Consider the following 57,671-nt stretch of genomic DNA (forward strand, 5'->3'; position numbering starts at 1 on the left):
TGCCGAGTGGTGGGGCAAGAGCCTTTTGGTTACTTTTGGGCTCTTTTCAAAAGTGGCCCGCCGTAAGGGCGGAACCCATAGCAGCCATCACCGCAGCAACGGATATACACACTAAACCCCCAGGCCCAAAAAAAAGGCGCGACCCCCATCAGAGATCGCGCCTTCTTTATATCAGCCGCAGCCTAGTAGCCTATCAACTACCCAACGCCTTGGACGCCAACCAGAACAACCCGGCCGACAAGCCCACCGTCGCCGGCAAGGTCAACACCCAAGCCATCAGAATGGTCTTCACCGTACCACCCTGCAGGCCGCTTTTATTGGCAACCATGGTCCCGGCAACACCGGACGACAACACGTGGGTAGTCGAAACCGGCAGGCTAAAGATGTTGGCCAGGCCAATCATGCTCGCCGTGGTGATCTGCGCCGACATGCCCTGGGCATACGTCATGCCCTGCTTGCCGATCTTCTCACCGATGGTCAGCACCACACGCTTCCAACCCACCATAGTGCCCAGGCCCAAGGCCAGTGCCACCGCCAGGATCACCCAGAACGGCGCGTACTCGGTCGTGGCCGTCAGGTCTTTACGCAGCTTGTCCAGGTCGGACTTCTCACGCGCATCCAGGCCCGGCAGCTTGCCGACTTTCTTCGCGGTGTCGTCCAGGCACAGCAGGTAGCGGCGCACTTCGATACGGTGCTCGGAGGTCAGCGAGTGGTAGTCCGAGACACCCTTCAAGGTGTCCATCAGCGCGCTGATGGTGGGCTCGGTCTGCTGCGGGTTGCACTGGAACTTGCCCGGCAGGTCATCCTTCTCGCTTTTGCCCAGCGCCAGGAACTCGCCGAGGGTGGCGTTGTTACGCTGGTAGAACTGGCTCAAGTGCACGGTGGCGTCACGGGTGCGCTCGATCTGGTAAGTGGTGCTGCCCAGGTCGAGTACGAACTGCGCCGGCACGATACCGATCAGCACCAGCATGATCAGGCCGATACCTTTCTGACCATCGTTGGAGCCGTGCACAAAGCTTACGGCCATCGCGGAAATCACCAGCACCAGGCGGTTCCAGAACGGCGGGTGTTTCTTGTCGTCAAGCTTGCGGCGCTGGTCCGGGGTCTTGTGCATCTTCGACAGCGGGCGCCACCATTTCAGGCCGAGCAGCACCAGGGCTGCGACCAGGAAACCGGCCATCGGCGAGAACACCAGAGACGCGCCGATATCGATCGCTTTCTGCCAGTTCACACCATCAGCCAACGGGATATCGTTGATCAGGGCATTGGCCAGGCCGACACCCAGGATCGAGCCGATCAGGGTGTGGGAACTGGAGGCCGGGATACCGAAGTACCAGGTGCCCAGGTTCCAGGTGATCGCCGCTGCCAGCAAGGAGAAGACCATAGCCAGACCATGGCCGGTGTTCACATTGATCAGCAACTCCACCGGCAGCAAGTGCACGATGGCGTACGCGACACCGACACCACCGAGCAACACGCCGAGGAAGTTGAACACCCCGGAGAAGAACACGGCCAGGTGCGGCGGCATGGCTTTGGTATAGATGACTGTGGCCACCGCGTTAGCAGTGTCATGAAAGCCATTGATGAACTCGAAGGCGAGGACAAAGGCCAGGGCGAGCAACAGGCTCACTAGAACCCACGCATCCAGTCCGCTGAATAAATCGATCATGAAGGTTTTCTGACCCGGTCGTAAGGGGGCGCGATTATGCCAGAAAACCTCAGTAATCGATGCACTAGCTGCTCATCGGTAACAATCTTCATTGAAAAAAAACCGGGCAGAGGTGCGCATCCCAGGGTTTTCGGGGCTTTGGCAAGTCTTTGATTTATAAAGCTGGGGGGCGAAAACGCGGGTTTTTTTGACCGAATTGTCACATTTGAAACATTTGTACGAAATTTCGTTCAAGGCTGTAGGAGCCTGATTAAATCAGGTTGCCCGCCGCTGGCAATGCGCCAGCGGCGGTGGCAAAACCTTGAAGCTCAAATCCAAATGCTTATGGCTCTTCGGTTTTGAGTTCCTGTTCAATCTTTTGGATTTCCTGGGCAAATGCCTGATCGAGCAAACTGGCTCGTTTGCGCCAGGGCTTGCGCTCGGGCTCAGGCTGGGCGGCGTAAGTGGTGATTTCCCCGCCGTAAACGTCCTTGTAACGTTGCTCCTGGCGCTCAAGTTCCGCGCGCAGTTCGTCTTTCGTCACAGTGTTACCTAAATGAGTTGAGTGTATTGAATGTGCAGCGCCGCGCTTGAAAGTCGTCCTCGGGCTGTTTCAAGTTGAACAGGCGAACTGTTCAAGTTTGAAAGAAGCACAAGGGGCAAACGTTTAAGCGGATACGTGTGACCGGCGATGCTCGAACGCTGCAAAGCCTGGCGAGCTCCAATCCCGATTATTGTTACCGGGCCGACCTCTGCACAGGCTGCATTATAGCGACGTATTTGAATAACACTATCGTCGTGAAGTTAAAAAGCGTCAACGTTGCGTGAGGGTTTTGTTACATACAGGTGTCAGTCTTTTCGAAAAAACCGTGTCGACGTTCTGCACTTTTATAAATGGCGGATGATTGCTCAAACTTAAGCGATCCCTTCGGCACATCCGTGAAGTGTGCTGGTTCGTTGAGCGCCATTGCACGGCCGAAAAATTGCGATAATCGCATGATCGTCCGATAATCGCCCAAAGTTACTGACCCCGCCTTGTGCATTCTGGCCAGCGCGGCTTGTAATAGCGGCCAACCCTCCCAGCGGTTGAAAATAAGAGAAAGGACCCTGAAATGAACGATCAATTGCGCAACTCCTTCGCGTCAGTGGCGCCGCCGATCGTGGCGTCCCCGGCCAAGCGCATCCAGGCGTTTACCGGTGATCCGGACTTCATGACTTCCCTGGCCCGTGGCCTGGCCGTGGTGCAAGCCTTCCAGGAGCGCAAGCGCCACCTGACCATCGCCCAGATCAGCCACCGCACCGAAATCCCCCGCGCCGCCGTGCGCCGTTGCCTGCACACGTTGATCAAGCTCGGCTACGCCACCACCGACGGGCGTACCTATTCACTGTTGCCCAAAGTCCTGACCCTGGGGCACGCCTATTTATCCTCTACGCCGCTGGCAGTGTCGGCCCAGCCTTATCTCGATCGCATGAGCGAGCAGCTGCATGAAGCCTGCAACATGGCAACGCTGGAGGGCGACGACATCCTTTATATCGCCCGTTCCGCCACCACCCAGCGCTTGATTTCCGTGGACTTGTCGGTGGGCGGGCGCTTGCCGGCGTACTGCACGTCCATGGGCCGCATCCTGCTCGCGGCACTCGACGATGCCTCGCTGCAGGACTACCTCGACCACGCCGACCTGCAAACCAAGACCAGCCGCACCCTGACCACGCCCGACGCCTTGTTCGAATGCCTGCAGCAAGTACGCCAGCAGGGCTGGTGCATTGTCGACCAGGAGTTGGAGCAGGGCCTGCGTTCCATCGCCGTGCCGGTGTACGACGCGTCCGGCCAGGTGCTGGCCGCGCTCAACGTGAGTACCCACGCCGGTCGGGTCAGCCGCAGCGAGCTGGAGCAGCGTTTCTTGCCCAGCATGCTCAGCGCCAGCCGTGAGCTGAGTGCGCAACTGTTTGCCTAAGTGTTCGATGACCGCACAGATCCCGGCTTGATCAATTGACGGTGTTTCCCCTGGCTTATTAATGTGCGGCAGCGCTGTCAGCGCCGCCCAATAATAATGACGACCTCAGGTCGTTCGCCCGCCCATCGGTGTGGAAATAACAATAATGAATCAGCCCTCTGTCGGTACTAACCTGGACGTGCAGTCCTTTATCAATGCCCAGCCGTTGTCACGCTATCAATGGCGCGTGGTGATCCTGTGCTTCTTGATTGTCTTCCTCGACGGGCTCGACACCGCCGCCATGGGCTTTATCGCGCCCGCACTCTCGCAGGACTGGGGCATCGACCGCGCCAGCCTCGGCCCGGTGATGAGCGCCGCGTTGATCGGCATGGTGTTCGGCGCGCTGGGCTCCGGCCCGTTGGCCGACCGCTTCGGGCGCAAAGTGGTGTTGGTGAGTGCGGTGCTGGTGTTTGGCGCGTTCAGCCTGGCCTCGGCCTACAGCACTAACGTTGACCAATTGCTGGTGTTGCGTTTCCTCACCGGGTTGGGCCTGGGCGCGGGGATGCCGAATGCCACCACGCTGCTCTCCGAATACACGCCCGAGCGTCACAAGTCGCTGCTGGTCACCAGCATGTTCTGTGGGTTCAACCTGGGCATGGCCGGTGGCGGATTTATCTCGGCCAAGCTGATTCCAGCGTTCGGCTGGCACAGCTTGCTGATGATTGGCGGCATTCTGCCGTTGATCCTGGCGGTGGTGCTGTTGGTGTGGCTGCCGGAATCGGCGCGCTACCTCGTGGTGCGCAATCGCGGCACCGACAAGGTGCGCAAGACCTTGTCACCCATCGAGCCCAACCTCGTCGCCCACGCCACCAGCTTCAGCGTGCCCGAACAAAAAACCGTCAAGGCGCGCAACGTGTTCGCGGTGATCTTCTCCGGCACTTACAGCGCCGGCACCTTGTTGCTGTGGCTCACCTACTTCATGGGCTTGGTGATCGTGTACCTGCTGACCAGTTGGCTGCCGACCCTGATGCGCGACAGCGGCGCCAGCATGGAGCAGGCGGCGTTTATCGGCGCGCTCTTCCAGTTTGGTGGCGTGTTGAGTGCGGTCGGCGTGGGCTGGGCGATGGACCGGTTCAATCCGCACAAGGTCATCGGCACTTTCTACCTGCTGGCCGGGGTGTTCGCCTACGCGGTGGGGCAGAGCCTGGGCAATATCACGTTGCTGGCCACCTTGGTGCTGGTTGCCGGGATGTGCGTCAACGGTGCGCAATCGGCGATGCCGTCACTGGCCGCACGCTTCTACCCGACCCAAGGCCGCGCTACCGGCGTGTCGTGGATGCTCGGCATCGGCCGCTTTGGCGCGATCCTCGGTGCGTGGATGGGCGCAACCTTGCTGGGGTTGGGCTGGAACTTCGAGCAGGTGCTGACGGCGCTGGTGATTCCGGCGGCATTGGCCACGGCGGCCGTGCTGATCAAGGGCATGGTCAGCCATGCGGACGCGACCTGAGGTCTGACACGATTTTGTAGCAGCCACGAGGCGATGTGGGAGCTGGCTTGCCTGCGATTGCATCAACCCAATTTGCCTGCTGGACCGAGTCGTCTGCATCGCAGGCAAGCCAGCTCCCACATTGACGGTTGGCAGCTGAACTGGCTGCTTTGCACGAAAGATTAGCTAGACAACAATCCGTTCGATAATCGAACGCTGAGTCGATTATCGGATTGTTCGACCCCTTTGCCCGGCTTAATCTTCAGGCACTTGGGCGCCACCTCAGCGCCTTTTTCGATCAACACCGGGAGCCCGAACCCCATGGCTGAAATCCTTGCGCTGCGCGACGCGGTGAAGCAATTCGTGAACGACGGCGATACCGTCGCACTGGAAGGCTTCACCCACCTGATCCCTACGGCGGCGGGTCATGAAATCATTCGTCAGGGCAAGAAAGACCTGACGTTGGTGCGTATGACGCCTGACTTGATCTACGACCAGTTGATCGGCGCCGGCTGCGTCCGCAAGTTGATTTTCTCCTGGGGCGGCAACCCCGGCGTAGGCTCCCTGCATCGCCTGCGCGACGCGGTCGAGAAGCAATGGCCGCAACCCCTGGAGATCGAAGAACACAGTCACGCCGACCTGGCCAATGCCTACGTCGCCGGTGCATCCGGCCTGCCGTTTGCGGTGCTGCGCGCCTACGCCGGTTCTGACTTGCCCAAGGTCAACCCGCTGATCAAAACCGTGACCTGCCCGTTCACCGGCGAAGTGCTGGCGGCGGTGCCGTCGGTTCGCCCGGACGTCACCGTGATCCATGCACAGAAGGCTGACCGCAAGGGCAACGTGTTGCTCTGGGGCATTCTCGGTGTGCAGAAAGAAGCGGCCCTGGCGGCCAAGCGCTGCATCGTCACCGTCGAAGAGATCGTTGACGACCTGAATGCACCGATGAACAGCTGCGTGCTGCCGACCTGGGCGCTGACAGCGGTGTGTCACGTACCGGGGGGCGCGCATCCGTCCTACGCCCACGGCTACAACGAGCGTGATAACCGCTTCTATCAGGCGTGGGACCCGATCGCTCGCGACCGTGGGACCTTTACCGCCTGGATCGACGAATACATCCACGGCACTGCCGACTTCCGTGAATTCCAGGCCAAGCTGGCCGCCGCGCAGGAGGCCAAGTGATGGCTTACTCGACCAACGAAATGATGACCGTCGCCGCCGCGCGTCGCCTCAAGAACGGCTCGGTGTGCTTCGTCGGCATCGGCTTGCCTTCCAAGGCTGCCAACCTGGCGCGCCTGACCTCGTCGCCCGACGTGGTGCTGATCTACGAATCGGGCCCGATTGGCGCCAAGCCCAGCGTCTTGCCGCTGTCCATCGGCGACGGCGAATTGGCAGAAACCGCTGACACCGTGGTGCCGACCGGCGAGATTTTCCGCTACTGGCTGCAAGGCGGGCGCATCGACGTCGGTTTTCTCGGCGCGGCCCAGGTTGATCGATTCGGCAATATCAACACCACCGTGGTCGGCGATTACCACCAGCCCAAAGTGCGCCTGCCGGGTGCTGGTGGCGCGCCGGAGATTGCCGGCTCGGCCAAGAGCGTGCTGATCATCCTCAAGCAGTCGGCGCGGTCGTTTGTCGACAAGTTGGACTTCATCACCTCCGTCGGCCACGGCGAAGGCGGCGACTCACGTAAACGCCTGGGTCTGCCAGGCGCCGGCCCTGTAGGGATTATTACCGACCTGTGCATCATGGAGCCGGAAGAGGGCAGCCATGAATTTGTGGTCACCGCGCTGCACCCCGGCGTCACCCGCGAACAAGTGGTCGCGGCCACTGGTTGGGCGATTCGGTTTGCCGATCAGGTGAGCACCACCGACGCACCGACGGACATCGAACTGAAGGCCCTGCGTGATCTCGAAGCCCGCACTGCCGCCGCCCATGGCCAAGCGACAGGAGAAGCCTGATGCGTGACGTGTTTATCTGTGATGCCATTCGCACGCCCATTGGCCGCTTTGGCGGTGGTTTGTCCACGGTGCGTGCCGATGACTTGGCGGCCTTGCCGATCAAGGCCCTGATCGAGCGCAACCCTCAGGTTGAGTGGGCGGCGGTGGATGAAGTGTTCCTCGGTTGTGCCAACCAGGCCGGTGAGGACAACCGCAACGTCGCGCGCATGGCCCTGCTGTTGGCGGGCCTGCCGGAGAGCATTCCCGGCGTGACCCTCAACCGTTTGTGCGCCTCGGGCATGGACGCGATTGGCACGGCATTCCGTGCCATCGCCAGCGGCGAAATGGAGCTGGCGATTGCCGGCGGCGTTGAGTCGATGTCCCGTGCACCCTTCGTGATGGGCAAGGCTGATGTGGCGTTTTCACGCAACATGAAGCTTGAAGACACCACCATCGGCTGGCGTTTTATCAACCCGTTGATGAAGGCCCAGTACGGTGTGGACGCGATGCCGCAGACCGCCGATAACGTCGCCGACGACTACAATGTGTCCCGCGCCGATCAGGACGCTTTTGCCCTGCGCAGCCAGCAACGTACCGCCGCTGCGCAAGCCGCCGGGTTTTTCGCTGAAGAAATCGTGCCGGTGCGCGTCGCGCATAAAAAGGGCGAGACCGTGGTCGAGCAGGATGAGCATCCACGGGACACAACCCTGGAAGCCCTGGCCAAACTCAAGCCAGTCAATGGCCCAGACAAGACCGTCACCGCCGGCAACGCCTCGGGCGTGAATGACGGCGCAGCGGCGCTGATTCTGGCCTCGGCCGAGGCCGTGAAAAAACATGGCCTCACCGCCCGCGCCCGTGTGTTGGGCATGGCCAGTGCCGGTGTTGCACCGCGTGTGATGGGCATCGGCCCGGTGCCGGCGGTGCGTAAACTGGTGGAGCGCCTTGGTCTGGCGGTTACCGACTTTGACGTCATCGAACTCAACGAAGCCTTCGCCAGCCAAGGCCTGGCGGTGCTGCGTGAGTTGGGCATTGCCGACGATGCCCCGCAGGTGAACCCGAACGGCGGCGCCATCGCCCTCGGCCACCCGCTGGGCATGAGCGGCGCGCGGTTGGTGTTGACGGCGTTGCACCAGTTGGAAAAAACCGGCGGCCGCAAAGGCCTGGCCACTATGTGTGTGGGCGTCGGCCAGGGTTTGGCGCTGGCGATTGAACGCGTTTAATAAGAGAGGATGGCTCCATGAGTGACAAGCCCGGATACCGGCGCCCGCAAGCGGGCACTCAACCCGATTACCTGCACCCGGCCTACCAGTCGACGAACTTGCGTTCGCCGTCTCAGCCGTTGGTGTTTCTGCCGCATTCCTTGTCAGAGATCACCGGCCCGAGCATCGGCGCCGAACGCGTCAATGAGAAGGACAACGACCTGACTGCCCAGCACGAGGGCGAACCTCAGGGCGAGCGCATCATCATTCATGGCCGCGTGCTGGATGAAAATGGCCTGCCGGTGCCGGGCATTCTGGTGGAGATCTGGCAAGCCAACGCCGCCGGTCGCTACAACCACAAGCGCGACCTGCATGACGCGCCACTGGACCCGAACTTCACCGGCACCGGCCGCACCGTCACCGACGCGGATGGCTGGTACCAGTTCCAGACCATCAAGCCCGGCGCCTACCCGTGGGGCAACCACCACAACGCGTGGCGCCCGGCGCATATCCACTTTTCGCTGTTTGGCCCCAGCGTGCTGACGCGGCTGGTCACGCAGATGTACTTCCCCGGCGACCCATTGCTGGAGTACGACCCGATCTACAACTGCGTGCCGGACACCTCGGCCAAGCAGCGCCTGATCGCCAGCTTCGACCTGGAAAAAACCATTCCTTCCTATGCCCTCGGCTACCGCTGGGACATCGTCCTGCGCGGCCGCGACGCCACGCCGATGGAGAAATGAGATGAGCCTTTACGCAACCACGTCCCACACCGTCGGGCCGTATTACCACATTGGCCTGACCTGGCTGAACCGCGAAGACCTGACCGTGCCGGCCACCCTTGGCGAACGCGTGGCGATCAGCGGGCAAGTGGTGGACGGCAACGGTGATGTCGTCAACGACGCCATGCTTGAAGTCTGGCAGGCCAATGCTGCGGGCAAATACGATCACCCGGAAGATGACCAGGCCAAAGCCGTCGATCCCAACTTCGAAGGCTTTGGCCGAGTGCCGGTGGATGCCGAAGGGCGCTTTCGCTTTACCACGATCAAGCCGGGCAGCGTGCCGGGGCTTGCGGGTACGACCCAGGCGCCGCACCTGGTGGTGCTGGTGTTTGCGCGTGGGCTGGTGAAGCACTTGCTGACAAGGATTTATTTTGACGGTGAAGCGTTGAATGGCGATGACCCGTTGCTGGCGTGTGTGCCGGCTGAGCGTCGCGGCACCTTGATTGCCAAGGCGGATGCGGGCGGTGTGCACCAGTGGAATGTGATTTTGCAGGGCACAGATAAGGAAACGGTGTTCTTCGATTACTGAGGTGGCTTAAAACCTGTCGCAGGCAAGCCTGCTCCCACATTTAAAGGTGTCTCCAATCAAAATGTGCGAGCGGGGTTGCCCGCGATGAGACCCTTCGAGGCGACACGTATCCAAAAGTCTGCTTGCGGAACATGGTTGTTGCAAAGTATGTCTAGGCTATAACCGTTCCCACTGAGTGAAAAACACATGACAACAAAAACGATTCACTACACCGGAGAAGAACGCAGCAAGCGGATTTTTGCAATTGTCGGGGCCTCGTCCGGCAACCTTGTCGAATGGTTCGACTTCTACGTTTATGCCTTCTGCGCCATCTATTTTGCCCCGGCGTTTTTTCCGTCGGAGAGCCCCACCGTACAACTGCTCAGCACCGCCGGCGTGTTCGCTGCCGGCTTCTTGATGCGCCCTATTGGCAGCTGGGTGTTCGGCAGTCTGGCCGACAAGCACGGCCGCAAGAATTCGATGATGATCGCGGTGCTGATGATGTGCGCCGGCTCGCTGGTTATTGCGTTTTTGCCGACCTACAAGGACATCGGCATCTGGGCGCCGATCCTGTTGTTGGTGGCGCGCCTGTTTCAAGGCTTATCGGTGGGCGGCGAGTACGGCACCACCGCCACCTACATGAGTGAGGTCGCCCTCAAGGGCCAGCGCGGGTTTTTTGCCTCGTTCCAGTACGTGACCTTGATCGGCGGGCAATTGCTCGCGGTACTGGTGGTGGTGATCCTGCAGCAATTTCTCAGCGAAGATGAACTGCGCGCCTGGGGCTGGCGGATTCCATTTGTGGTCGGTGCCGTCGCGGCGGTCATCTCCTTACTGCTGCGCCGTACCTTGAAAGAGACCACCACCAAGGAAATGCGCGAACACAAGGACGCCGGCAGCATCACCGCGCTGCTGCGCAATCACACCGCGGCCTTTATCACGGTGCTGGGTTACACCGCCGGCGGCTCGCTGATTTTCTACACGTTCACCACGTACATGCAGAAGTACCTGGTGAACACGGCCGGGATGCATGCCAAGACCGCCAGTTACATCATGACCGGCGCGCTGTTCCTCTACATGTGCATGCAGCCGCTGTTCGGGATGCTGGCGGACAAGATCGGCCGCCGCAATTCCATGCTGTGGTTCGGCGCCCTGGGCACGCTGTGCACCGTGCCGATCCTGCTGACCCTGAAAACCGTCAGCAGTCCGTTCCTGGCCTTTGTGCTGATCACCCTGGCCCTGGCGATTGTCAGCTTCTATACCTCCATCAGCGGCCTGGTCAAAGCTGAAATGTTCCCGCCCCAGGTACGTGCATTGGGCGTGGGCCTGGCGTACGCGGTGGCCAATGCGATTTTCGGCGGCTCGGCTGAAGTGGTTGCGCTGGGTCTGAAATCCATGGGCATGGAGAACGGCTTCTATTGGTACGTCACCGTGATGATGGCGATTGCTTTCCTGTTCAGCCTGCGCCTGCCCAAGCAGGCGGCGTATCTGCACCATGATCTGTAAGGAAGAGTTATGACACTGCGCACGAGCAATCAACTGTTCGACGCTTACTTCAGCGCTGACAGCATGGCCGATGTGTTCTGCGACCAGGGGCGTTTGCAGGGCATGCTGGACTTTGAAGCCGCGCTGGCCCGCGCCGAGGCCCAGGTCGGCTTGATTCCCCAGGCCGCCGTCGCGCCGATTGCCCAGGCGTGCCTGGCGTCTTTGTACGACGTGGATGTGCTCGGCGTGGCGATTGCCACGGCGGGCAATTCGGCGATTCCGTTGGTGAAAGCGCTGGGCAAATTGATCGCCAGTGAAGACGCCGGCGCCGAACGTTATGTGCATCTGGGCGCGACCAGCCAGGATGTGATGGACACCGGCCTGGTCCTGCAACTGCGGCGCGCGCTGGCGTTGATCGACGCTGACCTGGCGCAATTGGGTGAGACGCTTGCCGTGCAGGCCCAGCGTTATGCGCGCGTGCCATTGGCCGGGCGCACCTGGTTACAGCATGCGACACCGGTGACCCTGGGCATGAAAATCGCCGGTTGGCTGGGGGCGGTGACGCGCAGTCGTCAGCGTCTTGCCGAGCTCAAACCGCGCCTGCTGGTGCTGCAGTTTGGCGGCGCGTCCGGAACGCTGGCGGCGCTGGGTGAGCAGGCAATGCCGGTGGCCGAAGCCCTGGCTGCGCAGTTGCAATTGAATTTACCCGAGCAACCCTGGCACACCCACCGTGACCGGCTGGTGGAGTTCGCCAGTGTGCTCGGCCTGATCGCCGGCAGCCTGGGCAAAATGGGGCGTGATATCAGCTTGTTGATGCAGACCGAAGCGGCGGAAGTGTTCGAGCCCTCGGCGCCCGGCAAAGGTGGTTCATCGACCATGCCGCACAAGCGCAACCCGGTGGGCGCCGCCGTATTGATCAGCACGGCGACCCGCGTGCCGGGCCTGGTGGCGACGATGTTGAGCGCCATGCCTCAGGAACACGAGCGCAGCCTTGGCCTGTGGCATGCCGAATGGGAAACCCTGCCGGACATTTGCCGGTTGGTGTCCGGCGCATTGCAGCAGGCGCTGCTGGTGGCCGAGGGGTTGGAGGTCGACCCTGAACGCATGGCGCGCAACCTTGAGTTGACCCAGGGCCTGGTGCTGGCCGAAGCCGTCAGCAGCGTGCTTGCCCAGCGCCTGGGCCGGGAAACCGCGCACCATCTGTTGGAGCAATGCTGCAAACGCGCCGTTGCCGACGGGCGCCATCTGCGTGCAGTGCTGGCCGACGAACCGCAGGTTACCGCCGAGTTGTCAGCCGCTGAACTGGACCGCCTGCTCGACCCGGCCCACTACCTTGGGCAGGCGCACACGTGGGTCACCCGCGCGGTGACCGATCATTTTGCCTTGACCGCGTAAGGAGACCGCTGTGCCATTTGTACAACTCGCCGAGGGCGAACTGCATTACCAACTGGACGGCCCGCTCGACGCGCCGGTGCTGGTGCTGTCCAACTCCCTGGGCACTGACCTGCATATGTGGGACATCCAGATTCCGGCCTTCACCGAGCATTTTCGCGTGGTGCGTTTCGACACCCGTGGCCACGGCAAGTCTTTGGTCACCGAGGGGCCGTACAGCATTGAGCAACTGGGCCACGACGTGATCGCGCTGTTGGATGCGCTGCAGATCCAGCGTGCGCATTTTTGCGGGCTGTCCATGGGCGGCCTGATCGGTCAGTGGCTGGGCATTCATGCCGGTGACCGTCTGCAGCGGCTGGTGGTGTGTAACACCGCGGCCAGGATCGGCACGCCGGATATATGGAACCCGCGTATCGAGATGGTCTTGCGCGATGGCCCGGCCGCCATGGTGGCGCTGCGTGATGCGTCTATCGCCCGCTGGTTCACCGCCGATTTCGCCGCCGCCAACCCGCACCAGGCCAGGCAGATTACCGACATGCTCGCCGCTACGTCGCCCGAGGGTTACGCCGCCAATTGCGCCGCCGTGCGCGATGCGGATTTTCGCGAGCAGCTGGCATCGATCAAGGTGCCGACCCTGGTGATTGCCGGGACCGAGGACGCAGTGACACCGCCGGCCGGTAGCCACTTTATCCAGAACCACGTGAAGGGCGCCGAGTACGCCGAGTTCTATGCGGCCCACCTGTCCAACGTCCAGGCCGGGGCTGATTTCAGTCACCGGGTGCTGAGGTTCTTGCTGGCTGAATAAACCGTGTGACGAGCGCGCTTGCCACCACCACCGGTGATCGAGCCGAGATCCAATTGAACCAGGAGCTTTTTTGTGGACGAGAAACACCGTTACGCCGCCGGCCTGCAAGTGCGCCGCGAAGTACTGGGCGACGCACATGTCGACCGCAGCCTGAATGCCCTGACCGAATTCAACAGCGAGTTCCAGGAAATGATCACCCGCCACGCCTGGGGTGATATCTGGACCCGCCCCGGTCTGCCGCGGCACACCCGCAGCCTGATCACCATCGCCATGCTGATCGGCATGAACCGCAGTGAAGAACTGAAACTGCACCTGCGCGCCGCTGCCAGCAACGGCGTGACCCGCGCCGAGATCAAGGAAGTGCTGATGCAAAGCGCGATCTATTGTGGGATTCCGGCGGCGAATGCGACCTTCCACCTCGCCGAGTCGGTATGGGATGAGCTCGGCGTGGAGTCGCGCCAACAGGATTGATTTGAAAGGCACTCAAGTGTGGGAGCGGGCTTGCCCGCGAATGCGGTGGATCAGTTAAAGATAAATTGACTGACCCACCGCATTCGCGAGCAAGCCCGCTCCCACATTGGTTTCAGTGGGAATCCGCATCCCATACCCAGTTCCACACCCCCGGCAGGTGCACCACTTCATTAACATCCTTGACCGTGCGCGCCAGCGCCGCGCGTTCCAGCACGGCGCGGTCGGTGTAGAACGGCTCGGCCGCAGTCTTCATGCCGTTGATCCGAGCGCTGTCCATCAGGATCTGCAAGTACTCCTGCAGGTGCCGCGCGGTGTAGCGGTTGATGTCATGGAAGGTCACCACCACCGGTATCACGCCGTCCACTGTCGGTAACTCGCCCAGCGCGATGCGCTCGCGCACCACCGACAGCTGCCGATACAAATTCGCCCGGCGCCGCGGGCTGCCGTTGAAGCCCCAGATCTTGCCGTCATTGGCACTCAGGTCGGTCAGCAACACATGCATGCCGTGGCGCTGGTAGGCGGCGAAAGTGCGCTTGTCGTAGTTCCAGAAGGGCGGGCGTACCAGCGCGGGTGAGACGCCGGTGATGGCGGCGATATCGGCCGCGCCCTGGCTGAGGGTGCTTTCAAGCTCGGCGTCGCTCAACCAGCGGTGGTTGGTGTGAAACCCGGTGGCGGTGTGGAAGGCCAGCACGTGACCCGCCGCGTATTCACGCACCATGGTCTTGCGGCCCCGCGGGCTGCCGCCTGAGCGGGAGGCTTCGGTCTGCAGGAAGAACACCGCCTTGATACCCGGCAATACCGGGTTATTCGCCAGGTCAGCCACCACCGAGCGGCTCGGGTTGTTGTAGCCCGAGGCGCTGGGGCCGTCATCAAAGGTCAGCAGAAAACGGATCGGCGCCTGGGCTTGCAGGCGTTGTTCGGTCTGCGGCGTCAGCGCGATAGGCGCGCCGATGCAGCCGGTGAGCAGAATCGACAGAATGACAATCAGGTATTTCATGGCGGCCTGGGTTCAGAGCTGGTCATCCGTGTCGTTGAGTCCCTGTGCCGGGTGATGGGCGCGTGCACGATACAGCATGAGCGCGGCTGTCATCAGCGGTAAATCGTGCCGCCTGTCTTGAAGGGGCGGGCTGGCTTCACGCGTAAGGGGTTCGAGTCGTCGTCGCCATTGCCAATACGGCTATGGTCATTGCCGCGCGCGCGTGAATTTTGAGGTATTGGCGGGGAACGTTCCCGCTCCCATTGAGGCAACTTGCCAAAAAAACAGCCGCGACCAATCAAGTCGCGGCTGCCATTCGCACTGATGGACGCCTACAGCAGGCTGATCGGGTAACTGACGATCAAGCGGTTCTCGTCGAACTCATTGTTGCTGTAGTCGCGGCGCATGCTGGAGTTGCGCCAACGCACGTTCAAATCCTTGAGGGCGCCGCTTTGCACGGTGTAGCCCAGTTCGCTCTCACGGCCCCACTCCTTGCCGTCGGTGATGGCCCCGGTGTGCACGTTGCTGCCGCTGATATAGCGGTTCATCAGGGTCAGGCCCGGGAGGCCGAGGACGACAAAGTTGAAATCGTGGCGCACCTGCCAGGATTTTTCCTGGGCGTTGTCGTAGCTGGAGTTGTAGCTGTCGTTGGCCAGGGTGCCGCCGCTGGTACCGTTGACGCGCATCCACGCGCTGTTGCCGGTGAGTTTTTGCAGGCCGACGTAGAAGGTATTGCCACCGTAACGCGCAGAAAACAGGCCGGACCAGGTCTTGTTGTCCAGCTCACCCGCACGGGCGCTGCCGTCATCCTTGCCGTAGAAGAACCCGAGGTTGGCGCCCAGGGTCCAGTCACCCACGGGCTGGCTGTGGATCAGGTTGACGTACTGCTGGCGGTAGATGTCCTTGAGCTGGGCATTCCATATGCCGATCTGGGTGCGTTTGTCGTTGAACGCATATTCGCCGCCCTGGAAGTTGAAACGGTCGGAGGTGAAGGCGGTTTTACCGGACATCGACATGTCCGTCATGCTGCTGTCATCGCGCGGGCTGTTGGCGCGGAACTGACCGCCGTAGAGCGTGAGGCCGTCGATTTCCTTGGAGGTGATCTGCCCGCCGCGCAGGGTTTGCGGCAGGGAACGGCCGTCGTCGGCGCGCAGGATCGGCAGCACCGGCATCCACTCGCCGACCTTCAGTTCGGTCTTGGAAAGCCGCGCCTTGAACGCCACTCCCAGGCGGCCGAAGTTATCGGCCGGGCGGCCGTCGTGGTCCAGCGGCAACAGCTGGGTGCCACCGGTGCCGCGCCCGCCATCAAGCTTTTGTGAGTACAACCCCAGCACATCCATACCCAAACCCAGCGTGCCCTGGGTGAAGCCGGACCGGGCGTCGAGAATGAAACTTTGCGTCCATTCCTGCGCGCCGCCCTGGGCTTTGGTCGGGTTGGTGTAATTGCGGTTGAAGAAGAAATTGCGCAGGTTGAGGTTGGCGCTGGCGTCTTCGAGAAAGCCGTGTTCTTCGGCGACGACAGGGAGTGCAAGACTGGCGACAGCGGTCGCCAGCCACAGCTGGCGCGGTTGGAAAATGCTCATGGTGTTGGACCTGTTGTTATTGGGGTTATGCAGGTGCCGGCCATGGTGCTTGGCGGTGTGGACGTGATGAAAGTGGGGCAGGGCGGTTTGTGGGCGATGATCGAACGCAAGTTGGCGGGCATGCCTGCATCGGCTGCCCGCCCTTGGGAAAGTTACAGTCGAGATTCAACCAGGCGGGTCAACGGAAAGGCAGGCAGGTACAGCTGGAACGCGAGCGTCAGTACCACCATGACCACCAGAAACACCAGTTGCCAGGGGCTCCAGTAACTCCAATGCAGGCCGCTGATCCACGGCCATCTGGCATTGAAGGATTCGTCGACCGTGCCCATGCGCCGGTGGCTGAACAAGTGGATCAGGATCATGCCCAGGTACGTCACTATGCCCATCACGCCGAGCAAAAAGCCGAACATCACCAGCATCCCCACTTGCGGAATACCGTGGCGCAGAACCAACCAGTATTGGCGTGGGTTGAAGCGTTGGGGCAACAGCCTCTCGCTCAGCCATAGGTCGGCAACGAGGAATCGCGAGGTGATGGCGGCCCAGCCCTGAGTGAGGCGTATGGCGACGACGGTCGGCAGGAAGGTCATCAACATGAAGATGAAGAGTTCGAGCGGCACCGGGCCTTTTTTCAGGTGAATGGAGGCCACGCACGTGGCAATGGCCAGCCCGCCCCACACCCTGCCCCAGGTTTGTCCGGAGACCGGGCGCGGCAAAAATTTTCGCCAAAAAAATACATCGGGTTGCGGCAGGCGCTCCAGTAACGACGGATAGCGCCAGGCAAACTTTTGCGACAGTTGCTGGCACGCGTTCCACTGATCATCACCAAACTGGGACACCAAACGGAGCTGTTCGGCAGTCGGCATCCGCGTCAGCAGCAAGCGTGCGGGCAAGTTGTCGGGTGCGTTGCGCGGGCCGTTGTGGGCTTTTTCCAACAGGGTGTCGTAGAAACTCTCCTGTTCGCAGCGTTCAACCAGGCCCCGCCACATCCACTCGGGCTCGGGGTGCAAGCCTTTCTGGTCATCCCAGCCAAAGACCTGGCAGACGCGCTCAAACAACGGCACGCTCCACGTGGTGTCGTGGAGCAATTGCAGGACGATGCGCTGCCATTGTTGTTGCAGGTCGAACACGCGCAGCCAGGGTTGCTGGTTGTAGGCTTTAAGCAGGTTGACGAACTCGCGCTCGGCCTTTTGCTCCAGCTGTTCCTGCAGCGCCTGGCGATACGCCTGCAGCAGCTCGCCGCTTAGCGCCTCATGTTGCCAGGGGCTCATCGCCACACGTTGCCAAGGCGTCAGCCATTCCAAGTGCTGCACCGCCCAGGCGGCAATTGCCGCACGCTCACCGGGGGCATCGAAACAGTGGCGCAGCAGAGCTGCCTGGAACGCATCGGCGCAGAGTTGATGCTGGGCCTGTTCCCAGCGCTCGTCGAGGGTGTGAGCGCCCAGCCCGTTGATCAGCGCTTGCGCGCGCGTTTGCTCGGGCGGCAGGTCGAACAGGGCTGGGCTGACGAGGCGAGTATCGTCAAACTGCGCGTATTCATGCGGGTTGCCGTCGGCCAGTTCGGCCACTGGCGCGTCGATGACTTCGACCTCTTCGTCCTCATGCTCGGCCCGCCAGCGCGCGATATGCAGCGCTTGTTCGTAAGCCTCGCGCAGGCGCTGGAAACCCTCGGCGTCGTCGTCCGGGCGGCAGCTTTTCAGCAGCCGCGCGTAAGCACGCTTGATGGTGCGCTCGTCGGCATCGTCCGCCAGTTGCAACACTGTCCAACAGTCCATGTCGTTCTCTCTCAGCGCCAGAACCCGTTGTCGAGTTGCTCAAGTTGGCGGGTAAGTTCGCTGCGGGCCTCACGGATGCGGCGTTCGTCCTGGGTGTCGAGCACTTGCTGGAACTGCGCGGCCCAGTGCCCGAGTTGCTCGCGCAACTCGCCGAGGTTTTCCTGGTAGAGCCGTTCGAGGCGGGCGGTCAGCACGGTGTTGACCTGCTGGTCGCGCGGGTGGATTTTCAACAGCGCCAAGGCTTGCAGGCGTTGCTGGATCTCCTGCGGGCTAAGCACGCCGGGGTTGTTCTCGATCACCAGTGAATGCTGCTCGCCGGTCAGCGGAATGTTCACCTGGGCCTCGAGCAAGCCGTTGTTGTCGTAGGTGAAGCGCACGTCCAGCGAGACCTCGCCGGCCTTGCGCTTGGGCACGGGAATTTCCAGCTGACCCAGTTCGATGTTGTCTTTCACCAGACGGCTTTCGCCTTGGTAGATTTTCAACAGCACGCGGGTCTGGTCGTCGTGGAGGGTGACCACACTCTTGACCCGGCTGACCGGCACGCTGCTGTTGCGCTCGATCAGCGGCAGGTAATGCCCGCTTTCGATATGGCCGCCATATTGGTTCGAGGTTTCGATGCCCAGGGTGTACGGGCAGACGTCGGTCAGCACGATCTCTTCCAGCGCTGCCGAACGGGCCTTGAGTGCAGCCTGAATCGCCGCGCCGTGGGCGACCACCTGGTCTGGATCGAGGCTGATGGACGGGAAGCGCCCGAACAAGCCAGCGGCCAGTTTGCGCACCAGCGGCATGCGCGTGGTGCCGCCGACCAGCAGGATTTCATCCAGGTCGCCGACCCGAATCCGCGCATCGCGCAGGGCGCGCTCAATCGGCGCGCGCAGGCGCTCCAGCAAGGGCGTGTAAAGCTTGGCGAGTTCAGCCTGGGTGAGGGTTGTGGCCCATTGCTGGCCGTCAACGCGCAGGACGAACTCGGCGCTGTCGTCCTGGCCCAAGGCTTTGCGCACCCGCTCGGCTTCGCGGCGCAGGGCTTGCAGCACCGTGCTGGTGGGCGGGAAGCCCTGGGCATTGCGCTGGCTGTCGACGAAGTGTTCGAGCAATAAGGTGTCGAAATCTTCGCCGCCGAGGAAGTTGTCGCCGGCGCTGGCGCGTACTTCCATCACGCCATCGAACAGCTCGATGATCGACACGTCGAAGGTGCCGCCGCCGAGGTCAAACACCAGGAACGAGGTTTCCTTGTCACGCTGGTGCAGGCCGTAAGCCAGCGCGGCGGCGGTGGGTTCGTTGATGAGTTTTTCAACGTTGAGCCCGGCCAGTTCACCGGCGATGCGCGTGGCCTTGCGTTGGCCGTCGCTGAAGTAGGCGGGCACGCTGATCACAGCCTCAGTGACGGTTTGGCCGTAGGTGCGCTCGATGTCTTCTTTCAGGCTTTTGAGCACCAGCGCCGAGAGTTCTTCGGGGCGGAACGAGCGGTCGCCCAGGCGCACTTCGGTGGCACTGCCCATGTAGCGCTTGAACAGCGAGGTGGTCAGGTGCGGGTGGGTGTGCAGGCGTTCCTTGGCGGCTTGGCCCACCAGGATGCGGCCTTGGTCATCCAGGCCGACCACACTCGGGGTCAGCAACTGGCCAAGGGCATTGGGCACCATTTCGGCAGCGTCACCGCGCCAGACGGCGGCCAGGCTGTTGGTTGTGCCCAGGTCGATTCCTACGATCATTACGACAAGCTCCCTTTGTGGTCTGTAAGAATCTGTAACCAATTTTACCCTGAAAGGTTCCGCAGAAAGCAAGGCAAGCCCGTTTCTGGTTGTGAGCGGGCGGGTTGTGAACGGGGATGGTTGTGGCGAGCGGGCTTGCCCCGCGTTGGGTGGCGAAGCCGCCCCAATTCAGGCGCCGCGTAGTGCCAGATGGAAATTGGTCGCCTGGTACGGGGCCGCTTCGCGCCCCAACGCGGGGCAAGCCCGCTCGCCACGAGGAGAGGAGGGTTATCACCAGGCATAAAAAAACCGCTTCCGGTGAGGGAAGCGGTTTTATCTACAACAGGACGATTAGAACAACTTCAGTGCCGGTGCCTCTTCTTTCACAGGCTCGTTCTTCGCGGTCTGCTCGTTCCAGCCTCCACCGAGGGCCTTGTACAGGTTGACCTCGCTGTTGAGCTGCGCCAGACGGTCGGTGATCAGCGATTGCTGGGCACTGAACAGCTGGCGCTGGGCGTCGAGGAACGTCAGGTTGCTGTCGACACCAATGCGGTAGCGACGCTCGGCCAGGCGGTAGTAATCCTGGTTGGCCGCGACGAAGCCACGCTGGGCGTCCAGTTGCTGCTTGTAGGTCGCACGCGCGGCGAGACCGTCGGAGACTTCCTGGAAACCGGTCTGGATGGCCTTCTCGTAGTTGGCCACGTTGATCTCTTTCTGGATCTTCGAGTAGTCCAGGCTTGCGCGCAGGCTACCGGCGTTGAAGATCGGGATGTTGATCTGTGGCGCAAACGACCAGGTGCCCGAACCGCCCTTGAACAGGCCGCCCAGAGTTGGGCTGGCAGTACCGGCACTGGCGGTGAGGCTGATGCTTGGGAAGAACGCTGCACGCGCCGCGCCGATGTTGGCGTTGGCGGCCTTGAGGTTGTACTCGGCTTGCACAATGTCGGGACGACGTTGCAGCAGGTCCGATGGCAACCCGGCTGGCACTTCGCTGAGCAGGTCATCCGACAGCGGCTTGCTGGCGATATTGGCCGGCAAACCGGTGCCGAGCAGCAGGGTCAGGCTGTTTTCGTCCTGGGCCACCTGGCGTGTATAGCGCGCCAGTTGCACACGCGCGTTTTCCACCGAGGTGCGCGCCTGGCTGAGGTCGAGGGCCGAGGCCACGCCGACTTCGTTGCTGCGCGAGGTCAGCTTGTAGCTCTGCTCGAATGCACCGAGGGTGTCCTGGGTCAGCTTGAGCAGTTCCTTGTCGGCCTGCCAGGTCAGGTAGGCGTTGGCCACACTGGCCACCAGGCTGATCTGGGTGCTGCGCCGCGCTTCTTCAGTGGCGAAGTACTTTTGCAGTGCTTCTTCGCTGAGGCTGCGCACGCGGCCGAACAGGTCCAGCTCATAGGAACTGATCCCCAGGCCCGCCGAGTACTGGCTGGTGATGCCCGCTTCGCCGGTCTGCGACAGCTTGGCCGGCGTACGCGTGCGGCTGCCGCTGCCAGTGGCCGAGATGGCCGGGAACAGGTCGGCACGCTGGATCTGGTACTGCGCCGCATAGGCGTCGATATTCAGGGCCGCGACACGCAGGTCACGGTTGTTGACCAGCGCGGTCTGGATCAGCTGCTGCAGGGCAGGGTCATGGAAAAACTGCTTCCAGCCTTGCTCGGCAGCGGCCTGGCCCGGCGCCTGGGCCGACGAATACGCCGGCCCCTGCGGGTACTGCGCTGCCACCGGCGCTTCGGGGCGCTGGTAGTCAGGTATCAGCGAGCAGCCACTGAGCACGAATGCCGTGACGGCTAGGGAAAGTAGCGACTTGCTCATTGGCCAGCCTCTTTAGGAGTTTCAGTAGTGTCCGTCTTTTTGTTGCGCTCGCCAGCAGACGACACGGTTGCAAAGAACAGTGGCACCCAGAAGATCGCCAGAACGGTGGCGGTGATCATACCGCCAATTACGCCGGTACCGATCGCGTGCTGGCTGCCTGAGCCGGCACCGGTGGAAATCGCCAGGGGCAATACGCCGAGCATGAACGCCATGGACGTCATGATGATCGGCCGCAGACGCATGCGAGAGGCTTCGATGGCCGACTCGACAATACCTTTGCCCTGCTCGTGAAGTTCTTTGGCGAATTCCACGATCAGGATGGCGTTTTTCGCTGCCAGACCCACCGTCACCAGCAAGCCCACCTGGAAGAACACGTCGTTGGACAGCCCGCGCATGCTGGTGGCGATCAACGCACCGATCACACCCAGCGGCACCACCAGAATCACCGCAATCGGGATCGACCAGCTTTCGTACAGCGCTGCCAGACAGAGGAACACCACCAGCAGCGACAGGGCGTACAGCGCAGGTGCCTGGGAGCCGGACAGGCGTTCTTCATACGACAGGCCGGTCCAGGCATAACCGACACCCGCCGGCAGGTCCTTGGCAATGCGCTCGACTTCTGTCATCGCATCGCCGGTACTGTAGCCAGGTGCCGGAGTACCGAGGATTTCCATCGCGGCTACACCGTTGTAGCGCGAGAGCTTCGGTGAACCGTAGATCCACTTGCCCGACGAGATGGCCGACATTGGCACCATCTTCCCGGAGGTGCTGCGCACGAACCATCTATCCAGGTCTTCCGGGGACATCCGGCTGAAAGCATCGCCCTGCACATACACTTTCTTCACGCGACCACGGTCGATGAAGTCGTTGACGTAGCTGCCACCCAGGGCGATGGCCAAGGTCTGCTGAATGTCTGACAGGCTGATGCCCAGGGCGCTGGCCTTCTCGTCGTCGACGCTGAGCTCGTACTGCGGTTCATCGTTCACGCCGTTGGGACGCACACCTGCCAGGATCTTGCTTTGTGCCGCTGCACCCAGGAACTGGTTGCGCGCAGCCATCAGCTTGTCGTGACCGACGCCGCCCTGGTCTTGCAGGAATACGTCGAAACCGGTGGCGTTACCCAACTCCAGAACCGAAGGCGGCACGATGGCATACACCATGGCGTCCTTGAACGTCTGAGAGAAGTAAGTCTGGGCGCGCTTGGCAATTTCGAATACCGAGTTGGATGCGTCGCGCTCCTCCCATGACTTGAGCATCACGAAGGCCAGGCCAGAGCTTTGGCCACGGCCCGCAAAGTTGAAGCCGTTTACGGTAAACACCGATTTTACGCCTTTGCCTTCGCCTGGCTCGCCTTCCTTGTCGTTCAGCAGGTAGGCACGCATGTCGTCAATGACGGTTTGCGTGCGCTCCGCCGAAGAACCGACCGGCGTCTGTACCTGAGCGAAGATCACGCCCTGGTCTTCATCGGGCAGGAACGCGGCGGGGATGCGCATGAACAGCCAGATCATGCCGGCCAGGATCAGCGCATAGACCAGGAACGCCGGAATCTTGTGCTTGATCATGTTGCCGACGCCGCGTTCGTAGCTCAGTACGCCACGGTCGAAGGTGCGGTTGAACCAGCCGAAGAAACCGCGCTTGGGTTGGCCGTGCTTTTCCGGGTCGATCGGCTTGAGCATGGTTGCGCACAAGGCCGGGGTGAAGATCAGGGCAACCAGTACCGACAACGCCATCGCCGAAACAATGGTGATGGAGAACTGTTTGTAGATCACACCGGTGGAACCGCCGAAGAACGCCATCGGCAGCAGTACTGCGGACAACACCAGGGCAATACCCACCAGGGCGCCCTGGATCTGGCCCATGGACTTGACCGTCGCCTCTTTAGGCGACAAGTGCTCCTCGGCCATCACTCGTTCGACGTTTTCCACCACCACGATGGCATCGTCCACCAGCAAGCCGATGGCCAGGATCATGCCGAACATGGTCAGGGTGTTGATGGTGAAACCGAACGCAGCGAGGATCCCGAAGGTACCCAGCAATACCACCGGTACGGTCATGGTGGTGATGATGGTGGCGCGGAAGTTCTGCAGGAACAGGAACATCACCAGGAACACCAGCACGATCGCTTCGACCAGGGTGTCAACCACACCGGAGATCGATTCGGTCACCACCGGGGTAGTGTCATACGGCACCACCGCCTTCATGCCTGGCGGGAAGAACGGTTCCAGGGACGCCACGGTGGCGCGGATGGCCTTGCCGGTGTCCAGAGCGTTAGCACCGGCCGCCAGCTTGATCGCCATGCCGGATGCCGGTTTGCCGTTGAACTGTGCCGCGATGCTGTAGTTCTGACCGCCCAGCTCGATACGGGCGACATCCTTCAGGCGTACCTGTGAGCCGTCGGTATTGACCTTCATCAGGATATTGCCGAACTGCTCTGCAGACTGCAGGCGGGTCTTGCCGATGATGGTTGCGTTCAACTGGGTGCCGGGCACGGCAGGCAAGCCGCCGAGTTGGCCGGTAGCCACCTGCACGTTCTGTGCGGAGATCGCGGTGCTGACATCCACTGGCGTGAGCTGATAGTTGTTCAGCTTGGCCGGGTCGAGCCAGATGCGCATGGCGTACTGCGAGCCGAACACCTGGAAGTCACCTACACCGGCGGTCCGCGAAATCGGGTCCTGGATGTTGGACACGATGTAGTTGGACAGGTCGTCCTTGGTCATGCTGCCGTCTTCCGACACCAGACCGATTACCATCAGGAAGTTCTTCACCGACTTGGTCACGCGGATACCCTGCTGCTGCACTTCTTGCGGCAGCAGTGGGGTCGCCAGGTTCAACTTGTTCTGCACCTGAACCTGGGCGATATCCGGGTTGGTACCCTGGTTGAACGTCACGGTGATGGTCATGCTGCCGTCGGAGTTACTGTCCGAGGAAACATAACGCAGGTTGTCGATACCGTTGAGCTGTTGCTCGATCACCTGCACCACGGTGTCCTGCACGGTTTGTGCAGACGCGCCTGGGTAGGTCACCTGGATGTCGATGGCGGTCGGCGCAATGGCCGGGTATTGGTTGATGGGCAACTTCAGGATCGACAGTGCCCCGACCAGCATGATCACTAGGGCAATTACCCAGGCGAAAATGGGACGGTCGATAAAAAATTTCGACATGGATTACTCCCCTTTACCAGCATCGGCAGCAGGCGCTGCGGCAGTGCCGGCGGGTTTGGCGTTGTCTGCGTCCTTGACCTTGACTTCGATGCCCGGCTTGATGAATTGCAGGCCTTCGGTGATCACGCGGTCACCGGCGTCCAGGCCTTTTTCCACCAGCCAGTAGGCGCCGGCAGTACGGTTGGCGACCAGCTGACGTTGCTCGACCTTGTTGTCCTTGTTCACGATCAGCGCAGTCGGGATGCCCTTGAGGTCACGGGTCACGCCTTGCTGCGGGGCCAGAATGGCCTTGCTGTTCACACCGGCTTGCAGCTGGGCGTGGACGAACATGCCTGGCAGCAGGGTGTGATCAGGGTTCGGGAACACGGCGCGCAGGGTCACGGAACCGGTGGTCTGGTCGACCGAAACTTCGGAGAATTCCAGCTTGCCGTCGTGGCCATAGGCGCTGCCATCTTCCAGGGTCAGCTTGACCTTGGCGGCATTTTCGCCGGCTTTTTCCAGCTGGCCGCTTTCCAGGTCACGGCGCAGTTTCAGCATTTCAGCCGAAGACTGCGTGACGTCGACATAGATCGGGTCCAGTTGCTGGATGACGGCCATGGCATCGGCCTGGCCATTGCTGACCAGTGCGCCTTCGGTGACCGAAGAACGGCCAATACGCCCGGAGATCGGCGCGAACACTTTGGTGTAGCGCACGTTGATCTGGGCGGTTTGAACGTTTGCTTCGGCAGTCATGCGGTTAGCGACGGCAGTGTCGTATTCCTGGCGGCTGACGGCTTGCTCATCGACCAACTGCTTGTAGCGGTCGGTGATGGACTTGGTCTGGGTCAGGCTGGCTTGTGCGCTTTTCAGGGTCGCGTCATACACCGATGGGTCGATCTGGTAGAGCTGTTGCCCTTCCTTCACGTCGGCGCCTTCCTTGAACAGACGCTTGAGAATGATGCCGTTGACCTGAGGCCGAACTTCCGCAATGCGAAAGGCGGTGGTGCGCCCCGGCAATTCGGAGGTCAGGGTAAAGGCTTGCGGTTGAATGGTGACCACGCCGACCTGAGGGGTTTGAGCGGGCGGAGCCGCTTCTTCCTTTTTACATCCGCTGAGCAGCGATGCCAGGGCGACGGCAGTGACCAGAGCGGTAACAGCTGGCTTAAGTTGCATGAAGATCCTCGGGTCAGGCGCGCAGAATGCGCACAAGAAGTGTGGAAGGGTAAAAAACAAGCTGTGAGTAGATAAGTAGCTTGCTACGCAATATACTTACGTTCATGGTTGTTTGTAAACTCTTGACAGGCTTCGCGGAATGCTGACAAAGCAGGTCCAAAAGCCTCGATTTTAGTACGTTCGGCGCCCATGACGGTGTCGTCCCACAATTATTTAGATGATCGTTACCGCCTATTAAAGCTGCGTTACCGATAGTCCCAAGTGTTCTGATTGAGGTTTTACTGCCATGGTTCGTCGCACCAAAGAGGAAGCTCAGGAAACGCGCAGCCAGATTCTCGAAGCCGCCGAACAGGCCTTTTATGAGCGCGGCGTTGCGCGTACTACGCTGGCGGACATCGCGGCGCTGGCCGGTGTGACGCGCGGTGCCATCTACTGGCATTTCAGCAACAAGTCCGATCTGCTCCAGGCACTGCTGGACACGCTGCACGAGCCCCTGGACGAACTGGCCCGGGCGAGTGAAAGCGAGGATGAAGTCGATCCGCTTGGCTGTATGCGCAAGCTGTTGATTCATTTGTTTCATCAGGTGGCCCTGGACCCGAAAACCCGGCGCATTAATGAGATTTTGTTTCATAAGTGCGAGTTCACCGATGAAATGTGTGACATGCGCCGCCAGCGCCAGACCCATAGCTTGGAATGCAATCTGCGTATCGGCCTGACATTGCGTAACGCGGTCCATCGCGGGCAGCTTCCGGAAAATCTCGACACCACCCGTGGTGCGGTGTGCATTCATGCCTACATCAATGGGCTGATCGGCCAATGGCTTCTGGTGCCCGACAGCTTTCAGTTGCATCAAGAGGCTGAGCGCTGGGTTGATGCAGGGCTGGACATGCTGCGCCTGAGCCCTAGCCTGCGCAATTAAGACAAAATGCGTAATTGCGTCCAGTTGTGTCAACAGCAAAGACAAGCGACAGTCGATCGTCCTTGCGCCTGAAAGGTGGGGTGACTTTATATACGGGCTGGCGGCCGGTTGATAGGTAGCCGCCTAAGTATTTTGTAGCAATATTGTTGCAAGCTTGTGAAGGAATGTTTCTAAAGCTGGCGCAAATCAACATGTTGGGGTGGCTTGGGTGGGAGCCGGGCTTGCCCGTGATGCAGACACCTCGGTACGCCAGAGGCACCGCAGTGATGCTATCGCAGGCAAGCCTGCTGCCACATTCAATCTCCGGTATTGCAGCGCGCAGTAAAAAGCCCCGGTTCCTGCGAACCGGGGCTTTTGCGTTTCAGACGATCAAAGCGCCAGGGTTGGGTAGTCGATGTAGCCGACCGGGCCCTTGGCGTAGAAGGTTTCCGGGTGCGCTTCGTTCAGCGGCGCGTCGGCCTTCAGGCGGGCTGGCAAGTCGGGGTTGGCAATAAACGGTACGCCGAAGGCCACCGCGTCTGCCTTGCCCGAGGCCAGCCAGGCATTGGCGCTGTCCTTGGTGAAACGTTCGTTGGCGATGTAGGGGCCACCGAAGGCTTTTTTCAGCTGTGGACCGAGGCTGTCGCCGGCTTCTTTTTCACGCGAGCAGATGAACGCGATGCCACGCTTGCCCAGTTCGCTGGCGACGTAGGTGAAGGTTTCGGCCAGGTTGTCGTCGCCCATGTCATGGGAGTCGGCACGCGGTGCCAAGTGCACACCCACGCGGCCGGCGCCCCAGACGTCGATGGCGGCGTCGGTCACTTCCAGCAGCAGGCGCGCACGGTTTTCCAGGGAGCCGCCGTAGTTGTCGGTGCGCTTGTTGGTGCTGCTTTGCAGGAACTGGTCGAGCAGGTAACCGTTGGCGCCGTGGATTTCCACGCCGTCAAAGCCTGCGGCCTTGGCGTTTTCGGCGCCGACGCGGTAAGCGTCAACGATATCGGCGATTTCAGCGGTTTCCAGCGCACGAGGCGTCGGGTAGTCGGCCAGCGGACGCACCAGGCTCACGTGGCCCTTAGGCTGGATCGCGCTGGGTGCCACCGGGGTTTCGCCGTTCAGGTACGACTCGTGGGAAATACGTCCGACGTGCCACAGTTGCAGGAAGATCTTGCCGCCCGCGCCGTGCACGGCCTTGGTCACATTGGCCCAGCCGCGTACCTGGTCGTTGGACCAGATGCCCGGGGTGTCCGGGTAGCCCACGCCCAGCGGCGTCACGGAAGTGGCTTCGCTGAGGATCAGCCCGGCAGACGCGCGTTGCACGTAGTACTCGGCCATCAGCGCGTTGGGTACGCGGCCTTCATCGGCACGGCAGCGGGTCAGCGGCGCCATGATGATGCGGTTGGACAATTGCAGGTCGCCCAGTTTGATCGGATCGAAAATAGTCGTCATGGGATAACACCCTTCTGTTTAAGTGGATTGATCAGTTGGTCGCAGGGGCCAGGTCGGCATCGCCGCTCTGACGGAAAGTAATCAGGGTCACCAGCAGGGCCAGAATCGCCAGGGCCGCAGCCGCCAATGGCACGCTGGTCAGGCCGAAACCATGGGCAATCACACTGCCGCCGACCCAGGCGCCGAGGGCATTGCCGATGTTGAAGGCGCCGATATTCAGGGTGGACACCAAATTCGGTGCGGCCTTGCCGAAGGTCACCACGTTGATCTGCAGCGCCGGTACGGCGGCGAACGAGGCGGTGGCCCACAGGAACAGGGTGATTTCAGTCGGGATCACCGCGACGCTGGTCCAGGTCAGCACCGTGGACACCACCGCCATGCTGATGAACACACCGATCAAGGTGGCCGCCAGGCGTTTGTCCGCCAGCTTGCCGCCGATGATGTTGCCCACGGTGAGGCCCAGGCCGATCAGCAGCAGGGTCCAGGTCACGCCTTTGGGCGACACGCCGGTGACGTCGCCCAGCAGCGGCGCGACGTAGGTGAAGAGGGTGAACATGGAGGCGGCGAACAGCGCGGTCATGGTCAGCGACAACCAGATGCCGGCACCTTTGAGGGCGGCCAGTTCGGCACGCATGTCGAGTTTTTCTTCGTCACGCTTGGCCGGCAGAAAGCGGATCAGGCCGATCAGCGCCACAACGCCGATTACCGTCACGGCCCAGAAGGTCGAGCGCCAGCCGGCTTCCTGGCCCAGCGCGGTACCCAGCGGCACGCCAAGCACATTGGCCAGGGTCAAGCCGGTAAACATCAAGGCGACCGCGGATGCTCGTTTATTGGCCGGCACCAGGTTGGCGGCGACCACCGAGCCGATACCAAAGAACGCACCGTGGCACAGCGCGGTGACCACACGGGCAAACATCAGCACGTTGTAGTCACTGGCCAGGGCGCAGAGCAGGTTGCCGACAATAAAGATGCCCATCAACGCTACGAGGGCGGCCTTGCGTGGCAGCTTGGCGGTGGCCAGTGCCATGAAGGGGGCGCCGATGGCCACGCCCAAGGCGTAGCCGGTGACCAGCCAGCCGGCGCCGGGAATCGACACGCCCAGGTCCGCCGCCACATCGGGCAGCAAGCCCATGATGACGAACTCGGTGGTGCCGATGGCGAAGGCGCTGAGGGCCAGTATGAGTAGCGAGAGGGGCATTGGCGTTTCCTTGGTTACAGCGGTTCGATGATTTCAGCGCTAAGTTCAGTCGTAAGCGCCGTGAGAAAGGCTTGGATCACTTCCTCATTGCGCCTGAAAAAGTGCCACTGCCCGGCCTTCTGGCTGCTGATCAAACCCGCCCGTTGCAAGGTCGCCAAGTGGGCCGACACGGTCGACTGGGACAAGCCGCAGCGCTGGTCGATCTGCCCGGCGCAGATGCCGTATTCGTGGTTGTGCACTTGCTCGGGGAACTGCACTTTCGGGTCTTTCAGCCAGGTGAGGATGTCTCGTCGTACTGGGTGCGCCAGGGCTTTTATTATTTCGTCGAGGTCAATGGACATGGCAGATGCTCGTTTTCGTAAAACGTTATATCGCGATGAGGCGAACTTTAAATCGTTACATCCCGATACACCAATATGCTTTTGGTCTTAAGACCGGCTATTTCGGTATATCGGGTTATAACGATACATGGATGGCAGTGGTAGACTGCGCGCCATGAATTATCTCGCACATCTGCACCTGGGCGGCCAACTTCCTGCGCAATTGCTGGGCAGCCTCTATGGCGACTTCGTCAAAGGCCGCCTGCAGGGCCAGTTCAGCCCGCAAATCGAAGCGGCGATCCAGTTGCATCGCTCCATTGATCGCTTCACCGACAGCCACCCATTGGTGGGCGAGGCGTTGTCACGCTTCAGCCTGACCCGCAAGCGCTACGCCGGGATTGTCCTGGATGTGTTTTTCGATCACTGCCTGGCGCGGGACTGGGCGCTGTATGCCGACCAGCCGCTGGAGCGCTTCACGGCGCAGGTGTACCGCGTGCTGGCGGCCGAGCCGCAGTTGCCCGGACGGCTGGCGCAGATCGCACCCTATATGGCGGCGGATGATTGGTTGGGGTCGTACCGCGAGTTCGCGGTGATGGAACAGGTGTTGCGCGGGATCTCACGGCGTTTGACCCAGCCCGAGGAATTGAGGCATGCCATGCAGGAGTTGCGGGTGTTGTATGAGCCGTTGAGTGAAGACTTTCGGCTGTTCTACCCAGAGTTGCAGGCGTTTGCACAAGCTTCTCTGACTACTGATATCTAAATGTGGGAGCGGGCTTGCCCGCGAATGCGGTGTATCAGTCAGTACATTTGTTGCTGACAGACCGCATTCGCGAGCAAGCCCGCTCCCACATTTTTTTTGAGCGTGCCCGCTTTAGGCAGCAAACGCCGGCCGAGCCGCCACTTGCTCAGCCTCCGGCAACGGCCCAAACAACGCCTTCTGCACCGCCTGCTGCGCCTGGAACGCCAGCGCCGCGCGTTCCTGCCCGGTACACGCAATCGGCTGCAGCACATGAATCTCCACATCGCCCTGGTCGTTGGCAAACAGGCGCATCAGGTGCGAGAGCAAATCGTCGTCACCAATAAACGGTGCCAGCGGGTCCACTTGCCCATCACGCAAATAACGAATCGCCACCGGTTGCAGCGACACATCGGCATCAATCGCACTGGCCAGCAAACGCCCGTGGAAGGTGCGCAGGCTGCGCCCGTCCGTGGTGGTGCCTTCGGGGAACATCAGCAGCGGGTGCTGTTGCTCCAAGTGACGGGTCATCTGCTTGCGGATCAACTGGCTGTCGCCCGAACCCCGGCGGATAAACAAGCTGCCGGCTTTGGCCGCCAACCAGCCGGCCACCGGCCAGGTGCGCACTTCGGCCTTGGACAAAAATGACAGCGGCGTGACCATGCCCAGCAGCGGGATGTCGGTCCACGACACGTGATTGCTCACCCACAGCATCGGCGTTTTTGGCAGCTCACCGTGCACCGTCACGCGAAAGGGCAGGGCGTTGGTCAGCCGCGCCATAAAAAACCGCGACCAACGCTGGCGCCGCACCATCGAATTAGCCACGCCCAAACGCTCGAACACGCCAAACACGCTGGCCATACTCAGCCCCAGCGCCACCACCAGCAGCACCCGGGCGATGCGCCCGTACACGCGCAGGCGGGCCATCACATGGCCGCCTTGAAGTGGCGGGCATAACGTGGGCACAGCTCGTCACGCTTGAGCAGAATGAACACGTCGGCCACCTGGAAATCTTCATCCCAGCATGGTTCCCCGCAGATCTTCGCACCCAGGCGCATGTAAGCCTTGAGCAATGGCGGCATTTCGGCGATCACGTTGGACGGCAGGTCCAGTGCCGGCAGTGGCTTTTTCGGCTCGGCGCGCAGGTGTTCGTTGCACAGGTAGCGTTCGCGCAGGCGCTGCATGATCGCGTGGGCCTGGATGCCACCGTCGTGCATCGGGATGCTCGCGCAGCCCATCAAGTAGCTGTAGCCGCCCTGGTTCAAGACTTCCGCCAACTCGCCCCACAACACGGCAATGGTGCCGCCGTTGCGGTAGGCCGGGTCGACGCAGGTGCGACCGATTTCCAGGATCGGGCCTTGCAGGTGCAGCAAGCCGTGCAGGCTGAATTCTTCTTCGCTGTAGAACCGGCCCAGGGTGCTGGCGGCCTGGTGGTCGAGCAAACGGGTGGTGGCGACCAATCGACCGCTGTTCAAATCCCGCACGCCGATGTGGCTGCAGTGAACATCATAGTCATCCATGTCCAGACCCAGTTCCGCGCCTTTCAGCTTGGCGTTGAACTCGCCGCTGAACACGTTGAACCGCAGGGCCTGGGCTTCCTGCAAAGCCTTGGCGCCAATCAGGCGTTCGGCTTGCAGGCGGCGTTCATTGCCGGTGTCGCTGATGCGGGCGATCTGAGTCATGGCGAATCTCCGAGTGCCAGCCACATTTCGGCCGGTCGACTTGTTTGTCCAAACTCAGGCTATGTAGGCTCGGTGTCAGCGCCATGAAGTTACGGTGACGCTTAGATGACAGCCGTTGATGTCGCCAATCTGTCATGCGCCTCGGCTAGGCTCGCGGGCTTGAATGCCCCCTTGAGTTCGCGTCCATGGTCCGAGGCTTGTTGTGCGTTGCCCTGCTGTTTGTCACCGTTGCCGCCCGCGCCGACACCTGGCCTGACAAGGACTGGGCCCATGGCACAGCACTCACCGGCCCCGCTGTCGATGCTCTGACTGCCTATGCGTTCCCAACCCGTGACGACGCCACCCGCCAAGGCATTCGCACCGACGCGCTGCTGGTGATCCGCGACGGCGAGATCATCTATGAGCGCTACGCCGCACCCACTACCGCGAGCACGCCGCACCTGACCTGGTCGATCAGCAAAAGCCTGATGGCCACGGTGCTGGGCGTGGCCTATGGCGAAAATCGCTTCAAACTCACCGACCCCGCCGCACGCTTCTACCCGCCGATGAAGCAGCACCCCAAAGTGACGATGGCCGACCTGCTGCACTGGGCCTCGGGCCTGGACTGGCAGGAAGATTACGAATACGCCCCGCTGAAATCCTCGGTGGTGGCGATGCTCTACACCCGTGGCCGCGCCGACATGGCCGAGTTCGCCGCTGACACCGAGGCCGCAGCGGCACCGGGCCAAGCCTTCCGTTACTCCAGCGGCGACAGCAACATCCTCTCCGCCACCCTCAAAGGCATGCTCGGCCACAAGGCCTATATGAGTTACCCGTGGGACGCGCTGTTCAAGCCGCTGGGCATTCGCAACGCCACTTGGGAAACCGACGCCGACGAAACCTTCGTCGCCTCCTCTTACGCCTACCTCACCGCCCGCGACCTGGCGCGCGTCGGCCTGCTGATGGCACGCGATGGGCGTTGGGGCGAGCAGCAATTGCTGCCCAAAGAGTGGGTCGCCTTCAACCGCCAACCCTTCGACAACTACAAAGCCGGCCAGGACGAAGCCGTGCCTGGCGGCCAGTGGTGGCTGAACCGCGAAGTACAAGGCGCGCCCCGCCCGTGGCCCGACGCCCCGGCCGACACCTTCGCCGCCCTCGGCCATTGGGGTCAGGCGCTGTTTGTGATGCCCGATGAACACCTGGTGATCGTGCGTTACGGCGATGACCGCGACGGCAGCTACCGCCACAACGAACTGCTCAAACGTGTGCTCGCGGCGGTGCAACCATGATCCGTCGTCACCCGTTCATCAGCCTGTTTCTACTGCTGTTGCTCGCGTTGCTGGGCTGGGTCTGGCATGAGCGCGTCAACCTGCAAGCCTTCCCCGACATCATCGCGGCGTACACCGCCAAGGAGTATTGCTCGTGCCGGTATGTGCAGAACCATCCGGCCGAGTATTGCCTGGGCTATGTGAAGCAATACGTGCCGACCAGTGCATTCAGCGACAACCCGGAGCGCAGTGAAGTGACGGCGAGCGGGTTGGGACGCACGCATACGGCGCGCTGGCTAGGCGACCGTCAAGGCTGCCGCCTCAACCCCTGACACACCCAGGATTTTCTGTGGGAGCTGGCTTGCCTGCGATGCAGGCACCTCGGCACATCAGGCATAACCAGTTGATGCCTTCGCAGGCAAGCCAGCTCCCACATTTGACCGAGTACACGCGTCTACCTGATGTACTGAGCTCAAAATGTGGGAGCGGGCTTGCTCGCGAATACGGTGGGCCAGTTATATATAAGCCGACTGACACACCGCCATCGGGAGCTAGCCCCCTCCCACATTGGATTTGCGCTGATCATTGGAAATGAGAGAAGTCCAAGCCGGCGCCCGATGCACTGCACCGGGCGCGAACGACTTACTGCGGGGTTTGATTACCAGGCTGCATAGCCAGCAGCAAGTCATCAATGATGGCCTTACCCATTTCCCCCAGATAATGCGAGGCGAATGCAAACTTCTCCGCCTTGGGATCCATGGCCGCTTCAAGGGAGAGCATTTTTGCGTAATAGAGCACGTGGGATGCGTGTTCGAGGGCTTCTACGAGTGGAACCCCGGCGTTGACGCGGAACACTTTCAAATGGCTTTTGTTTTCTCCGCAATCTGCGAAGGTGGCGGCGCCGATGGTTTCGGCTGAGGGTATTTCGTACGGCATAAGCTTGCTCCTTTGGGGCAACCAAAAAGAGCTTCTTTTCTCGGGATTCCACGCCCGGTCGCTGATGAGCAGCTACAGGAAGGAGACTAACGCGATGGCTTATGGGCCGCAATCCTCGAAGCCGGTAGGATCTATCTGATTGAAACGAAGGCCATTGAATCCATGGCCTCATTACGCAGCCCTCCAGTGTTTAAAAGCAACTTTATGTTGCATGATTTCGCCCCTTTGTTCGGTTGAGCATGCAGGCTATAGAGCGCGCAGTACATGACTCTACGGTGTTTGGGTAGGGTTGCTTTCAGTACAAAAAACGCGCATGTCCAAGTGTTGCAGAGGGAGTAGATGCCTGCGTTATATAGTAATCTGACGACGGTCAGAGGGCTTTTAAGGTCAGCTACAGGTATGAAGGACGGATTTGACGCTCGCACATGCTGGGGAAAGGTTGATAGATATGGATAGGAATTATTTTTTAAAAAATTTGGCCATTGGTTTGGTTATGTTTTTCATCTGTGCGTTTATTTCCAGGGGCGACGATAACGCTGAGGTTGTTTTTATAGTTGCAGGCGCAAATGCACTGTTGTTTCCCTTTGCAAAGCGTGCAGTAGAAAATGTAGTGTTTCGTTATACTCGCAAGGATTTTTGGAGTTCGGGGCCAGTATTGACTGGAGCTGCAAATGGTGGTTATACACTCGTGTATGGGTTTTATTTTGCACTTGCTATTCCCATTGGCTTGCTCTTTTTAATAAGTTTATACGTTAAAAGAAAGGCCGCCACGTAGGCGGCCCAATATTACAGTTCCATAATGAAATTATTCAGACTTTCGACGCGTGCGTCATTAATCAATACACCGGTTGCAGCGATCAGCAAAGCAAATGCCAGTATGCCTAGCGGAGTGACTGCGATGAATCCAAACATAGCGCTAACCAATGCTGTTGCTGAAATGCCAAGAGCAATAGCTTCGACCTTTACAAAAAATGGCTTCCAATTATCTGACTTGCTAGCTTTTTTAAATTCAATATAAGCATCTTTAAAGTCTATCGCGTGCCCAGCATATCCAAAACCTTTGCTGAATTTAGCTGACGCCTTACCGATAGCTTCAAAGTCCATTGAATCGATGTATTTTGCTGCCGCGGCTCTGTCCTTGGCGCTGAATTTTTTATCCAGAGCATCTTTGTACTTATCGAAAGCATTAAAAGCTTCATCCGCACTACGGATCTTTTTCCCTTTAGCGCTTTCTGCCAACTCAACTGCGAGCACTGATGATTTATCGCCGAATTTTCTCGCCACCTCGCCATTAAATGCGATGGTAAATTTTATGGCGTCGTCTATGTTAGCAAATTTTGTAGCCGCTTCTGCGTTAATGCGTGCTTCTTCAATTTGCGCTCTCGACCACGCTTTTTGTTTATTTGCCAGTTCAGCTACATCATTAAGTCGTTTGATTTCATAAGCTGCTTTAAGCGATTTTTGCCAATCCTCAAAGCTTTTTTTGGAATCGGCGAGACGGTAGGCCAATCGCGCGGCGGCCACCGTAATAAACGCATTGATAGGCTGATCGAAAAAATTACGTTTATAAAAGCTGTTGGCCACTGATTGAAGTGAAATAGTCTCCAGAGCTGTTTGTGAAATAATCGTGTCCATAGACCCGATTTCACTCCACAGGTTAGCGATACGGTCGTCTACTTTCATATCACTGGTGCGCTTGTCTTCTTCGATTTTTTTCTGAAGTTCCTCCGGTATCAATTGACGTTTCGCTGCGTAATCAGCTTCTTGAGCGGCGACCGCGTTATTGATAGGTACTTTATAGTTTTCACTGACCTCTTTGCGAGCATTCGCCGCGACTTTTCTTCCTATCGTGCTGTTACTAAAATCATCACCGTAGCCACCGCCGCTCACTGGGCCGGTGCCGAAGACTGTTGGCTCATAAGCTCTGATTTCGGTCAGGCCGAGTTGGATTGTAATACGATCGCTCATAGCAACGTTCCCTTTTTGATATTAATTGGCATGACGTGTTGTTGCTTGAGGACCGTGTCTGTTGGCCGGCGGTTAGGAGTCGGCGAATTGTTTAGTGGGGCGCCTGACCTATCAGGGCTACTCATCGCCATCACTGTGTTAGGGTGTTTTGAAGTGGTCATAATTTATATCCTTATATTAGACTCGATGTTTGTTTGTCTTTCTGTTTGGGGCGTTCCTTGCTTTTTGGTGTGATGGGTTTTTGTGGTTTGTATTGCGCTTGGGGAACTGCTGGGAAAGCATGTGGTAAAAAACTGTATGTATGTTCGGGCTTTCAAACAATAAACATTATGCGCAAATCTATGTCTTGTTACATAAGTGGCTTTTGTCGTTATGGCCGCTGTTTTTTGATTGGACGCAGACGTCGGAGGGCGCAAGGAGATGGGATAACTACGCAGTTTTGAGCAGACTTCAGATAAGGAGTATCGCGCGCTGGCCAAGGCAATTTACTACCGTAACGGGTTGAGCTTTACGGCTTCCTGGCTGTCGTCGGCTTTTGGGGTCGCTTCGCACCCCAGCGCAAGCAAGCTTGCTCGCCACAAGGTTATTAGGTGTCCGCCTCAGGTTCCACCCAGTGGAACCACCTTTGATTGTCCTCCCGCCCACATCGCGGTTAGCTGGCGATGTGTCGCCAACAAGAACGGGAACACCCGCCTGTGAGGAGAATCACCATGCGCCCACACCAGCACATTCTGGATTGGCTCAGCGACGTCGCCAGCGACTTGCACGCCGTGCGTCAAGACATCCACGCCCATCCCGAACTCGGTTTTGAAGAAAACCGCACCTCGGCGCTCGTCGCGCAATCCTTGAGAAATTGGGGTTATGACGTGCACACCGGCATCGGCAAAACCGGTGTGGTCGGCGTGCTGCGCAATGGCAGCAGCCCGCGTACGTTGGGCATTCGCGCCGACATGGACGCCTTGCCCATCATCGAAAACACTGGCGCGGCCTACACCAGCCAGCACGCCGGGTGCATGCACGCCTGTGGGCATGACGGCCACACCACCATGCTGCTCGGCGCCGCACGTTACCTGGCGGCGACGCGGCAATTCGACGGTACGTTGAACCTGATTTTCCAACCCGCTGAAGAAGGCCAGGGCGGCGCCGAGGCGATGCTGGCCGATGGTTTGCTCGAGCGTTTCCCCTGTGACGGCTTGTTCGGGATGCACAATATGCCGGGCTTGCCGGCTGGGCATTTGGGCTTGCGGGTCGGCCCGATGATGGCTTCGCAGGACTTGCTCACCGTGACCCTCGAAGGCGTCGGCGGCCACGGGTCCATGCCGCATTTGACGGTGGACCCGTTGGTTGCGGCGGCGAGTATGGTCATGGCCTTGCAGACTGTGGTGTCGCGCAACATCGACACCCAGGAAGCCGCCGTGGTCACGGTCGGCGCGCTGCAAGCAGGGCAGGCCGCCAACGTGATTCCTCAACAAGCTCTGTTGCGCCTGAGCCTGCGCGCGTTGAACCCCAAGGTGCGCGAGCAGATGCTGGAACGCGTCAACGCAATCATCCAAACCCAAGCCGCCAGCTTCGGCTGCACGGTGCAGACCGAACACCGCCCGGCCTACCCGGTGCTGGTCAACCATGCCGAAGAAACCGAGTTCGCCCGCCAGGTCGGCGTCGCCTTGCTCGGCGCCGATGCGGTGGACGGCAATACGCGCACGCTGATGGGCAGCGAGGACTTCGCCTGGATGCTGCAGCGCTGCCCCGGCAGTTACCTGTTTATCGGCAACGGCGTGTCGCGGCCGATGGTGCATAACCCCGCCTATGATTTCAACGACGACATCCTGCTGACCGGCGCCGCCTACTGGGGCGCGCTGGCCGAGAGCTGGCTCAAGCCTGCCTGACGACCTCCTTTTTTCTGCCGCTGGCCCCTTTCCCTTATCGGTTGAATGGAGTGTTCCTCATGCAGATTTCAAAACCCGGTGTTTCGCGCACCCGCCAGGTGGTGGCGGCCGTGATCGGCAATGCGCTGGAATGGTATGACTTCATCGTTTACGGCTTTCTGGCCAGCATCATCGCCCGGCAGTTTTTCCCCTCGGAGGACGAGTACGCCTCGCTGTTGATGGCCTTGGCCACCTTCGGCGTGGGCTTTTTCATGCGCCCGGTGGGCGGCATCCTGCTGGGCATCTACTCCGACCGCAAAGGCCGCAAGGCGGCGATGCAGCTGATTATCCGGCTGATGACGGTGTCCATCGCACTGATCGCCTTTGCGCCCAATTACGCCGCCATCGGCATGGGCGCGCCGTTGCTGATCGTGGTGGCGCGCATGCTTCAAGGCTTTGCCACTGGCGGTGAGTACGCGAGTGCCACGGCGTTTCTGGTGGAGAGTGCACCGGCCCATCGCAAGGGTTTGTATGGCTCCTGGCAGTTGGTGGGGCAATGCCTGGCGGTGTTTGGTGGTGCGGCGATGGTCGCGCTGGCCACGCATTTCTTTGCGCCGCAAACCCTCGACCTGTGGGGCTGGCGTGTGCCGTTCGTATTGGGTTTGCTGATCGGTCCGGTGGGGCTGTGGATTCGCCGGCACATGGAAGACCCGGAAGAGTTTATCCAGGCACGCAAGCTGGCCACCGGCCCGGCGCCGAGCCTGATGGACGTGATTCGCGAGCATCGGCGCAGCATCCTGGTGTCGATGGGCCTGGCTTGCGGCGCGACGGTGTCGTTTTACGTGGTGCTGGTGAATATGCCGACCTTCGCCCACAAAAGCCTCGGCCTGCGGCTGGACCAAGTGCTGATGGTGCAGATGTTTGCGGTGGCGCTGATGACCGTGGTGATTCCGCTGTCCGGCCTGCTCTCGGATCGCCTCGGGCGGCGGCCGGTGTTGATGGCTTTTACCCTGGCCTTCTTCGTGATGGTCTACCCGTTGTATGTGTGGGTGGCCGCCGCGCCATCGATTGAGCGTTTGCTGGTGATGCAAATGCTGCTCTGCACGGCCATCGGCGGTTTCTTTGGCCCGGCGCCGACGGCCTTGGCCGAGCAGTTCCCTATCGAGGTGCGCTCGACCGGCGTGTCGGTGGCCTATAACGTGGCGGTGATGGTGTTCGGCGGCTTTGCGCCGTTGATCGTCACCTGGCTGACCAAAGTGTTGGGCACGCCAGTGGCGCCATCGTTTTACGTGTTGTTCGCTTGCGTGCTGACGCTGCTGGGCACTTACTGCATGCAGGAGGCACCGCGAGCGAAGAAAGCGCTGCCGTTTTCAAGTGAGGTGAAGCCTTGAGCATCGTTGAGTGGGACGCGACTGAGCTGTCGCGGGCGATTCATGCGCGGCAAGTGTCGTGTGAAGACGTGATGCACGCGTACCTGGCGCAGATCCAGCGCTTTAACCCGCGCGTGAATGCGCTGGTGTCGTTGCGCGACGCCGACGTCGTACTGGCCGAGGCCCGGGCCTGTGATCGCGAACTGGATCAGGGCCAATCGCGCGGCTGGATGCACGGCATGCCCCAGGCGATCAAGGACCTGGCCGCCACCAAGGGCCTGCGCACCACCTTGGGCTCGCCGTTGTTTGCCGAGCATGTACCCAGCGAAGATGCCATTAGCGTGGCGCGGGTGCGGGCCAGCGGCGCGATCATTATCGGCAAGACCAACGTGCCCGAATTCGGCCTCGGCTCGCAGACCTACAACACCCTGTTCGGCACCACCGGCAATGCGTATGACCCACGCCTGGTGGCGGGCGGCAGCAGTGGCGGGGCGGCGGTGGCCCTGGCGCTGCGCATGCTGCCGGTGGCCGATGGCAGCGACATGATGGGCTCGCTGCGCAACCCGGCCGCGTTCAACAATGTGTTCGGCCTGCGCCCGTCGCAAGGGCGCGTGCCGCACGGGCCGATGCCGGAAGTGTTCGTGCAGCAACTGGGCACCGAAGGCCCGATGGGCCGCAGTGTCACCGATGTGGCGCGGTTGCTGAGCATCCAGGCCGGTTACGACCCGCGGGTGCCGTTGTCATCCAAAGACGACCCGACAGTGTTCGGCGAACCCTTGCAGCGCGACTTCAAAGGCGCGCGTCTGGGTTGGCTGGGGGACTACAACGGCTATCTGCCAATGGACGACGGCGTGTTGAGCCTGTGCGAATCGGCCCTAGGTGATTTCGTCACGCTGGGGTGTGAAGTAGAACGCTGCCAGCCGGAGTTTTCCCTGGCGCGGCTATGGCGCAGTTGGTTGGTGCACCGCCATTGGCTGGTGCACGGCAATCTCGGCGCGGCCTACGCCAACCCGAAAAAACGTGCGTTGCTCAAACCTGAGGCGCAATGGGAAGTGGAGGGCGGCCTGGGCTTGAGTGCCCAGCAGGTGTACCAGGCGTCGGTGGATCGCAGCGAGTGGTATCGCGCCTTGGCCAAGTTGTTCGAACGTTACGATTTCCTGTTGCTGCCCACCGCTCAGGTGTTCCCTTTCGATGCACAACAGGCGTGGCCGCGCCTCGTTGGCGGGCGCGAAATGGACACGTACCACCGCTGGATGGAGGTGGTGATCGGGCCGACACTCGCCGGTCTGCCGAGCATGAGCATCCCGGTGGGTTTCAACCCTGGCGGCTTGCCCATGGGCCTGCAGATCATCGGCCCGGCCCAGGCCGACCGCGCGGTGCTGCAATTGGCATACGCCCATGAGCAGTTGACGCAATGGGTGCAGCGCCGGCCACCGGCGTGCCTCGAATCAGGTGATTGACGCGCAACCGGGCCTGTATCTTGCTGTGAAAAATGATCATCCACCGGCAACAAGGAGATCGAACATGGGCAGCCACGCCGAGACAGGCACCGTACGGTCGGTTGAGCGCGCACTGGCAATTGTCGAATTGCTCGGTGAACACCAGGCGTTGGGGTTGGAGGAGCTGCATTATCTGACGCGTTTGCCCAAGGCCACTGTGTCGCGCATGTTGCTGACCCTGCAAGAGCAGGGTTGGGTCTATCGCGGCCTGAGCGATCGCCGTTATCGCCTGCGCGCCCAGCGCTTGTTCGGCGACACCCAGCAACGCTTCAAGCGCCAGGTGGTGGAAAGCGCTGCGCCGTGGCTGCTTGAATTGAGCGAACGCACCGGGCTGGTGGTGGATTTATCCTGTTTTGATGGCGAGCGCCTGGAGGTCATGGAAAGCGCGATCCCCAGCGTGCTGCGCAAGTTGTATCCGAACAATTGCCAGATCGTCGGCCAGCACGCCAGCCTGTTTCACTCGGCGATGGGCAAGGCCTGCCTGACGCAGCTGCCCGCCGAAGAGGTGCAACGCCTGGCGGGCCGCGATCACGTGGCGGCCGATGAGCAGTTGCACACCTGCGAGCAAACCCAGCACCAGGGATTTGGCCAGCGCACCGAAGGTTATTGGGAATACCCGGTACGCCTGCCGTTCCTGATTCGCGCAGTGGCGTTGCCGGTGCAGGCCAATGGGCGCCTGGTCGGCAGCATGGCGTTGCACTGGCCGATGCATCAGGCGCCGGTGGAGCGCGTGTTGAACTTGCATATGGCCAGCCTTGAAGCGACGGTGCGCGATGTGCAACGGGCGCTGGCCTGACAGTCACCGCTGAACAAAAATGTGGGAGCTGGCTTGCCTGCGAAAGCGGTGAGTCAGTGAATGAATCTGCTGACTGATACACCGCAATCGCAGGCAAGCCAGCTCCCACATTAGATTTGCGCCGCTTGTGATATTGCGCTTAAGGTTCGCCCAGGTTTTTTGCCTCATGAGTCTTTATGTTCAACGTCAAACCCCTGGCCTTCGCGCTGTTGACCTGTGCCGCCATGCCCGCCCACGCCGACTGGTATCTGGATAACGAATCCTCACGCCTGTCGTTCGTCACCACCAAGAACACCGAAATTGCAGAAGTGCATCGCTTTCTGGTGCTGCACGGCAAGGTCGACAGCCAGGGCGCGGCCCAGTTGGAAGTGGAGGTGGAGTCGATCAACAGTGGCATCCCGCTGCGCGATGAGCGCATGCGCAATGCCCTGTTCGACATCAAGACCTTCCCCGAAGCGCTGATCAGTGCGCAGATCAACCTGCAACCCATCAACGATCTGGCCCCCGGCGCGCAGCTGGAATTGCGCCTGCCGTTGAGTGTGACGTTGCACGGCAAGACCCAAACCTACAGCGCCGAACTGCTGGCCACGCGCCTGGATGACCGACGCTTTCAAGTGGTGACCCTGGAGCCGGTGGTGTTGCATGCCGAAGACTTTGACCTGGCGCCGGGCGTGGCGACCTTGCGCAAAGCGGCGGGGCTCAAGTCGATCAGTTTGTCGGTGCCGGTGGGTGCGGTGCTGATTTTTACGGCGCGCTGACGTGAGCGGCGCAGTCTTCCCGTGGCGCAGCGCCAACCGTTTCGAGTTGCTGATCGACGGCCCGCGTTTCTTCCCGCAGATGCTGGCGGGCATTGCCCGCGCTGAGCGGCAAGTCGAGTTGGAGTTGTACCTGGTGGAAGCCGGCGCCTGCGCCGACGCTTTGGTGCAGGCGCTGGTGCTCGCCGCCGAGCGCGGCGTGCGGGTGCGCTGCCTGTTTGATGATTACGGCAGCCTGGCGTTTACCCTGGGTTTGCGTAAGCGCCTGACCGACGCGGGCGTGGAGCTGCGGTTCTACAATCGCCTGAGCTGGCGGCGCTGGATGCGCAATCTGTACCGCGACCACCGCAAGCTGTTGCTGATTGACCAGAGCATTGCCGTGATCGGCGGCACCGGCGTGACCGATGAATTCTGGACGCCAGGGCAAGACACGGCCGAATGGCATGAAGTGATGGTGCAAATCAGCGGCCCGCTGGTGCTGGACTGGCAAGCGCTGTTCGAGCGGCAATGGCATGCCAATGCCGCTCGCCGTGAATGGAAGCCCGCTACCCATTTTGGTTTGCCGCGCCTGCCCAAGGTGCCGGCCACCGGGCCAGGCCTGGGGCGCGTTGCCTATGCCGACGCGCGTCAGCACCGCGATATCCTGCAGTCGCTGATCCGCGCCTTGAACAGCGGCCAGCAAAGAATCTGGCTGGCCACGCCGTATTTTCTGCCGACCTGGAGCGTGCGCCGTGCCTTGCGCCGCGCGGCGGGGCGTGGGGTGGATGTGCGTTTGCTGCTCACCGGCCCGCGCACCGATCACCCGTCCGTGCGCTACGCCGGGCACCGTTATTACCCGCGTTTGTTGCGCGCCGGTGTGCAGATTTTCGAATACCAGCCGTGCTTTCTGCACCTGAAAATGGTGCTGGTGGACGATTGGGTGAGCATCGGCTCGTGCAATTTCGACCACTGGAATTTGCGCTTCAACCTGGAAGCCAACCTGGAAGCGCTGGACCCGCAATTGACGCTGGCCGTGGCCGGCAGTTTCGAACACGATTTTGCCAAGAGCCAGGCCGTGAGCCTGGAGGCGTGGAAGTCGCGGCCGTTGTGGCGGCGGGTCAAGCAGCGGGTGTGGGGCTGGATTGATCGGTTGGTGGTGAATCTGTTGGATCGGCGGGGGTAGGGCGCCCCCGCCCTTTGCTGACTAAAACTGCAACCTGTACTGCGCCGTAAGGCTTTGGTCGCGCGTGCGCTCACCGCGCTGTTGGCTGAAGCCCAAGTCCAACGTGCTGTCGCGGCTCAGGCGCGCGGTGGCGCCCAGTTCCAGGCGGGTGCTGAGGCGATCCAACGGCGCGCCGCTGACGCTCATCACGCGGCCGCCGTTCCAGGCGGCCTGAGTGGTCGGTTGCAGGTCGCCGCTTGCATGGGTATAAGCCAGGCCGCCACGCAGGCTCAGCCATGACGGGCCGATCTGCGCCTTGCCCAGGTCGAGGTTGACCCGCACACCGCCGGTGGTCAGGTTGACGTTTTCCTTCGAGCGTTTGCCCCTCAGTGCAGCCATGCCGCCGCGCTCTTTGAAGCCTTCGCTGCGCTGTTGCACATTGGCCAGTTGCAGATACGGCTGCCAGTCCCAGAAGGCATGGCTGAACCTATAGTTGGCCTCGGCAAACGCCTGCACGGTGCCGCTGGCGTATGTGGCGGTCAGGCGGTTGTCGACGCCGGGGAAGCTGACGCGGCGTTTTGTCTCGATCTCATGTTGCGCATAGGCGATGCCGCCATACACGCCGAACGCGTCCCATGTGTGGCCGGCATGCAGGGCCAATTGGTAGGTGTCGACGCTGGCTTTGCCACGCGAACCGGCCCTCACCTCCGTGCGGCCGCTGCCGGCGACCACGCCCACGCGAGTGCCTTGCTCCAGCGTGTGGTCGAACCCCAACAGCAGGCCCGTGCCGTTGTGGTGAGTGCGCGTGGTGTTGCTGTCGCCTGCGAGTTGGCCGGATTGACGCGGCAGTTGCACCCAGATGCCTTGGTTCTTGGCGTCGAGTGCGGCGTCGCGGCTGTCTTGCGCCAGGCGCTGACGGTCGAGTGCGGCCTGGCGCACGACACGGCTGTTTTCAATCAGCACCGCTTGGGTGCTGGCATGCAGTTCGCCGCTCAACGGGTCCAGGGCTGAAGGTGCCTGCTCGGGAAACAGCGCGGTCAGGCGTTGCAGCAGCGGCGAGGCTTGGGTTTCAGCATCCGCCGCATGGGCGACGGCGCGTTGGTTAGCAGTCTGCGCCGCCGATGCCAGTGACTGACCGCGGCCAAACTCCACCAGCAAGTTATTGCCTTGCTTGACCTGGGAAACGCTGAGGAAAGGCGAGAACTCGCGGCGGTCTACCGAGGTAAATTCGCCATTCAACCCACCTTGGGCTTGAAGGATGCTGTAACGCTGGCCCAGGTAATAGTGGTTGGGTTGTGCACTCAGGTACAACGAGCCGCCGTTGATGGACGCCTGATGTTCGACCTGCAATCTGGCCGGGGCCGTTTGGCTGGTCAGCCCGGTCATCAGGGTTGAACCGGCTGCCTGTTGGTAGTTGCCCTCGACGGCCAGCAAACCATTCAGGCGCAGCAGACCGCCTTCGAGGTTAACGTCACCCTTGAGGTTATTGGTGGCGTCCAGCTCCAGAACACCCTCTTTGAGCGTGACGCCGGCAAAGCTGTTGTTGCCGCTCAGGCGCAGCCAGCCGATGCCGGTTTTTTCCAGGTGCCCCGGGCCGCTGATGTCGTTGCGCCAGTCGTCCCAGGCGCCGCCTTGCCAGACCCTGGCGCCGCCGGCGGGGCGGTCCATGTTCACCACGGTGTCGACCCGCAGTTGGCCGGGTCCATCGATGGCTTTTTTCAGGTTCATGAGGCCCCAGCCATAGACGTCGTCTACGCCAGGCTCGCCCAGGTCGGTGGCGGTGGTCAGCAACACATCGCGGATTTGCGGATTGTCGAGGTAGGGGAAGCGTTCCATCAGCAGGGCCAGCCCGCCGGTCACGTGCGGGGCGGCGATGGAGGTGCCGGAGGCGGTCAGGTAGTTGAACGCGGGATTGTCGCCGGTCACCTTGAAACCATCGACTTCGCCGTCGGCGTCATGGTGGTTTTCGGTGGTGATCGAACCCGACACCCAGGCTGAGGTGATATTCGCTCCGGGTGCGGCCAGGCACCAGTCTTTGCTGAAGCCGCAACGGTAGGAGCGATTGCTCAATGTCAGGCTTTGATCAAGGTTGACCACGGTCAGCCAATAGGGCTCCAGCGCCTTGATTGCGCGGGGCAGGCTCGAATGGACGCCGGTAAACGGTGCTGTTTGGGGCGAGGCGTTGGCCGTGTCGGTATTGCCCGCTGCCCATACCTGCAACATGCCGTATTTGATTGCACCCTCGGCTGTGGCCTTGAGCTCTTGATATTGATTTATCTCGGCCAGGAAGGCGTCGAGTTCTGCCTCACCCGCCAGGGGCGTAGGTGTGCCCCAACTGTGATTGACCACGCGTACCTGTTGTTCGTGCAGTTGCGCGTAGGCCATGCTCACGGCTGCAGGCGTCACGTTGGTGACGTTGAAAGGGCTTAAACCCGGCCCGCCAAGGTAACTGTTACTGAATTTGCGCACGGCACTCATGTGCGCGCCGTAGGCCACGCCCTGGATGCCAGAGCCATCACGGTTGGCGACTATCCTGCCGGCAACGTGCGTGCCGTGAGCGTTGTACTGAGTGCTCACATTTTTCAGATAGTTATCAAGCTCTTCGCGGGTGATGTCGCCATCGGCAATGGCCTCCTCCAGGCCAAGCAAGGCTTCGGGAGGCAGTGAGTCGATGACGTTTACCGCGGAACGCTCACCCTCGCTGAAAAAGCAGCCATCGGCCAGCACTGTCTCACTCATGCAGCCAGGGTCGGCCAGGCGCACCCCGGAATGGGGCTTGCCGGCAAATTCAGGGTGGCGTACATCGGTTCCAGAATCGTAAACCCCCACCCGCACGCCTGTGCCGCTCAACCCCCTGGCGTAGGCGTCGTCGGCACCGACTGCACCCAGCCCCCAGTCTTTGTTGAACTCTGGACTGTGCCAGCTGGCTGCATCGTGCAAGCGGCCTTGTTCGACGTAGCTGGTTGCTTGAACCGACAGGCTCGACAGGCATCCGAGCACACAGAGGGCGACAGCCGCTGGCTTGAATGGTGATTGAGCGGGCGCCTGTGTTGCGGGCGCTCGAACGGTTTTCGGGGGCGACATGGTCCACACACCTGCACAGTTATTTCGGGTCAATAGCGTGCGTGAGTAGGCCGGGAGCGTGATGTAGGACTTGGCTTGAAGCGGGGAGGGAACGCTGACTTTTTACTGACTGAGGCGGGGAAGGGCGCAAGCCCCCTCTCCCACGAAGAGGGGGCTGCACGTATTACAGCAACTCGAACGTCTGCTGCTGCACGTCCTGGGAATCCAGCCCGATCTGCACATTGAACTGGCCCGGTTCCGCGGCGAATTTGAGCTGGGTGTTGTAGAACTTCAGGTCCTCCTCGGTGATGGTGAAGTGCAGCGTGCGCTCTTCACCGGCCTTGAGCATGACCTTCTGGAAGTTCTTCAGCTCCTTCACCGGGCGGATCATCGAGCCGGCCACGTCCTGGATATACAGCTGCACTACGGTTTCGCCGTCGACCTTGCCGGTGTTCTTCAGCGTGACGCTGGCGTCGAGCTTGCCGGTCTTGTTCAGGGTCGTGGACGACAGCGCCATGTCGGACAGGCTGAACGTGGTGTAGCTCAGGCCATAACCAAACGGGAACAGCGGCCCGGTGACGTCATCGAAGTATTGCGAGGTGTAGTTGCCCGGCTTGCCCGGCGTGAAGGGCCGGCCAATGCTCAGGTGGTTGTAGTAGGTCGGAATCTGCCCCACCGAACGTGGGAAGGTGATCGGCAGCTTGCCCGACGGGTTGTAGTCACCGAACAGCACGTCGGCAATTGCGTTGCCGCCTTCGGTGCCGGCGAACCAGGTTTCGAGGATCGCGTCGGCTTGTTGGTTCTCGTCGAGAATCGACAGTGGGCGGCCGTTCATCAGCACCAGCACCAACGGTTTGCCGGTGGCTTTGAGGGCCTTGATCAGGTCGCGCTGGCTTTGCGGGATGTTCAAATCGGTGCGGCTCGAGGATTCGTGGGACATGCCACGCGACTCACCTACGGCCGCCACCACCACGTCAGCATCCTTCGCCGCTTTCACCGCTTCGTCGATCAGCACTTGGGCTGGGCGGGTGTCATCCACCACTTCCGGCGCATCGAAGTTGAGGAAGTTGAGGTAGTCGACCACGGCCTTGTCGTTGGTGATGTTGGCGCCACGCGCGTAGATCACTTTGCCTTTTTCGCCGATCACGGCATTGATGCCGTCGAGCAGGGTCACCGATTGTTCAGGCTTACCGGCGGCAGCCCAGCTGCCCATCATGTCGATAGGGGCCTTGGCCAGCGGGCCGACCAGCGCGATGGTCGCGGATTTTTTCAGCGGCAGGGTGTCGTTCTGGTTTTTCAGCAGCACCAGGCTGCGCCGCGCGATATCACGGGCGTCGGCGCGGTGCAGGCGGCTCTCGGCATAGGTGTCGGCCGGGTCATCCTCGGCCTTGCCGATGCGCAGGTAAGGGTCTTTGAACAGGCCCATGTCGTACTTGGCACCGAGCACTTCGCGCACGGCGTTGTCGATGTCGCTCTGTTCGATTTCGCCGGACTTGAGCAGCCCGGGCAATTCCTTGCCATACAGCGAGTCGTTCATGCTCATGTCGATGCCGGCCTTGATCGCCAGCTTGGCGGCTTCACGCCCGTCCTTGGCCACGCCGTGCTTGATCAGCTCGAAGATCGCGCCGTGGTCACTGACGGCCAGGCCTTTGAAGCCCCAGTCCTTGCGCAGCAAGTCGTTCATCAGCCAAGTGTTGGCGGTGGCGGGCACGCCGTTGATCGAGTTCAACGCCACCATCACGCTGCCGGAGCCGGCCTTGATTGCCGCGTGGTACGGCGGCAGGTAGTCCTGGTACATCTTGACCGGGCTCATGTCGACCACGTTGTAGTCGCGACCGCCTTCTACCGCGCCGTACAGGGCGAAATGCTTGACGCTGGCCATGATGCTGTCGGCATTGGCGGGGCTGGCGCCCTGGAAGGCCTTGACCATGACCTCGGCAATGCGCGAGACCAGGTAGGTGTCTTCGCCAAAGCCTTCGGACGTACGGCCCCAGCGTGGGTCGCGGGAGATGTCGACCATTGGCGCAAACGTGATGTCGAGGCTGTCGGCGGCGGCTTCCTGGGCGGCGATGCGCCCGGAGCGGCCGATGGCGTCCATGTCCCAGCTGGAGGCCAGGGCCAGGCTGATCGGGAAGATCGTGCGGTGGCCGTGGATCACGTCATAGGCGAAGAACATCGGGATCTTCAACCGGCTGCGCATGGCCGCGTCCTGCATCGGACGGTTTTCCGGGCGGGTGATCGAGTTGAAGGTGCCGCCGATACGGCCGGTGGCGATTTCCTTGCGGATCAGCTCGCGGGGCATTTCGGGGCCGATGCTGATCAGGCGCAATTGGCCGATCTTTTCATCCAGGGTCATCTGCTTGAGCAGGTCGCTGACAAAGGCGTCCTTGTCTTTAAGCGCAGCAGGCTTTGTTTCTGCCCAGACGGGGTGAGTGGCCAGCGTGGCAACAAGGCCGAGCAAACACAGCTTCTTCATGAATATCCTTTTTCGGCTACTGCACAGCGAAAATGCGCCGCTCTGCCAAAATGTGGGGAACATATGTTGTTGTTCGAGTGTTATTGCACTAAATGCACGACACTTATGAACTCTTATTCGCGCTGGGCATCTTTTTAGCTGATTGGCTCAATGCAATCCAGTGGTGGCGGCGGATTATGCCCCAAGCGCGTGGTTTAAAGGGTTAGTCGTCATCTTCCATCAAGTTTGGGCAGGAGAAACACCATGCAAGCAGCACAAGGTTACCGCTGGGGCTTGAAAGCCGCCGCTTTGCTATTGATCAGCACTGTGCTGAGCGGTTGCGGCATCAACACCATTCCGACTCTGGATGAACAGGCCAAGGCGGCCTGGGGCCAGGTGCAGAACCAGTACCAGCGCCGCGCCGACCTGATCCCCAACCTGGTGGAAGTGGTCAAGGGCTACGCAGCTCATGAGCAAGATACCCTCACCGCCGTGATCGAAGCGCGGGCCAAGGCCACCTCGATTCAGGTGGATGCCAGCACCCTCGACAATCCGGAAAAACTCAAGCAGTTCCAGCAAGCCCAGGATGGTTTGAGCGGCGCCCTCAGCCGTTTGATGGTGGTGTCCGAGCGCTACCCGGACCTGAAAGCCAACCAGAACTTCCTGGCCCTGCAATCGCAACTTGAAGGCACAGAAAACCGCATTGCCGTGGCTCGCCGTGACTTTATCCAGGCCGTGCAGGCTTACAACACTGAAATCCGTACCTTCCCAGGCCGCCTGTGGCACAGCGTGATGTACAGCGACTTGCCGATCCGCGCCACGTTTGAAGCCACCAGCGCCGATGCCGATAAAGCGCCGCAAGTGAAGTTCAAATAAGGCTTCTCTGAGGTGTCGATGCGTTTATTACGGATAGGCTTGGCGCTGTGGTTGCTGGCCTGCGTGGGTGCCGCCCAGGCGGCATTGACGTTCCCGGCCTTGACCGGGCGGGTGGTGGACAGCGCCCAGATGATCGACCCGGCAACCCGCGAGCAGATCACCCAGCAGTTGCAGACGCTGGAGCAAACCTCGGGCGACCAGATCGTGGTGGTCACCGTGCCCGACCTGCAAGGCGTGCCCATTGAAGACTACGGTTACCAATTGGGTCGCCAGTGGGGCATCGGGCAGAAGGGCAAGGACAATGGCGCGCTGTTGATCGTCGCCCGTGATGAGCACAAGTTGCGCATCGAAGTCGGCTATGGCCTCGAAGGTGTGCTGACCGATGCGCAGTCGTGGGTGATCATCAACCAGGTGATCGCGCCCAAGTTCAAGGCCGGCAATTACAGCCAGGGCATCAGCGACGGTGTTGCGGCGATGGTGCAGGTGGTGGGCGGCGAGCCGCTGGCCGTGCCGGCGCATGTGGCGGATGCAAATTTCGCCAAGGATAATCCGGGGTTTTCCATCGGCTTGTTCATCCTGTTGATCGGTGTGTTGTGGCTGTGTAATCGGCTGGGCCTGCCCGTTGGCGCTATCCTGCTGGCGATTCTCAGCAGCAGTGGGCGCGGCGGCGGTGGTTTTGGCGGTGGCGGGGCCTCGGGTGGCTGGTAATGACAATAACTAGAAAGGGGCATCTACAACCATGGCACTACTGAGTGAACACGAGCAACGCCAGGTCGCTGAGGCGATCGCTCGGGTCGAAAAAACCACCGATGCCGAACTGGTTACCGTGCTGGCGGCGCGTGCCGATGATTACGCGTACATCCCGCTGCTCTGGGCCAGCCTGATCGCCCTGGTGGTGCCTGGCATCGTGCACTACCTATCGGGCTACCTGACCATGTACACCTTGCTGCTGGCACAGTGGGCGACGTTTATCGTGTTGTGCCTGGTGTTTCGCCTGCCGAAAGTCACCACGCGTCTGATCCCGCGTTCAGTGCGGCATTGGCGCGCGTCGAACCTGGCGCGCCGCCAGTTTCTGGAGCAGAACCTGCACCACACGCTGGGCGGCACTGGGGTGCTGATTTTTGTCAGTGAGGCGGAGCGCTATGTGGAAATCCTGGTGGACGAGGGCATTTCCAAGCGGATGGATGACAGCAGTTGGGACACCATCGTCAAGGCGTTCACCCAGCAGGTGAAGCAGGGGCAGACGTTGGCCGGGTTTATTGCGTGCATCGAGGCCTGCGGTGAGTTGCTCAAGGTGCATGTGCCGGTGACGCAAACCCGTAATGAACTGCCCAACCGCCTGGTCGTACTCGAATAACCCAATCACCACGGGAGCAAAAATGTGGGAGGGGGCTTGCCCCCGATGGCAGTGTGTCAATCAACTGATGTGGAGCTGATACACCGCGATCGGGGGCAAGCCCCCTCCCACATTTGGAGCTGTGCAGGCTGGACGAGTCGACCGTTGATCAAATAACCCCGTGCCCTAAACCTTCATCCCCCCTAAAATGCCCGGCATTCCCAGCCCGAGGCGTTTTTGTTCATGTCCGTCACCGCTCAACCTGCCCGCCCTGCGCCGGATCATCACGCCCAGTTCATCGAACTGCTGAGCGCAAGCCTGGCGCAGAATGCGTTTATCAAGCTGGTGCTGGCCAAATACGTGGGTGAAGAAGCCGAGTTGCAACGGCTGATCATCAAGCCGGTCGAGGTCAAGGAGCAGGCCTGCCTGTCCTTCGTCTACCGCTACAAGACCCGCGATATCACCAAGAACTTGCCGCTGGCCGAGGGCGTGGCAGCGATTGCCGCGCTGCTGCCTACCTCGTTCAAGAATGCGCATTTGCTGGCGCTGACCGACGAAGCCCAGCTGGAATACAGCAAGAAGAACAAAAGCTCGCTGTTCAAAAGCAAGCCCCAGCAACTGCGTGAGGCGCCGTCCGCCGAGCACAACCGCGAGAAAAATCGTTTTCTTGACCTGAGCCGGCCATTCCTCGCCGACCTGGGCGTGACCGACGCCAAGCAGGCGCTGATCCCGTCGATGTCGCGCAAGTGGAAACAGATCAACAAGTTCATTGAAGTGTTCAGCCATGCGCTGACCTCGTCGCCGCTGAAACTGGACCAGCCGGTGCGCGTCGCCGATTTCGGTTCGGGCAAGGGTTACCTGACCTTCGCCATCCACGATTACCTGCGCAACACCCTCAAGGCCGAGGGCGAAGTGACTGGCGTGGAACTGCGCGAAGACATGGTGACGTTGTGCAACAGCGCGGCCGCACGCCTGGAACACCCGGGGCTGGTGTTCAAGTGCGGTGACGTGCGCAGCGTGGCGCCGAGCGACCTGGACGTGATGATTGCGCTGCATGCCTGTGACATTGCCACCGATTACGCGATCCACACCGGTATCCGTTCGGGCGCGTCGATCATCATGTGCTCGCCGTGCTGCCACAAACAGATTCGCCTGCAGATCCAGAGCCCGGTGCTGCTCAAGCCGATGCTGCAATACGGCCTGCACCTGGGCCAACAGGCGGAAATGGTCACCGACAGCCTGCGTGCGCTGTACCTCGAGGCCTGCGGTTATGAGACCAAGGTGTTCGAGTTCATCTCGTTGGAACACACCAACAAGAACAAGATGATCCTGGCGATCAAGCGCAGCGAGCCGGTGGACAACGCGCAGTTGCTGGAGAAAATCCAGGCGCTGAAGGCGTTCTACCAGATCAGCGAACACTGCCTGGAAACCCTGCTGCGCGCGGATGGGTTCTTGAACTGAACACAGAGCCCCTGTGGGAGTGGGCTTGTGTGGGAGCCGGGCTTGCCCGCGATAGCGTCACCTCGGTTTTCTGATAGACCGAGTTGTCTGCATCGCAGGCAAGCCAGCTCCCACACAAGCCAGCTCCCACACACGCGTGCCTTCACATCAGATTGCGTTCACCTTGGCGGCAGGCGCTGGCTGCACCGCCGTCTTGCGCCCCAGCATCACCGTCACGATCACCCCGCAGGCAAACAGCCAGGTGATCGGCTCGATATGCTCACCAAAGAACAACGCCGAAAACGCGATGGTGAAGAAGATCTGCAGCAACTGGATCTGGCTGACCCGCGCAATGCCGCCCATGGCCAACCCGGCGTACCAGGCGAAGAACCCCAGGAACTGCGAGAACAGCGACACGTAACCAAACGCCCACCAGGCACGCGTGGAAATCGCCCCTTGATGCTGCGCCGCCAGGTACCACACCGGGCCGATCAACACCGGCGTCGACAGCACCAGCGCCCAGCAGATCACCTGCCAGCCGCCCATTTCCTTGGCCAGGCGGCCACCTTCGGCATACCCCAGGCCGCCCACGGCAATCGCGCCGAGCATCAGCAAATCACCGGCCTGGACACTGCCGGCACCGGTGATCAACGCGTAACTCAACACCAATGCACTGCCCAGCGCCGCACAGGCCCAGAAGGCTTTTGACGGCCGCTCATGGGACAGCCACGCCGCATACAGCGCCACGCACAGCGGCTGCAGGCCGTTGACCAGCGCGCCATGGGAGGCTGGCAAGGTTTGCATGGCCCAGGCTGACAGCACCGGGAAACCGAGGATCACGCCAGCTATCACCAGGCACAGCCCGCGCACCTGGCGCCAGGTGGGCCAGCGCTCGCGGCGCCACAGCAACAGCGCCGCCGCCGGAATCGCCGCGAACAAGGCGCGGCCCAGGCCGTTGAGCAACGGATGGACTTCCTGCACGACGATGCGGGTGAACGGCAAGGTGAGGCTGAAGATGATGACGCCCAGCAGGCCAAGGGCCATGCCGGTGTTTTCGCGCGAACTCATGCTGGGGACCCGAATCGAGAGGGCTTCAAGGGAAGCCCATCTAGCCACAACCCTCGCCGATTGCTGGCCTACAGCTGGGTGCGGATTTATCCGTACAGTTGCAAACGCTCGGGTTGGCAGTGCCGCCGCCTTCGCCGCCTCGACAGCGCCCACCGAAGATCGCGAGCAAATGGAGATCCATGTGGGAGCTGTCGAGCTTTAGCGAGGCTGCGAAGGGCTCGCCTCGGTCGTGCAGACTAACCCAGACACCCGCAGCGCCTAACCTTAGAAGAACCGCGTAATGCTGATCTTCGCATCGCGCCCTTTGGTGTAGGCACGGTCGCCACTCAGGGCCGGGCGGAAGTCGTTGTTGAGCAGGTTGTCCACGGTGAAACTCACCTCGGTGCCTTTCAGGTAAGCCTGTTGCGGTTTCCATTTGGCGAACAGCCCCTGGGTGTTGTAGGCCTTGTTACCGTACTGGTCGTAGAACAGGTCGCCCACGCTGCTGCCCGGCCCGCCGGAATATGTGTCGCTGGGCAGGCGGTCGGTGGCGCCGACGAACTGGCCTATCCAGCCCACCTGGGCATCCCAGGCGGGAATATTGGTGCCCAGCACCAGCACCCATTTGGTCGGTGGAATGTCACGTGCCGCCACATCCGGCCCCCATGGGTTGGTGTAGGCGCCTTGGTGATCACCTTTGGCGTAGGCGAACGACACCGAGCTGAACAGGTAGGTGGAGTTATAGAACGATTCGAGTTCAAAGCCCTTGATGGTCAGGCCGCCGATGTTGCGGTAATTGGGCATCGCCCCGGCCGGGCAGGCGCTGGAAATCGTGCCGCCGTTGACGGCCTGGTTCTGGCAGCCGACGCCGGTGGCCTTGAAGATTTCGTCTTCGACTTTGTTGTGGAACAGCGTGGTGCGCACTTGCAGGTTGTCGTCGTGGGCGATCAGGTTATCGAAGCTGACGACGCTGCCCACGGTGATCGACGTGATGCGCTCCGGGTCAAGGTCGACGCTGGTGGCAGTGCGGCTGCCCAGGCCTTGCACTTCATACTGCTCGTCGATGACCGGCGCGCGCCAGGTTTTGCTCCAGTTGGCGAACAACCCCAGGTTCGGTGTGACGTTCCAGAACAACGCCAGGCGTGGCGACCAGCCGGTGTAGGTGCGGTCGCTGTAATCGTGGCCGAACGACGGGTCCGGGTTGTTGTAGTAAGGCGCATCGTTGCCTTCGCCGCGGTTGCGCACGTGGTCGTAGCGCAGGGACGGGGTGATGGTCACATCGCCCACGGTCACCGCATCCTGGACAAACAAGCTCTGCGTATCGACCTTGCCGTGGGGCATGAAACCCGGCTGGAAATGCCCGTAGTTGTAGCGCGCCGTGTTGTAGGTGGTGCCCGGCATCCACATCTCGGTTTCGCGGATGTGCTTGCGGATCTGCCCACCCACGGTGACCGCATGCTGCAAGGGCCCGGTGTCAAACAGGCTGACGTTGCGGATGTCGAGGTTTTTGTCGGTGTAGGACGTGTCCATCTTGCGCCCGCCGGTGGCCAGCTGGAAAAACGCCGTGGCGTCGCGCTCGTCGGTCTGGTCGGTGTTGGACTGGGAATATTTGACGGTCAGGTCCACCAGCGGGTTGTCCACGGGCTGGTATTCATACTTGCCCGACCAGGTGGTGTCGACGGTGTCACGTTGGGCTAAAAAACGCTTCAACGCCCCTTCGTAGCCGTAGCGATCGATATTGGCCTGGGTCGGCGGCGTCGGGTAGCTGGCAGCAGAAAAAGGTGTCCAGCGATTGCTGTGGGAACGCGAGTAGGAAAACCCGACGCTGTGTTCTTCGGTCAAGTGGGCGTTGACCTTGAACAACTTGCCGTCCACATCCTGGGCGCTGTTGGGCAGGCGCTGCGGGTTGACCGGGTATTCGTTGTTGTCGTTGGGCAGCTTGGCGGCGACTTTCATGTCGCCGCCGTCGCGCTGTGTCAGGTAGGCCAGCGCGTCGAAACGGCCGTCGTCGGTGCGGCCATACACGGCACCGCTGTAAACCTGTTCGTGGTCGTTGCTGGAGTAGCCGTACTTGAGCATCGCGCCGCTGTTGCGACCGTCCTGGAGCAGGTCCGGGGCATCTTTGGTGGTCATGTTGACCGTGCCGCCAAAGCCGCCGTTGCCGGTGAACGGTGAGTTGGGGCCTTTCTCCACCTCGATGCTTTTGATCAGCTCGGGCTCGATAAACACCGTGCCTTGCTGGTAGCGCTCAAAGCCGCTTTTGGTGGCGCCGTCGACGGTCATGGGCACATCTTCGGCATCGCCAAAACCACGGATGTTGATGGTCTGGCCACCGGGTTTGAGCGAACCGCCCTGGCTCACGCCGGGCAAGGTCTGCAACAGGCTGGGGATGTTATTGGACTGGTAGCGGTCGATGTCGGCCTGGCTGAGGGTGGAGCGGTTGACGGTGCTTGAGTCGACCTCGTTACCGGTGCCGATCACGCTGAGTGCGTCCAGCTGAATCGCGCTGCTCTGGGTGGTTTTGCCCTCGTCGGGGCGGACCACGTAGGTGGTGCCGACCTTGATCAGGGTGAACTCGCCGTTTTTGAGCAGGCTGCGAATCGCCACGTCGGGGGTGAAGTCGCCATTGAGCGCCGGCGCCTGCACGTTCTTGAGCAGTGTTTCATCGAACAGCAGCTGGATTTTCGCCTGCTGCGCCACTTGGCTCAGGGACGTGGCCAGCGGCTGGGCGGGCAGTTGCAGCTTGAAAGACTCGGCCTGGGCATTGAGGCTGAACGCCAGGCAGGTGGCAATCAGCGTCGGTCGAACAAACAGGTGCGAAGCGTGGCAAGGCGCGCGAAACATGAAATCCCCCGGGGTGGCTAAATAGCCAAAAAGGTGTGCGTATCAAACACAGTCGGGAGGAAGACGGGGCAGGCCAAAAAAACCACACATGCGAATGCAAAATATTCTCAAGTGTGGCTATGCCAGTCTTACTTGATGGGTTCGATTCTCACCACGCCATCGGCCGAGGCCACGGTTTTCACTGGCAGCAGGGCAGGCAGCGCGTTGAGCAGGGCGTCCGGGTCATTCACATCCAGATTGCCCGAGACCTTCAGGTGTGCCACTGATTTGCTGACCTGCAGCGGTGCCTGCGGCCGATAGAGGCTCAGCTCGTCGATCAGGCTGGCGAGGTCGCGGTTGCGAAACGACAGGTGCCCGCTGCGCCAGTCCGCCACTTCTTCAGCACTCAGGGTTTGTTGTTGCACTGTGCCCTTGGCGTAGCTGTAGATAGCGCGTTGTTGAGCGCCGAGCACGCTCACCGGGCTTTTGCTGTCGGGCTCGAACGCCACCTGGCCATGGGCGACGCTCACCACCAGCTGCTGCTGGCTGCGCCGCACATCAAAACCGGTGCCGACCACCCGCACATTCGCCTCGCCGGCTTGCACGTACAGCGGCCGTTCCTTGTCGGCGGCGACGTCGATGTAGAGCTGGCCTTTGTCCAGGTGAAGGATGCGTTGGTGGGCGCTGAAATCCACGCGCAGGCGTGTGTTGGCATTCACGTACAGGGTGCTGCCATCGGGCAGGTTCAGGGTGCGCATGCCTTTGGCATGCGCGGCAATCTGGCTGTGATAAAGCTCGCGCGGTGCGCCGATAGGTGTGGCCAGCACGGCGCACACCAGCGCGGCCGCCACTGCCAGGGCAGGGCGCCAGAGCGACGGCTTGCGCTTGGGCAACGGCACCGGTTTGTTCAATTGCTGCAACTGGGCGAGGTCGGCCCACAGTTGCTCGAACTCGGCGTAGGCACGCGCATGGGTGGGTTCGGCCTGCCA

At 61.0% G+C, this 57,671-nt stretch carries 48 protein-coding genes (1 of these 48 running past the window's edge); 26 read left to right on the forward strand and 22 right to left on the reverse strand.

Annotated elements, in window-relative coordinates; all coding sequences use genetic code 11:
• Positions 1-193: 193 nt before the first annotated feature.
• The 3 genes from FPT15_RS16040 to FPT15_RS16050 all read right to left on the reverse strand — a co-directional run bounded on the left by FPT15_RS16040 (position 194) and on the right by FPT15_RS16050 (position 2,772).
• On the reverse strand, positions 194-1,669 hold the full coding sequence (locus FPT15_RS16040; RefSeq protein WP_145162727.1) for an inorganic phosphate transporter: 1,476 nt from the start codon (positions 1,667-1,669) through the stop codon (positions 194-196).
• Between the two features lie 322 nt (positions 1,670-1,991).
• Positions 1,992-2,192, reverse strand: a complete 201-nt coding sequence (locus FPT15_RS16045; RefSeq protein WP_057701255.1) for a hypothetical protein — start codon at positions 2,190-2,192, stop codon at positions 1,992-1,994.
• 292 nt (positions 2,193-2,484) lie between these two features.
• Entirely contained in the window at positions 2,485-2,772 is a 288-nt protein-coding gene (locus FPT15_RS16050) for a hypothetical protein (RefSeq protein WP_145162730.1), read from the reverse strand.
• Between FPT15_RS16050 and pcaR the strand changes: the two genes are divergently transcribed.
• The 11 genes from pcaR to pcaC all read left to right on the forward strand — a co-directional run bounded on the left by pcaR (position 2,761) and on the right by pcaC (position 13,644).
• The gene (gene pcaR / locus FPT15_RS16055) at positions 2,761-3,603 is read left to right on the forward strand and encodes a pca regulon transcriptional regulator PcaR (RefSeq protein ID WP_145162733.1); all 843 of its coding nucleotides are present in this window, start codon (positions 2,761-2,763) and stop codon (positions 3,601-3,603) included. The genes FPT15_RS16050 and pcaR overlap by 12 nt on opposite strands.
• Before the next feature lie 145 nt (positions 3,604-3,748).
• The gene (locus FPT15_RS16060) at positions 3,749-5,089 is read left to right on the forward strand and encodes an MFS transporter (RefSeq protein WP_145162736.1); all 1,341 of its coding nucleotides are present in this window, start codon (positions 3,749-3,751) and stop codon (positions 5,087-5,089) included.
• 300 nt (positions 5,090-5,389) lie between these two features.
• Positions 5,390-6,247 carry a CoA transferase subunit A gene (locus FPT15_RS16065; RefSeq protein ID WP_145162739.1) on the forward strand — a complete coding sequence of 286 codons (858 nt, stop codon included), beginning with the start codon at positions 5,390-5,392 and terminating at the stop codon, positions 6,245-6,247.
• On the forward strand, positions 6,244-7,026 hold the full coding sequence (locus FPT15_RS16070) for a CoA-transferase subunit beta (protein ID WP_178119704.1): 783 nt from the start codon (positions 6,244-6,246) through the stop codon (positions 7,024-7,026). The genes FPT15_RS16065 and FPT15_RS16070 overlap by 4 nt, the downstream gene beginning before the upstream one ends.
• Positions 7,023-8,225: a 3-oxoadipyl-CoA thiolase gene (gene pcaF / locus FPT15_RS16075; protein ID WP_178119710.1), complete on the forward strand. Its 1,203-nt coding sequence runs from the start codon at positions 7,023-7,025 to the stop codon at positions 8,223-8,225. Before FPT15_RS16070 ends, pcaF begins: the two co-directional genes overlap by 4 nt.
• A 17-nt stretch (positions 8,226-8,242) precedes the next feature.
• Positions 8,243-8,947, forward strand: coding sequence for a protocatechuate 3,4-dioxygenase subunit beta (gene pcaH, locus FPT15_RS16080; protein ID WP_145162748.1), 705 nt, complete (start codon positions 8,243-8,245; stop codon positions 8,945-8,947).
• 1 nt (position 8,948) lies between these two features.
• Positions 8,949-9,515 (forward strand): protocatechuate 3,4-dioxygenase subunit alpha, encoded by a 567-nt coding sequence (gene pcaG / locus FPT15_RS16085; RefSeq protein ID WP_145162751.1) that lies wholly within the window; start codon positions 8,949-8,951, stop codon positions 9,513-9,515.
• Positions 9,516-9,701: 186 nt separating this feature from the next.
• Positions 9,702-10,997 (forward strand): MFS family transporter, encoded by a 1,296-nt coding sequence (locus tag FPT15_RS16090; RefSeq protein WP_145162753.1) that lies wholly within the window; start codon positions 9,702-9,704, stop codon positions 10,995-10,997.
• A gap of 9 nt (positions 10,998-11,006) precedes the next feature.
• A complete protein-coding gene (locus FPT15_RS16095; RefSeq protein ID WP_145162755.1) occupies positions 11,007-12,371 on the forward strand; it encodes a 3-carboxy-cis,cis-muconate cycloisomerase in 1,365 nt (454 codons plus the stop codon).
• A 10-nt stretch (positions 12,372-12,381) separates the two neighbouring features.
• Complete coding sequence (pcaD, locus tag FPT15_RS16100) at positions 12,382-13,173, forward strand: 3-oxoadipate enol-lactonase (RefSeq protein WP_145162758.1); 792 nt, start codon at positions 12,382-12,384, stop codon at positions 13,171-13,173.
• Between the two features lie 72 nt (positions 13,174-13,245).
• Positions 13,246-13,644, forward strand: a complete 399-nt coding sequence (pcaC, locus tag FPT15_RS16105; RefSeq protein ID WP_145162760.1) for a 4-carboxymuconolactone decarboxylase — start codon at positions 13,246-13,248, stop codon at positions 13,642-13,644.
• Positions 13,645-13,756: 112 nt separating this feature from the next.
• Here the strand turns inward: pcaC and FPT15_RS16110 are convergent, their stop codons facing one another.
• The 7 genes from FPT15_RS16110 to FPT15_RS16145 form a co-directional block, all read right to left on the reverse strand.
• Complete coding sequence (locus tag FPT15_RS16110; protein WP_145162762.1) at positions 13,757-14,641, reverse strand: polysaccharide deacetylase family protein; 885 nt, start codon at positions 14,639-14,641, stop codon at positions 13,757-13,759.
• A 311-nt stretch (positions 14,642-14,952) separates the two neighbouring features.
• Entirely contained in the window at positions 14,953-16,203 is a 1,251-nt protein-coding gene (locus FPT15_RS16115; RefSeq protein ID WP_145162764.1) for an OprD family porin, read from the reverse strand.
• 152 nt (positions 16,204-16,355) lie between these two features.
• Positions 16,356-17,975 (reverse strand): J domain-containing protein, encoded by a 1,620-nt coding sequence (locus FPT15_RS16125; protein WP_145162767.1) that lies wholly within the window; start codon positions 17,973-17,975, stop codon positions 16,356-16,358.
• Positions 17,976-17,986: 11 nt separating this feature from the next.
• Complete coding sequence (locus FPT15_RS16130) at positions 17,987-19,684, reverse strand: molecular chaperone HscC (RefSeq protein ID WP_145162769.1); 1,698 nt, start codon at positions 19,682-19,684, stop codon at positions 17,987-17,989.
• Between the two features lie 330 nt (positions 19,685-20,014).
• Positions 20,015-21,472, reverse strand: a complete 1,458-nt coding sequence (gene adeC, locus FPT15_RS16135; protein WP_119738870.1) for an AdeC/AdeK/OprM family multidrug efflux complex outer membrane factor — start codon at positions 21,470-21,472, stop codon at positions 20,015-20,017.
• Positions 21,469-24,633 carry an efflux RND transporter permease subunit gene (locus FPT15_RS16140; protein ID WP_145162770.1) on the reverse strand — a complete coding sequence of 1,055 codons (3,165 nt, stop codon included), beginning with the start codon at positions 24,631-24,633 and terminating at the stop codon, positions 21,469-21,471. Before FPT15_RS16140 ends, adeC begins: the two co-directional genes overlap by 4 nt.
• Positions 24,634-24,636: 3 nt before the next feature.
• Positions 24,637-25,785: an efflux RND transporter periplasmic adaptor subunit gene (locus FPT15_RS16145; RefSeq protein WP_145162772.1), complete on the reverse strand. Its 1,149-nt coding sequence runs from the start codon at positions 25,783-25,785 to the stop codon at positions 24,637-24,639.
• Positions 25,786-26,071: 286 nt separating this feature from the next.
• Between FPT15_RS16145 and FPT15_RS16150 the strand changes: the two genes are divergently transcribed.
• Entirely contained in the window at positions 26,072-26,704 is a 633-nt protein-coding gene (locus FPT15_RS16150) for a TetR family transcriptional regulator (protein WP_027604391.1), read from the forward strand.
• A gap of 369 nt (positions 26,705-27,073) precedes the next feature.
• Here the strand turns inward: FPT15_RS16150 and FPT15_RS16155 are convergent, their stop codons facing one another.
• Genes FPT15_RS16155 through FPT15_RS16165 form a run of 3 tightly spaced genes read right to left on the reverse strand, consistent with a single transcriptional unit; the run spans position 27,074 to position 29,668 of the window.
• Positions 27,074-28,129: an alkene reductase gene (locus FPT15_RS16155; protein ID WP_145162774.1), complete on the reverse strand. Its 1,056-nt coding sequence runs from the start codon at positions 28,127-28,129 to the stop codon at positions 27,074-27,076.
• 31 nt (positions 28,130-28,160) lie between these two features.
• Positions 28,161-29,327 (reverse strand): MFS transporter, encoded by a 1,167-nt coding sequence (locus FPT15_RS16160; RefSeq protein WP_017137251.1) that lies wholly within the window; start codon positions 29,325-29,327, stop codon positions 28,161-28,163.
• Positions 29,328-29,341: 14 nt separating this feature from the next.
• On the reverse strand, positions 29,342-29,668 hold the full coding sequence (locus FPT15_RS16165) for a helix-turn-helix transcriptional regulator (protein WP_145162776.1): 327 nt from the start codon (positions 29,666-29,668) through the stop codon (positions 29,342-29,344).
• 154 nt (positions 29,669-29,822) lie between these two features.
• Between FPT15_RS16165 and FPT15_RS16170 the strand changes: the two genes are divergently transcribed.
• Positions 29,823-30,407, forward strand: a complete 585-nt coding sequence (locus FPT15_RS16170; RefSeq protein ID WP_145162778.1) for an ACP phosphodiesterase — start codon at positions 29,823-29,825, stop codon at positions 30,405-30,407.
• Between the two features lie 111 nt (positions 30,408-30,518).
• Here FPT15_RS16170 and FPT15_RS16175 read toward each other — a convergent pair whose 3' ends face one another.
• Together FPT15_RS16175 and olsB are read right to left on the reverse strand one after the other, a co-directional pair.
• Entirely contained in the window at positions 30,519-31,310 is a 792-nt protein-coding gene (locus FPT15_RS16175) for a lysophospholipid acyltransferase family protein (RefSeq protein WP_145162779.1), read from the reverse strand.
• On the reverse strand, positions 31,310-32,065 hold the full coding sequence (gene olsB / locus FPT15_RS16180; RefSeq protein ID WP_119738887.1) for an L-ornithine N(alpha)-acyltransferase: 756 nt from the start codon (positions 32,063-32,065) through the stop codon (positions 31,310-31,312). Before olsB ends, FPT15_RS16175 begins: the two co-directional genes overlap by 1 nt.
• 185 nt (positions 32,066-32,250) lie before the next feature.
• Here olsB and FPT15_RS16185 point away from each other — a divergent pair, with 185 nt between their 5' ends.
• Both FPT15_RS16185 and FPT15_RS16190 read left to right on the forward strand, forming a co-directional pair.
• A complete protein-coding gene (locus FPT15_RS16185; protein ID WP_145162781.1) occupies positions 32,251-33,333 on the forward strand; it encodes a serine hydrolase in 1,083 nt (360 codons plus the stop codon).
• Positions 33,330-33,644 (forward strand): amidase, encoded by a 315-nt coding sequence (locus tag FPT15_RS16190; protein WP_145162783.1) that lies wholly within the window; start codon positions 33,330-33,332, stop codon positions 33,642-33,644. Before FPT15_RS16185 ends, FPT15_RS16190 begins: the two co-directional genes overlap by 4 nt.
• A 310-nt stretch (positions 33,645-33,954) precedes the next feature.
• On the opposite strand, the gene FPT15_RS16200 is transcribed toward FPT15_RS16190, so the two are convergent.
• Positions 33,955-34,248 carry a DUF3077 domain-containing protein gene (locus tag FPT15_RS16200; RefSeq protein WP_145162787.1) on the reverse strand — a complete coding sequence of 98 codons (294 nt, stop codon included), beginning with the start codon at positions 34,246-34,248 and terminating at the stop codon, positions 33,955-33,957.
• A 448-nt stretch (positions 34,249-34,696) separates the two neighbouring features.
• On the opposite strand from FPT15_RS16200, the gene FPT15_RS16205 reads away from it, so the two are divergent.
• The gene (locus tag FPT15_RS16205; RefSeq protein WP_145162789.1) at positions 34,697-35,023 is read left to right on the forward strand and encodes a Cki family colicin immunity protein; all 327 of its coding nucleotides are present in this window, start codon (positions 34,697-34,699) and stop codon (positions 35,021-35,023) included.
• An 11-nt stretch (positions 35,024-35,034) separates the two neighbouring features.
• Here FPT15_RS16205 and FPT15_RS16210 read toward each other — a convergent pair whose 3' ends face one another.
• On the reverse strand, positions 35,035-36,216 hold the full coding sequence (locus FPT15_RS16210; RefSeq protein ID WP_145162791.1) for a colicin-like pore-forming protein: 1,182 nt from the start codon (positions 36,214-36,216) through the stop codon (positions 35,035-35,037).
• 710 nt (positions 36,217-36,926) lie between these two features.
• On the opposite strand from FPT15_RS16210, the gene FPT15_RS16215 reads away from it, so the two are divergent.
• From FPT15_RS16215 to FPT15_RS16240, 6 genes are all read left to right on the forward strand, one after another.
• Entirely contained in the window at positions 36,927-38,102 is a 1,176-nt protein-coding gene (locus tag FPT15_RS16215; protein ID WP_145162793.1) for a M20 aminoacylase family protein, read from the forward strand.
• A gap of 59 nt (positions 38,103-38,161) precedes the next feature.
• Complete coding sequence (locus FPT15_RS16220) at positions 38,162-39,472, forward strand: citrate-proton symporter (RefSeq protein ID WP_145162795.1); 1,311 nt, start codon at positions 38,162-38,164, stop codon at positions 39,470-39,472.
• Positions 39,469-40,911: an amidase gene (locus tag FPT15_RS16225; protein WP_145162797.1), complete on the forward strand. Its 1,443-nt coding sequence runs from the start codon at positions 39,469-39,471 to the stop codon at positions 40,909-40,911. Before FPT15_RS16220 ends, FPT15_RS16225 begins: the two co-directional genes overlap by 4 nt.
• Before the next feature lie 64 nt (positions 40,912-40,975).
• Entirely contained in the window at positions 40,976-41,746 is a 771-nt protein-coding gene (locus FPT15_RS16230; RefSeq protein WP_145162799.1) for an IclR family transcriptional regulator, read from the forward strand.
• A gap of 176 nt (positions 41,747-41,922) precedes the next feature.
• Positions 41,923-42,504 (forward strand): YceI family protein, encoded by a 582-nt coding sequence (locus tag FPT15_RS16235; RefSeq protein WP_145162801.1) that lies wholly within the window; start codon positions 41,923-41,925, stop codon positions 42,502-42,504.
• A gap of 1 nt (position 42,505) precedes the next feature.
• On the forward strand, positions 42,506-43,663 hold the full coding sequence (locus FPT15_RS16240) for a phosphatidylserine/phosphatidylglycerophosphate/cardiolipin synthase family protein (protein ID WP_145162803.1): 1,158 nt from the start codon (positions 42,506-42,508) through the stop codon (positions 43,661-43,663).
• Positions 43,664-43,684: 21 nt separating this feature from the next.
• Here the strand turns inward: FPT15_RS16240 and FPT15_RS16245 are convergent, their stop codons facing one another.
• Both FPT15_RS16245 and bglX read right to left on the reverse strand, forming a co-directional pair.
• Complete coding sequence (locus FPT15_RS16245; protein ID WP_178119705.1) at positions 43,685-46,582, reverse strand: S8 family serine peptidase; 2,898 nt, start codon at positions 46,580-46,582, stop codon at positions 43,685-43,687.
• A 307-nt stretch (positions 46,583-46,889) separates the two neighbouring features.
• On the reverse strand, positions 46,890-49,181 hold the full coding sequence (bglX, locus tag FPT15_RS16250; protein ID WP_145162807.1) for a beta-glucosidase BglX: 2,292 nt from the start codon (positions 49,179-49,181) through the stop codon (positions 46,890-46,892).
• Positions 49,182-49,424: 243 nt separating this feature from the next.
• Here bglX and FPT15_RS16255 point away from each other — a divergent pair, with 243 nt between their 5' ends.
• From FPT15_RS16255 to FPT15_RS16270, 4 genes are all read left to right on the forward strand, one after another.
• A complete protein-coding gene (locus tag FPT15_RS16255) occupies positions 49,425-50,036 on the forward strand; it encodes a LemA family protein (protein WP_106577060.1) in 612 nt (203 codons plus the stop codon).
• An 18-nt stretch (positions 50,037-50,054) separates the two neighbouring features.
• Positions 50,055-50,744, forward strand: a complete 690-nt coding sequence (locus tag FPT15_RS16260) for a YgcG family protein (RefSeq protein WP_145162809.1) — start codon at positions 50,055-50,057, stop codon at positions 50,742-50,744.
• 31 nt (positions 50,745-50,775) lie between these two features.
• The gene (locus FPT15_RS16265; protein ID WP_145162811.1) at positions 50,776-51,393 is read left to right on the forward strand and encodes a TPM domain-containing protein; all 618 of its coding nucleotides are present in this window, start codon (positions 50,776-50,778) and stop codon (positions 51,391-51,393) included.
• Positions 51,394-51,615: 222 nt separating this feature from the next.
• Entirely contained in the window at positions 51,616-52,833 is a 1,218-nt protein-coding gene (locus FPT15_RS16270; RefSeq protein ID WP_145162813.1) for an SAM-dependent methyltransferase, read from the forward strand.
• Positions 52,834-52,980: 147 nt separating this feature from the next.
• Here FPT15_RS16270 and FPT15_RS16275 read toward each other — a convergent pair whose 3' ends face one another.
• The 3 genes from FPT15_RS16275 to FPT15_RS16285 all read right to left on the reverse strand — a co-directional run.
• Entirely contained in the window at positions 52,981-53,880 is a 900-nt protein-coding gene (locus FPT15_RS16275) for a DMT family transporter (RefSeq protein WP_145162815.1), read from the reverse strand.
• A gap of 264 nt (positions 53,881-54,144) precedes the next feature.
• Complete coding sequence (locus FPT15_RS16280; protein ID WP_145162817.1) at positions 54,145-56,703, reverse strand: TonB-dependent receptor; 2,559 nt, start codon at positions 56,701-56,703, stop codon at positions 54,145-54,147.
• Positions 56,704-56,831: 128 nt separating this feature from the next.
• Positions 56,832-57,671, reverse strand: the 3' portion of a protein-coding gene (locus FPT15_RS16285) for a FecR domain-containing protein (protein ID WP_145162819.1). It continues 129 nt past the right edge of the window; only the last 840 of its 969 coding nucleotides appear in the window; its start codon lies beyond the right edge, outside the window; it ends in the stop codon at positions 56,832-56,834.

Source organism: Pseudomonas sp. RGB, from assembly GCF_007713445.1.
Classification (GTDB): domain Bacteria; phylum Pseudomonadota; class Gammaproteobacteria; order Pseudomonadales; family Pseudomonadaceae; genus Aquipseudomonas.

Coding starts and splice junctions, on each gene's coding strand:
- FPT15_RS16230 (WP_145162799.1), top strand. CDS start 40,976: ATGGGCAGCCACGCCGAGACAGGCACCGTACGGTCGGTTGAGCGCGCA.
- FPT15_RS16150 (WP_027604391.1), top strand. CDS start 26,072: ATGGTTCGTCGCACCAAAGAGGAAGCTCAGGAAACGCGCAGCCAGATT.
- FPT15_RS16255 (WP_106577060.1), top strand. CDS start 49,425: ATGCAAGCAGCACAAGGTTACCGCTGGGGCTTGAAAGCCGCCGCTTTG.
- FPT15_RS16200 (WP_145162787.1), bottom strand. CDS start 34,248: ATGCCGTACGAAATACCCTCAGCCGAAACCATCGGCGCCGCCACCTTC.
- FPT15_RS16155 (WP_145162774.1), bottom strand. CDS start 28,129: ATGACGACTATTTTCGATCCGATCAAACTGGGCGACCTGCAATTGTCC.
- pcaH (WP_145162748.1), top strand. CDS start 8,243: ATGAGTGACAAGCCCGGATACCGGCGCCCGCAAGCGGGCACTCAACCC.
- FPT15_RS16270 (WP_145162813.1), top strand. CDS start 51,616: ATGTCCGTCACCGCTCAACCTGCCCGCCCTGCGCCGGATCATCACGCC.
- pcaR (WP_145162733.1), top strand. CDS start 2,761: ATGAACGATCAATTGCGCAACTCCTTCGCGTCAGTGGCGCCGCCGATC.
- FPT15_RS16235 (WP_145162801.1), top strand. CDS start 41,923: ATGTTCAACGTCAAACCCCTGGCCTTCGCGCTGTTGACCTGTGCCGCC.
- FPT15_RS16130 (WP_145162769.1), bottom strand. CDS start 19,684: ATGATCGTAGGAATCGACCTGGGCACAACCAACAGCCTGGCCGCCGTC.
- FPT15_RS16040 (WP_145162727.1), bottom strand. CDS start 1,669: ATGATCGATTTATTCAGCGGACTGGATGCGTGGGTTCTAGTGAGCCTG.
- FPT15_RS16095 (WP_145162755.1), top strand. CDS start 11,007: ATGACACTGCGCACGAGCAATCAACTGTTCGACGCTTACTTCAGCGCT.
- FPT15_RS16145 (WP_145162772.1), bottom strand. CDS start 25,785: ATGCAACTTAAGCCAGCTGTTACCGCTCTGGTCACTGCCGTCGCCCTG.
- FPT15_RS16265 (WP_145162811.1), top strand. CDS start 50,776: ATGGCACTACTGAGTGAACACGAGCAACGCCAGGTCGCTGAGGCGATC.
- FPT15_RS16140 (WP_145162770.1), bottom strand. CDS start 24,633: ATGTCGAAATTTTTTATCGACCGTCCCATTTTCGCCTGGGTAATTGCC.
- FPT15_RS16220 (WP_145162795.1), top strand. CDS start 38,162: ATGCAGATTTCAAAACCCGGTGTTTCGCGCACCCGCCAGGTGGTGGCG.
- FPT15_RS16090 (WP_145162753.1), top strand. CDS start 9,702: ATGACAACAAAAACGATTCACTACACCGGAGAAGAACGCAGCAAGCGG.
- FPT15_RS16175 (WP_145162779.1), bottom strand. CDS start 31,310: ATGGCCCGCCTGCGCGTGTACGGGCGCATCGCCCGGGTGCTGCTGGTG.
- FPT15_RS16215 (WP_145162793.1), top strand. CDS start 36,927: ATGCGCCCACACCAGCACATTCTGGATTGGCTCAGCGACGTCGCCAGC.
- FPT15_RS16125 (WP_145162767.1), bottom strand. CDS start 17,975: ATGGACTGTTGGACAGTGTTGCAACTGGCGGACGATGCCGACGAGCGC.
- FPT15_RS16190 (WP_145162783.1), top strand. CDS start 33,330: ATGATCCGTCGTCACCCGTTCATCAGCCTGTTTCTACTGCTGTTGCTC.
- FPT15_RS16115 (WP_145162764.1), bottom strand. CDS start 16,203: ATGAGCATTTTCCAACCGCGCCAGCTGTGGCTGGCGACCGCTGTCGCC.
- FPT15_RS16160 (WP_017137251.1), bottom strand. CDS start 29,327: ATGCCCCTCTCGCTACTCATACTGGCCCTCAGCGCCTTCGCCATCGGC.
- FPT15_RS16165 (WP_145162776.1), bottom strand. CDS start 29,668: ATGTCCATTGACCTCGACGAAATAATAAAAGCCCTGGCGCACCCAGTA.
- FPT15_RS16205 (WP_145162789.1), top strand. CDS start 34,697: ATGGATAGGAATTATTTTTTAAAAAATTTGGCCATTGGTTTGGTTATG.
- FPT15_RS16260 (WP_145162809.1), top strand. CDS start 50,055: ATGCGTTTATTACGGATAGGCTTGGCGCTGTGGTTGCTGGCCTGCGTG.
- FPT15_RS16275 (WP_145162815.1), bottom strand. CDS start 53,880: ATGAGTTCGCGCGAAAACACCGGCATGGCCCTTGGCCTGCTGGGCGTC.
- bglX (WP_145162807.1), bottom strand. CDS start 49,181: ATGAAGAAGCTGTGTTTGCTCGGCCTTGTTGCCACGCTGGCCACTCAC.
- FPT15_RS16185 (WP_145162781.1), top strand. CDS start 32,251: ATGGTCCGAGGCTTGTTGTGCGTTGCCCTGCTGTTTGTCACCGTTGCC.
- FPT15_RS16110 (WP_145162762.1), bottom strand. CDS start 14,641: ATGAAATACCTGATTGTCATTCTGTCGATTCTGCTCACCGGCTGCATC.
- adeC (WP_119738870.1), bottom strand. CDS start 21,472: ATGAGCAAGTCGCTACTTTCCCTAGCCGTCACGGCATTCGTGCTCAGT.
- FPT15_RS16170 (WP_145162778.1), top strand. CDS start 29,823: ATGAATTATCTCGCACATCTGCACCTGGGCGGCCAACTTCCTGCGCAA.
- FPT15_RS16210 (WP_145162791.1), bottom strand. CDS start 36,216: ATGAGCGATCGTATTACAATCCAACTCGGCCTGACCGAAATCAGAGCT.
- FPT15_RS16060 (WP_145162736.1), top strand. CDS start 3,749: ATGAATCAGCCCTCTGTCGGTACTAACCTGGACGTGCAGTCCTTTATC.
- olsB (WP_119738887.1), bottom strand. CDS start 32,065: ATGACTCAGATCGCCCGCATCAGCGACACCGGCAATGAACGCCGCCTG.
- FPT15_RS16065 (WP_145162739.1), top strand. CDS start 5,390: ATGGCTGAAATCCTTGCGCTGCGCGACGCGGTGAAGCAATTCGTGAAC.
- FPT15_RS16280 (WP_145162817.1), bottom strand. CDS start 56,703: ATGTTTCGCGCGCCTTGCCACGCTTCGCACCTGTTTGTTCGACCGACG.
- pcaG (WP_145162751.1), top strand. CDS start 8,949: ATGAGCCTTTACGCAACCACGTCCCACACCGTCGGGCCGTATTACCAC.